This is a genomic window from Candidatus Polarisedimenticolaceae bacterium (assembly GCA_036275915.1).
Lineage (GTDB): Bacteria > Acidobacteriota > Polarisedimenticolia > Polarisedimenticolales > DASRJG01 > DASRJG01.
In genome coordinates this window covers 114,488-155,000 of record DASUCV010000017.1, presented here as the reverse complement: position 1 = coordinate 155,000, position 40,513 = coordinate 114,488, and the positions used below count along the sequence as shown (strand labels likewise).

Below are 40,513 nucleotides of genomic sequence, written 5' to 3'. Positions count from 1 at the left end.
CGGCGATCTCGGCCAGCCGAACAGCGTGTCATGGATGTTCGAAAAGAAGGGACAGTTCGCCATCGCGACGGGGCAAGCCACCGAGGAGCGCCTGATGGAGATCGTCCTCGATGCCGGTGCCGACGACATGCAATCCGGCTCCGATGGCTTCGAGGTGACCTGCGGCCCGTCCGCGTTCTCGGCCGTGCAGGAAGCGCTCGAGAAGGCCGGTATCCCCACCACCGAAGCCAAGCTCGCCATGGTGCCGACCACCTCGGTCGATCTCGACGCGAAGAAGGCGGGGCAATGTCTCCGCCTGCTCGAGGTGCTCGAAGAGCACGACGACGTGCAGAACGTTTACGCGAATCTTTCGTTCGACGACGCCGCCATCGCCGAGGAGGCTTCCTGACGTCGTCCGCCGGTATGCGCGTCCTCGGCGTCGACCCGGGCTCGCGACGCGCGGGCTGGGCGGTCCTGAGCGGCACGGCCTACCACCCCGAGCTCACCGCTTGCGGTGCGATCGTTCTCCCCGAAAGGCTCGCCTTCGAGCAACGGCTCGCGAAGCTCCATGACGAGATGGACGCGATCGTGGCCGCCTACCGGCCGACGTTCGCCGCCGTCGAGGCTCCGTTCCACGGAGTCAGCGCACGCTCGGCGCTCCAGCTTGCCCACGCGCGCGGCGTGATTCTCGCCTCGCTCGGGCGTGCGGCGGTACCGGTCCAGGAGTACGCGCCCGCGACGATCAAGAAGGCGGTCACCGGCACCGGCAGCGCCGAGAAGATCCAAGTCCAGGCGATGGTGGCCCGCCTGCTCGCGGTCGACCACGCGTTCGAAGGACCGGATGTCGCCGACGCGGCGGCGGCGGCCCTCTGTCATCTGTTCGGCTGCGGGGCGTCGGCGGTGTGGTCGCGCGCTGGCCGTCGCGCGCGTTGAAGGCGACAATACCGGAACATCGTCGAAGGAGGGACCGGGATGAATCGTAAGCGCAGAGTGATCGCGGTGGCGCTTCCCGCCGTCGCGCTCATGTTCGCGGCCGCCAATGCCGCTGACGTCGTACAGAGCGGCCCTCCGAGCTCGACCAACTATTTGTTCTGCACTGCGTCTTCGACTCCGTCCCCCAATGATCCTGCCAAGCGCTCGGTGACGTATTTCAGCGCGGCCTTTGCCGCGGAGGCCCAGAGCTTGGGCCCTGTGAGCGAAGCGTTTCTGAAGTATCTCGAATCGAAGTACGCGTTCAAGCCGCAACCCGACAACCCGCAGCCGGTCGCCTGTACGAGCCTGCACAGCTTTGAGGAAGCGCAGAACCTCGAGAAGGCGCGTCAGCGAAAGGCGGGGCTCGCCGGCCAGATCGTCGAGACCGGCTGGACGTACACCCCGGCCGCTCCAGCGCGCTGAGACGCGGCGTGGCCGGCTGACCGGCATGGTACGATCCGGTTCTTCGTAATCGGATTGGCCGGCGGCGCCCCACGATGATCGCTCACATCTCCGGAAAGATCCTCTCGCTACGCCCGGATGAGGTCGTGGTCGACGTGCACGGCGTCGGATATCGGCTCCAGATCCCGCTCAGCACCTTCTACCGCATCGGCCCTCCGAACGGCTCGGCAGACTTCTTCGTCCACACCCACGTTCGCGAGGACGCGATCCAGCTTTTCGGGTTCTCGAGCGATGACGAGCGCCAGGCGTTCGAGAGGCTGATCTCGATCTCCGGGGTGGGACCGAAGATCGCGCTCGCGGTGCTCTCCGGCATCGGCGTGTCGGATCTCGCCCGCGCCGTCGAAGATGCCGACCGGACGGTGCTCGAACGGATCCCCGGCATCGGCCGCAAGACCGCGGAGCGCGTTCTCCTCGAGCTCAAGGATCGGCCCCCTGCGCGCGGGCGCAAGGCAGGCCTCGCCGCACCCTCGGGGCAGGCCCGCCCTGCGAGCGGCATCGAGGCCGACGCGGCCTCGGCACTCGCTCATCTCGGATACTCCGATGATGCGTCCGAGCGAGCGGTCGCCGCCGGCCGGCGCGAGGTCGGCCCCGAAGCCCCGCTCGAAGAGGTCCTCCGTGCTGCGCTGCGCTCGCTCGTTCGCGGGAGCGGCCGATGAACGACGACGCCCGGATCCTGAGCGGCGCCCCCCAGGTCGAGGACGACCAGCTCGACGCCAGCCTGCGTCCCAAGCGCCTCCGCGACTACATCGGGCAGACGCGCGTGAAGGAGAACCTCGCCGTCTTCCTGGCGGCTGCGCGGAAGCGCCAGGAGCCGCTCGACCACGTCCTCCTCTACGGCCCGCCGGGCCTCGGGAAGACGACGCTCGCCCACATCATCGCGCATGAGATGGGAGGGGAGATCCGCGTCACCAGCGGTCCTTCGATCGAGCGCGCCGGCGACCTGGCCGCGATCGTCACCAACCTCCAGGCCGGCGATGTCCTCTTCATCGACGAGATCCACCGCCTGGGCCGCGCGCTCGAAGAGATCCTCTATCCCGCGATGGAGGACTTTGCCCTCGACCTCGTCGTCGGAAGCGGCCCCGGTGCCCGAACCGTGCGTCTCGAGCTGCCGCGCTTCACCCTGGTGGGTGCGACGACCCGCGTGGGACTGCTATCGGGGCCGCTTCGCGATCGCTTCGGCATCGTCCATCATCTCGATTACTACGAGCGCGACGATCTCGCGACGATCGCCTCACGCTCCTCCGAGATCATGTCGGTGGGCCTCGTCGCCGAGGCCGCGGCCGAGATCGCGAAGCGCTCCCGAGGGACACCACGGATCGTCAACCGGCTCCTTCGCAGGGTCCGCGACTTCGCCGACGTCGCAGGCGAGCCGCACATCACGGAGCAGCTCGCGTCGTCGGCCCTCGAACGCCTCGAAGTCGACCGCTACGGCTTGGACGAGGTCGACCGGCGCATCCTCCTCGCGATCCTGGAGAAGTTCCAAGGCGGTCCCGTCGGACTCTCCACCCTCGCCGCTGCGGTCGGAGAGGATGCGGAGACCCTCGAGGAGATCTACGAGCCGTATCTCATCCAGATCGGCTTCCTCGAGCGCACGCCGCGCGGCCGAAGGACGACGAGCACCGCCGCCGCGCACCTCGGCCGGTCGTCGCGCGGCCGGCTGCTCTAAGGCCCGCTCCATAGCTACTCCCAAGCGGTCGCAGCATGGATCCCTTAATCGACGCCTGCACCGGCCGCCCAAGCTGAGAAGACCCAATAAAGCGCCCATCTGAAATGATACGAGGTGAGTTCTGCGGGGCCACTTTCCCGCAGGGACGCCCAGGCCAATTTGGTATGCGACGCGCTTGAGTGTGATGATCGGCACGTGGCGTCCGAACCGCAGTGGTTGGTTTCAATCCGCGTCTCAGTCGGAGAGCCAACCCCATTGACAGAAAAGTGTCGGCCCTCCGGTTAGCGGTCTCCATCAGTAGAAACCGACCTTCTAGAAGATCTTCGAAGACGCCAACATCAAGATTGCCAGTGTCCTGTCGAATGCCTCGATCGCAGCGGTCGGGCCATGCTTGCCGCTACGGTGAATGGCGAAGACGATCCGGCCGCGTGGTCCGCGAGGAACCTGCGCGTCCAATTCCTATCAAATCCCGATCCTGAGCCGCTCGCACGCGGCAAGGGATTCGTCGTCCGAAGTCTCTGGGGTCACGTGCTCGTTTGATCGCGGCTAGCACACGGGGCAGGGGATTCGCGCTAGCGCGGCCGTTCGCTAGCGGCCCGCGCGCAAAAAAAAGGGGAGGGGCCGAAGCCCCTCCCCAGGGAAGTACTCTGCGTCAGCCCGTTACGGGCAGACGTTCGCGGCACCTGTGAGGTCCGCATCGCGGTCCCCACCGGCACCCGGCAGCTCGGAAGGAACTCCTTCCCTCCAGCTGAGGGCGACCTGGTTGCAGTACGTCGCAACCGACGGCCGCACGAGGTAGTAGAACGCGGCCGCTACGCCCGGATTCGTTGCGTCAGCGATCGAGCTCACGTTGACGTCGTTGCCGATGCAGGCGAGCACGGTCGTGTTGAAGTTACCGCCGTTGGCCCGGAGAGCGATGAGGTCGCCCCGGATCGCATCGGCGGGGGTCGTGGTCGCCCAGCTGACGGCAGTCTTGCTCACGCCGATGCTCTGCGTGAACTTGGCCTTGGCCGTGCCGCTCGACGGGCAAGGCACCGTCACGAGGGCTACCTTGGCCGCCGACCCGTCTGCCTGGTCGCAGTTGACGTTGGTCGAGCAGCGCACCTTCACGCCGTACTGAGTGTTGACCTGCGGCGCATCCGCGAAGGTTGAGCTGTCGGTCCAGTCGCGGAGGAGCGTGTCGCCAGCGTCCCCGACGATCGAGTTGTTGTTGGTGTCCTGCCAGAACTGATACTGCGTGACGCCGTTCAGGCAGACGTCGATCGTGGAGGTCTTGGCTTCTAGGGAGGTGGGCTGACCCGGTCCTGCGGTCGTGGCCGGCGTCGCGACGAGAGCGGCGGTGATCGAGGAGCAGGTGCCGCAGGTCGCGAGAGGCGTGATCACCTTGGTGTCTTGCGTGATCGTAAACGGCGTTCCGCCGAGGGCACCCACGATGTGGACGTCGTCGATGTACCAGCCGTCGTCCTGCACCTGGTCGTCACGTCCGAAGAACGCATCCCAGGTCTGGCTGCTGCCCAACTCGATCGAGGTGCCGAGGAACCGCAGTCGGATGCGGCGCGCGGCGTACGGCAGCAGCGAGAACCGCGGCCGGACCCACGTGCCGACGTTGATGGAGCCCTTCAAGCCGGCGTTCGCATCGGCGAGGCCGACATGGGTCGGGTCCCACGTGTTGCGGTAGTCGGTGTCGCCCGAGCGCGAGAACACGAACTCGGGGAAACAGGTCGACGACGGTCCGAGCCGGCGCGCCGGATCGGTCGGGTTGAAGAACGATTCTTCGTTGTTACCGTCGTCGGTCGGATCGAACTCGCAGTTGGTGAAGTCGTCGGTGCCTTGCTGTTCGTACACGTTCTCGTACGGGAAGATCTTCACCCACGTCGTGGGCGCGCCCGCCGAGTTCAGGACGTTGACCTGGACGACTGCACGATCGGCGCACTCGCCGTTCGTGATGTTGCCGATGCCGCGGTTGTCGACGAGCGAAACCTGGTGAGCGAAGTTCAACTCGGGGTTCGAGCTCGCCAATCCGAGGGCGACGGCGTTGATCGTCTGGATCGCGTCCAACTGCTTGAAGCGTCCGGTATCGCGCTTCGGCGTGGTGCCGAGGTGGACGCCCCAGTGGACGGAGAAGTTGCCCGTGTACGCACGGCCCAGGCCGCCATTGGCTGCCGAGCTGTCGTGCACGTGCCAGTCGTTGACGCCGGCGGCGGGATCGCCGGTGAAGCCGAGGAAGCAGTCCTTGTCGCCCGCGCTGTTCGTGTTCAGCCCGTCCGGGTCGTTGTACTGGCAGCGCATCCCGAACGAGTTCGAGAGGCTGTTCTTTCCGGCGTCGAGTGTCGAGATCGTGAACTTGCCCATGTTCGCCGTCGAGGTGAAGTCTTCGACGAACTCGAGCGGACCCGACCCGCCACTCGTGCTCAGATCGAGATCGATCGTGAGGGTCATCGACCGCGTGATGGCGTCGAACTGCCGCGAGTGGAGCGTGAGGTTGAAGGTGGCCTTGAGGTTCTGGTCCACCGAGGTGCGGTTGACGTTGGCGACCTTGAAGCGGAACGGAGCCGAGACCACGGTGGCGTTGTTCGCCACCGTGCCGGGAACGGCCGGGACCGTGACGACCGGCTTGCTGATGCACTCGATGTTCGGATCACTCGTGCCCAGCGTTGCGGTGAGGTCGTCCAGGGCGAGACCGCTCTTGTTCACGAACGTGACCGGCATGTCGATCGTCTCGTTCGTGTCCGCGAACCCGTCGTTGTCGCCGTTCGTCGGAACGGTTCCGACGAGCAGGATCTGGTACGTCTTGAGGTCGATGCGGCCGGACGTCACGTTGACCGTCGTGTTGGCGGTCAGGAAGCCCTGCTGCGTGGGATCGAGCGAGCTCTTGCAGCGGGAACCCGTGCCGTCGTCACGGTCTTCGTAACGAGCAGTGATGACCGGAGCCGCCGTGCCCGAGACCGCCACATAGAGCGTTCCCGGCGAGTTGTACACGACGGAGTAGGGGAAGCGGGTCTTGTAGACGTTGGGCGAGACCTGGTCGAGGACGGCCAGCTCGCCGTTGACCTCCGCGTCGGAAGTGAGGACCACTGTGACGTCGGGGATGCCGTTGTCGTTGCAGTCCGTATCGTCCGCGCCGACACAGTGCTGGCCGGCGGAACAACCGGCGTCGTTCGAGCAGACGGGGCCGGTTCCGTTGCACAGCCCCGTATCGGTGAAGGTGCCGTTGCGGTTGCAGTCGTTCACCGGGTGGACGGGGTCGTAAGGCGACTTGTCCGTGACGGTGACTTCCACGAGGTTGTTCGCATCGTAGGACAGCGTGGACTTGACCTCGATGTCGGCGCACTCACCGCTGCCCGCGCAGGTGTGGGTGTCCTCGTCGAGACGCGTTTCCTTCCACGAGATGACCATGTCGTCGACCGCCACGCCGTAGCTGTTGGGCGCGACGGGCGAGCTGGCGGTCGCCTCGAAGTTGCGGAAGCCGAACGCGGCCTGGAAGCGTTTCCCGGTCTGCCCGTAGAAATCTTCCAGGGTGGTGAACCGCATGTCGGGACCGTTCGGCACCTTGACGCCGTAGTTGCGGCCCGGACCGTTCTTCTGCACGAACTGGTCGATCGTCGCGGTCGGGGCCGCGCACGTCGTGTACGGCGCAGCCGCCGCCTTGCAGCGCGCATCCGGCAACGCCGCGTTCGGGTTGCAGGTCACGCTCTTGTCGATGCCGTCGAGCGAGTCACTACGATGGCACCAGCTGTTCTGCTGGTCGTCGTCGTCCGGCGTCGGCAGACCGTACGGCAAGAGCGCCTTGTCCTTGTCCGGCGTGATCTTGCCTTCGAAGTAGCAGTTGTTGAGGGCTTCGCGGTTGTTGCCGGCGGTGCCGTTCCGCGAGAGGCCGGTGCACGGCGTGTCGTTCTGAGCCGCCTGGCACGATGTCCCGGTCACGGTGCCGCAGTGATCGAGGTAGTTCGTGCAGGTCTGGCCAGCCGGGCAGTCGCTGTCGATAGCGCAGAGGGTCGACGTCGTGACGCTGCACGTCCCGACGCCGTCGGTGTCGATGCACTTCGAGATCGGCGCGAAGATGTTGAAGCCGCCGGTGATCGGAGCGTTGCCGTCCGAGATCGCACCCTGGTTGCCGAAGATGCGGATGTTGGTGAGCGTCAGGTCGTTGTAGAACTCAGCGCCCTGCAGCTTGTCGATGTCGGTGTCGAACTCGGCGGTGATCGCCGTGTCCTGGTCCGCTAGGTCGATCGCCATGTTCCAGGCCCAATCGGTGATCGCGACCTGGTAGACGGGGTCGTTCGGTGCGTCGGCGGTGAGACAGTTGGTGCCGTTCGCCGTCGGGCACTGATTGACCTTGTTGACGACCGGGGTGAGGAGGAGCTCCCACCAGGTGCTCGCCGTTGCCGGCGAGGCCAGCGGGAACCGCTCGTAAGCCTGGCAGCGCGAGCTCGAGACGCCGGCGCCGATGCAGGCGAGACCCGCGTTCGGATCGCCGCTGCCGATCGTGCCGGTGTGCCAAACGCCGCCGGACGGATATCCGAGCGGGTCGCCGGGCACCTTGGTCTGCCATCCGCAGCCGCCCGCCGTGTTCCAGCCTTCGTCGAGGACGCCGTTCGCTTCGTCGCGGTCCTCGTCGAGGGTGAAGTCGCAGGTGCCCTTCGAATCGCAGGTGGTCACACCAACGCAGTCCGCCGTCGTGAAGCAGGGACGGTTCGGGTCGTTGGCACAGCGGAAGCAGCCTTCGGAGATCCCGTTGTCGTCCGTGCAGGCACGACGCGGGTCGCCGTTACAGAGTCCGTCGAGGCGTCCGTTGAAGTTCTTGTCTTCGCCCCAGAAGGCGATCGTGATGCCTTGACCGTTGAAGCTGCGGCTGTTGATGCCGCTCCGGAAGCCGCCGTCGTTCGTGTCGAAGTTCCACGGCGCCTTCAAGGTCGCGACGGTGTTGAAGCCGCCGACGGTGGAGTCGGAGTAGCTCCTCGTCTCGAAGATGTAGTCGAGGAGGAAGTTGTTGACCGAGTTCGTAACCGGCTCGAGGACCTCGTTGTTGTTGATGTCGTAGCCGCCGACGGTCTCGGAGCCGCCGGTCGGGAAGTCGGTCGAGTAGTAGAACGAGACCTCGTCGGCGTTCAGCGTCTCGCGCTGAACGGCGACGCTCTCCACGGCGCGGCCGGCCGACTTCGCCGAGACGCCGAGGATCATGTCCGCCTTCTGGACGCCCGAGATCACGTTCGCGACCTGGATCTGGAAGGTCGGGGTGATCGTCGCTCCAGGAGGCAGCGTGCCGAGCACCTTCGGCGAATCCAGGATCGTGAGGTACGGGCTCACCGGGTTGTTGGAGCGCGTCGGATCGGCGCACGCCTGGGTCCCGCTCGATCTCGGCTTGCAGTCAGCGGGGCTGTCGGCGTCGATCGAGACGGCCTTGAGGCTCACCGTGACGTTGGTGAGCGTCGCGGTCGTTTCGGCCGACTGGAACGCGATCGAGTAGCCGACGAGCTCGCCGGCGTCCATGTAGCGGTCGGGGAACCCGAACGTGAAGTAGCCGCGAGCATCCTTCTCGCAGCCACCGCTGACCAGGGTGAACGCGTCCTGGCCGAACTGCGCGAACACGATACCGCCCGCGTTGATCGCCGGCCGGCAATCGACCGCCGCCTGCGCGACGCGCCTCAGGTTCGGCTGGTTCGTTCCGTCCGGCTCCTGATCCTGGTAGACGGCCTGGATCACCTGGCCGGAACGGACGTCGAGGACGCCGTTGCCGGGGTCGGGCGCGGTGCCGTCAGTGATGAGGAGCTTCGCCGAGTCGAAGCGGAGGCCGACGCCGGCGCCGTCGGCGTCGGTGAAGGCGATGTTGCTCTCGGTGTCGGTGACGACGTCGTCGGCCGTGCCGACCGTCCCGTCGGGACCCGGATCGACGACCTGGAACTTGAAGCGGCTGCTGATCTTGGCCGTGGTGAGACCAACGGCAGGATCGCCCGCCGTCGCGAACTCGCTGACCTCGGCCTGGGCGCTGTCGTTACAGGCGAACGTGCCGCCCGTCTGGGTCTGGCTGTTCGCCACCGCCTTCTCGAGGCGGACCGACGAGCCCTGGCAGACGCCGCCCGACATCGCGATGGCGTAGTTCACGGGACCCGCGTTCGTGCCCGGAGCGAAGACCTGAACGCTCCAGGTACCGAGCTGGATCTGGTTGTCCGCCGATTCGTCGATCCCGGTGTTCGGATCGTCGACGATGCCGTTGAGCTTCGTGTCGGGAGACAGGAAGACGGCCTCGATGGGGTTCGCGTGGTCGACGTGTTGCGTCGGATCGGTGCAGGAGTTGACCGGAAGGCTCCAGGGACCGACGTCGACGACGCCGGCGACTGAATCGGGCGGGAAGGCCTCACCGGTGTAGACGCAGTCTTCCGTGCCGTCGATCACGCCGTTGCCGTTCGCGTCGTCGGTGAAGAAGTTGCCGTAGTACTGCTTGCCGTTCGGCGCGGTCACGACGAGGTTGAGGTCGCGCGAGAGGGAGTCCGAAGCGTTGCTCGGGTCCATCCACGCGATCGAGATCGTCAGCGGCTGCGTGTTGTCGCAAACGTTCAGGCTGTAAACGCCGCTGTCCGACCCGGGGGAGATGTTCATGTTGAGGTTCGTGCTGTGGATCAGGCCGCCGGCCGGAACCATGCCGCCGTCGTCGACGATCAGGCCCGAGACGGCGCCCGAGTACGACTGGAGCGGAAGGGCACGGGACAGGTTGATGCGGCCGTAGCCCTGCTCACGGTTGAAGCGCGCCTTCTGCGTCAACCCGGTGAGGATCTGCGAGCCCACGTCGAGCTGGCCCTGAGCGTTCAAGGTGCCGGTGCTCATGAACTGGGCGGAGTTGACGAGGATCGCCTTGACGAGGTCGCCCGAAATGTTCGCGACCTTGTCGGCAGCGTTGCCCGGGTTGGACGCGGTGCCGTCCGGATAGAAGCCCTGGGCGAAGTAGTCGCGGACGAGGAGGGCCGCGCCGGAGGCCGCCGCGGTCGACCAGCTGGTCGATGCGCCGGGGTTCTCCTTGATGTCGCACTCGACCGGGTTGTTCTGGTCGTTGTCGTTCGAGCGGCAGACGAACTCGGAGACGAAGCCCATCCCGCCGACCGCGTCGGTGCCGGGGGCCATGAGGAGGGGCTGGATGCGGCCGCTCGTGACGGTTGCCGGGCCGACGCCCGAGACGTTCGTCCGGATGTTCGGCTGGTTGATGTTGAACTGATCGTTCGCGTTTGCACAGGCACCGACTGCGATGCCGTTCTTGAACGTGGCCGGAGTGGCGAGCGTCCCGGCGTCAGGAATCTGGTCGACGGGGCTCGCATCCTTGCCGTAGTTGCCGGCCGCAACGAACACCAGCGCGTCGCCCTTCTCGGCGAGGAACTGGTCGATCGCCTGCGGCATGCCGGTGTAAGTGTTCGCGGACGAGGTCGCGAACGAGAAGTTCACGATCTTCGCGCCCTTGGAATAACCGTCACCCAGCACGCCACCGGCCGGCGAGATGTAGATCGTGCCACCGGGATCGAGGCTGCCGAGGTTCGGATCGATGCAATTACCGGACGCGGGGGTCACGCCGGCGTCATAGGCGATCAGCCGCGCCTTGGGGGCGATGCCGTCGAGGTCCCAGGGGTTCCCCTGGGTGTCGAGCGCCTGCCAGCCCTGGCCGTAGGAGGCGGGAACGCGCGTGGCGTTGCCGAGCGCGATCGCAGCGACCATGTGGCCGTGGGTGAAACCCGAGGTCGAGGTGTTGTCGCAGCCGAGCAGGTCGCCATCGCCGCCGAACTGGTTCGTCGAGGCGTAGTACTGGACCTTACGGTGCGTGCTGCCGACCGGGGTTGTCGAGGCGCCGTCGGTGCGGGTGTTCGAGAGATCGCCCGCGTCGAGCTGGATGCCGTCGTCGAGAACCAGGAGGAGCTGGTCGTCGGCGAAGCTCGCCTTGTCGGAGCCACCGCCGTCGACGCCTGCATCGGTGTACGGCGTGGCGCCGTTGTTCCACCGGCCGGTCTGGATCGTCGTCGTGGTCTCTTCCGACTGAACCAAGAGCGGGAGGTTTTCCCAGATGTTCTGCACCGCGTCGATGCCGGCGAGGGCGGCCAGCTTCGAGCGATCGGCGTCGACGTAGAGGGTGACTTCGTCGAACTTCTTGACGGTCAGCCCCATCGCTTGAATCGTCGCCGCGACGGCCTGCGTGCTCTCACCCGGGAAAACGCGCATCGCGAGGGAGTACGTGCTCGACACCGCCTTGATCGGATCCAGGAGAGGATTCCGGCCGATGTCGGGAGAGAGCTTGAACGCCGCATGATACGGCTCGAGGATGATGACCGAGCCGAATCCGCGAACCGCGTCGTACGCGGCCGGCGTCATGCGCACGATGAACGCCCCGACCGGCATTTCGCCCACGATCGCGCCGCCCTGGGCGGAGATCGCAGCCTTCATCTGGTCGAAGACGCCGTTCGTGAACACCTCCGGCTGAACCTGGAGGAGGAAGTACTGCTTGCCCAGCTCGGTCAAACGGTTCGGCGTGACGAGCTGAGAGGGGAAACGCGGCATGCCCGCCGTCAGGTCGAACGACCCGATGATCGAGTGGAGCACGCCGGCACTCCGCCAACGCGAGGCAGCGACGTCCCCGTAAACCGGTCCCGAGGCGAACGGCCAGACGTAGTTCGAGCGCGCGAAGTACACGCCCTTCGAATTCGTCGCCGGTAAGCCGTCAGGCGTCGCGGACGTGCCCGCGTGTCCTGCGTCGGCTTTGGGTTTGGCATTGGCGTCGTTCGCCTTCATGCCGGACGCCGCAAAGGCCGATGGCGCCACTAATGCCGCGATGGCTGCGGCCATGATTAGGCTCTTGCAGCCTGCGAGGATGCGACTCTGCATACCCTCCTCCTGCGTGGAAAAAGATGAAGCGGAAGATGTAAAGCCCCGAGACCGATACACACACGCCCCCAGTTGGGTTTGAGTGATGTACGGTGAGGTGTCGGCTTTGTCAACCGCGTTCGCCCCATGGGGTGCGGTCCGAGGAACCGCAAAACGACGGCGTTTTCGGCGTGCTACGATCCCTGGCATGGGCCGCGCCGTGCCGGACCTCGACCCCGTTCTCGAAAGCAAGAAGAAGGAAGCCGCCGAGGTCCTCAGGGATGCCGGCCGGGTCGTCATCGCGCTCTCCGGCGGGGTGGACAGCGCCGTCCTCCTCGCCGTCGCCTGCGAGGCACTCGGCGCCGCGAACGTCCTCGCCGTGACCGGACGGTCTCCCGCCGTGACTGGCGGCGAGGTCGCCGACGCGTGCGACGTCGCCCGGGTGCTCGGCGTCCCCCACGAAACGCTCGAGACCCATGAGCTCGAGCGAGAGGGCTACCGCGCCAACGCCGGCGACCGGTGCTTCCACTGCAGGACGGAGCTGTTCGAGGGCCTCGCGAGCCTCGCCTCGGCGCGTGGCTTCGAAGCGATCGCCTACGGCGCCATCGTCGACGACCTCGGCGATCATCGCCCCGGCATGGAGGCGGCCCGGGCGCTGGGCGTCCTGGCTCCGCTCCTGGAGGCGAACATAGGCAAAAGTGACGTTAGAAGATTGGCGATTCACTATGGGTTACCTATAAGCGCCAAGCCCGCGAGCGCGTGCCTCGCGTCGCGCGTGCCGGTCGGGACGCCCGTCTCGGAACCCGTCCTTCGCCGGATCGCCGCGGCGGAAGCGGTGCTCACCGCCCTCGGCTTCGGACGGGTCCGCGTTCGCGACCATGGCGAGACGGCGCGCATCGAGGTCGATCTGCCGGACGTGCCGCGCTTCCGCGAGCCGGGCACCCGGGACTCCGTCGTCGCCGGCTTGAGATCCGCCGGCTTCCGCTCCGTGGTCGTCGATCTCGACGGGTACCGGCAGGGAGGCGCCGGCAACGAGACTCCCCGCCTCTACTCGATCGAGCCCCAGGCAGACGGCGGCCAGTAGCGCCAGACGACCCGCCCCTCGATGCGATGCCGGGGGACAGGTCCAAAGGTACGGCTGTCGCTCGAGGCGGCGGCGTTGTCGCCGAGGACGACATAGCTCGACTCTAGCGGCGAGTCCGGCGCGATCCATGCGGGAGGGTAGGTCACCCCTCCGGGATAGGGGTCGCGCGCGACGCGCTTGACGATCTCCTCATCACCCGGGCCACGGAGCACCACAACCTCGCGAGGACGGGGAGGTCGGCGGCCCAGGGACCACAAGTCGACGAGCACACGGTCGCCGTCGTGCAGCGCCGGCTCCATCGACGAGCCCTCGACCCGCCACGGCGTGACGACCCAACGGGTGACCGCGAAAACGCCCGCCGCCGCGACCAGCAGCACGACCGCCAGCTCGCGAGCGAGCCGCGCGAGCGTCAGACGAGGCGGGACTGCGGGTCCATCCAATCGCGGATCCCCTCGGCCAGCCGGTTGCAGCCGAGCACCAAGGTGAAAAGAGACAGCCCGGGGAAGAGGGCGAGCCACCACGCGCGCCCGACGTGGTGCTGCGCCTGGAAGAGCATCTCGCCCCAGCTCGCCGTGGGCGGGGCGATCCCGACCCCTAAGAACGACAGGGTCGCCTCGGCGAGCGACGACGCTCCGACCGCGAACGACAGCGTGACGAGCACCGGGGCCAAGCTTCGCGGGAGGAGGTGGACAAGGACGATGCGGAGCTCGCCCGCTCCGGCGGCGCGGGCCGCGAGCACGGCGTCGCCGCCCCGGAGCCTCTGAAACTCCGCGCGAAGATAGCGGGCGGCGGGCGTCCATCCGACGACGGCCAGCGCGATCGCGATCTTCAGCGTTTCCGGGAGCGCCCGAAGCCAGGCTGGATCCGTGCTCAAGAGCGCGACGGTGACGACGATCGCGGGAAAGCACATCGCCGTTTCGATCACGCGGCCGACGACGGCGTCGGGCAGGCCCCCGCGCCATCCGGCCGCGGCTCCGGCCGGCAGCCCGACGAGAAGCGAGAGCGCGGCCGCGGTGAAGCCGACGGTGAGCGAGACCCGCGCGCCGTGAAGCAGCCTCGAGAAGACGTCGCGCCCGTTGCCGTCCGTTCCCATCCAGTGAACCGAGGACGGCGCCTCGAGGACGGCACCGAGATCGCCGCGGTCGGGGTGCGGCGCGACCCACGGCGCGACGAGCGCGCCCGCGACGATGAGCCCGACGAGCGCCACACCGACGAACGCCGCGCGCTTACGCCGCACGCCTGAGCCTCGGATCGAGCTTGGCCGCGAGCAGATCGGCGAGGGTGACCCCGCCGAGGGTCGCGACGCCGGAGACGAGCGTGAGCGCGAGCACGACGGCGAGGTCCCGCGCGAGGATCGCGTTCCAGAGAAGCTGGCCGAGCCCGGGAATTCCGAACACCTGCTCGACGAGGATCGACCCTCCGACCAGGCGCGGGATCAGGAAGCCGAGGAGGGTCAGGAGCGGCACGCTCGCCTGGGCGAGGCCGTGCGTCCCCACGTAGCGCAGTGCCGAGACCCCACGCGCGCGCGCGCCGCGGCCGGCCGTCTCGCCGGTGTTCTCGACGAGCGTCACGCGGGTGAAACGCGAGACGTACGCGATCCCGCCGTACGAGAGGCAGGCGACCGGGAGGATCCCATGGCGAATCGCGTCCGCAAGCCGGCCGAACGCCGATCCCGCGGCGTCGCTCGACGTTCCGAAGAGCGGCAGCCATCCGAGGCGAACCGAGAAGATCCACTGGAGGACGAGCGCCATCCAGAAGACCGGCACCGCGTAGAGCGCCGTCGTCGCGGTGGCACCGAACCGGTCCCATCTTCCCCCGGGCCGCCATGCGCCGAGGATCCCGAGCGGTACCGCGAGCGCGAACGTCACCGCGAGCGCGGCGGCGTTGAGCGCGACCGAGACGGGGAGCCGCTCCGCCAGGATCGTCGCGACGGGTCGCTGCTCGATCTCCGAGAAGCCGAACCGGCCCCGCGCCACGTCGGCGAGCCAGCGGCCGTATCGGACGGGCCACGGATCGTCGAGATGAAACTGCGCGCGCAGCGCGGCGATGTACGCGGGAGGAAGAGCGTGCTCGCCTTCGACGGAGAGCGGATCGCCGGGGAGTGCGCATAGAAGTCCGAACACCGCGAACGTGACGAGGAAAAGGGTGAGCGCCGCGACCGCGAGCCGCGGCGCGAGCCTCGAACGCATCCCTCAGGGCCTCGCGGCCGCGTCGCTCCAATGCCACGCGCGGAGGCCCGGCACGAACGCATAGAGGCCGACCGGGGAATGCTCGATGCCGAGGAGATTCGCATCGTGGAGCACCGGCTGCGCGAACTGGAAGAGATACGAGATCGGCTGCAGCTCGAGGAGCCGTCGCTGGAGCTGCTCGTAGAGGGCGCGGCGCGCGCCTGGATCGAGCGTCGTGCGGCCTTCGCTCACGAGCCGGTCGACCTCCGGATCCGAGAAGCTGCCGTAGTTCATGCCGCCGTTGTTCTCGGACGAGTGGTAGAGCTCGAACTGATCGGCGATCGGATCGAACTGGTTCGAGGCCATCGCGGCTTCGAACTTGTGCGCCTTGCGGCGCTCGATGAGTCCGCGTCCATCGATTTTCTCGATGGACATCGCGACGCCGACGCCGGCGAGCGACTCCTGTGTCCAGGCTGCGATCCGGTCGAGAAGCTCGACGCCCGATCCCGTCAGCACCTTGAACGCGAACGGGCGGCCGTCCTTCTCGCGCACCGTCTTGCCTGGGGCGAGCTTCCACCCCGCTTCGTCCAGGAGGCGCGCCGCCTCTCGAGGATCGTAAGGGAGCGGCGAGAGCTGGCGATCGAACCATGGCGATTCGGGCTGATAGCTCGATACGGCCGGGCGCGCTAGTCCTCCGGCAATCGTATCGGCGAATCGCTTGCGGTCGAGCGCGAGCACGAGCGCCCGGCGAACCCTTGGATCGGTGAAGAACGGGTTGCTCCCGTCCATGTTCCAGTCGATCTTCCAGCCGTTCAATCGAAAATAGACGAACCGCGCGAGCGGCGCCCCCCGCGCCGACGTCAACGACTCGTGCCAGAGATCCGACGGCACGCCGAGCACGTCGAGGTCGCCGTGGAGGAGCGCCTCGTACGCGGTCCGGTCGTTCGCGAGGACGCGGAAGGTCACACGATCGAGCCGCGGCTTCCCGCCCCAGTAACGATCGAACGCCTCGAGCACGATGCTCTGCCCGGGGTCGCGCCGCGCGAAGCGAAACGGTCCGCAACCGACCGGGGCCTGGGCGAATGCACCCTTCAGGAAATCCTGGTCCTTGCTCGCCACGTGCTCGGGGACCAGGGGGACACGCCAGGCGTCGAGCGCATCCGCGTAGGGATGGCCGTATCGAGCGACGGCCGTTTCGGGGTCGGGCGTGTCGACGGCGACGACGTCGGCGAACTGCGCGGCCCAGCTCCGCGACTGCGTCGCCGGGTCACGGACCTTCTTGAACGTGTACGCGACGTCCGAAGAGGTCACCGGCTCGCCGTCGTGCCAGACGACCCCGGGGCGGAGGTGGAAGGTGATGCTGAGACCGTCGGGAGCGATCTCCCACGAGCGGGCGACGAGCGGAACGTACTCGCCGTGCGCGTCGTAGCCGATGAGCCCGTCGGAGATCAACGATGCGAGCTGCGTCGAGTTCAAATCGGCGTTGCCGATGAGCGACAGCGACGTCGGGTCCGAGTAGAACGCGAGGTTGACCTCGTTTCCGTGACGCGCGCGCGGCGCGGCGCAGGCACACGCGAGGGCGGCGACGAGGATCGCTGCAAGGCGTCGGCTGAAGGATTTCATTTCGACGGCACCTCGATCTCGGCGGCGTTCCCGGCGGCGTCCGTGGCGCGCAGCGATTCCGCGGATCCGAGCTCGCTCGCCGCGATGTGAAAGACCTCGCGCGGTCCGTCACAGACCCCGTCCTTCGGGCGCGGCGCGAAGAGAGTACGCCCGTTGTCGACGACTTCGAGCTTGGCGACCGTCGACACCGCGTCGGTCACGGTCACCTCGAGCCCCGAGCCGTCGCGGTGCGCCTCGATCGTGGGCGGCGTGCGGTCGACCCGGACGACGGTCCCGAGGTCGGCGGTGGCCGCCAAGCCGTCTCCGGGAGGATTCGCCGGCTGATCGGATGCGGTGGCGCGGACGTCATAACTTCCCTCGTCCCACGACGAGACATCCCACGTCGCCTTGCCGTCCTTGGACGACGCGTCGTTGCCGAGGGTCGGATCCGAGGACTTGCCGGGCGTCGGGTCGCTGCGTGCGGCGAGCTTCCACTCCTTCGATCCGGAAGCGCGCGCCATGATCTCGACCGAGACGGCGTCTCCGTCCGGGTCCGACGCCGACCACCGGAACGTCGCCTTCGAGGAGACGGCCCCGCTTGCCGGATCGACGCGGAGGTCCTTGATCGTGGGCGCCCGGTTGCGCGTCGCGTAGCTCGCGGTGACGCCGGCGATGGCCGGCTCGCCGCCCGAGCCCTCCGACAATCGCACCCGCCATTGGAGGAATCGGCCGTCCGGGCTTCCGAGGACGCTTCCCCGCGGATCGGTGAGCGCGGCGCTCCATGCCGACCACGTGCCGTCCGGGTCTTCGCTGTTGCCCGTGCGCGTGAACAGCTCGACCCGCCCCGAGGACGACTCCGCATGCCAGGACAATCGTCCCCAGCGGGCGGTGCCCCCGGCGTCGGCAGGAGGCGCGACGTACGTTCCGGCACCCACCGGATCGCGGTCGATGCGGTAGAGCCCGCCGGGGTTGCTTGTCCCTGCGAGGACCGCTTTGCCGGCGGGGAGCAGCATCGAGGCCTGCGCCTCGGGCAACGTGGCGAGGAGCGCGATCTCCGAGCCGCTCTCGACGCGGTACACGCGCGCCGGCTCTCCGGTGGCGAAGATCGCCCGCCCCGCGTCGTCGATCGCGAGCGCGAAGGGGGCCTCGTCGTTCGAACGCCAAACCTCGGCGGCCGTGCCGTCCGGCGCGATCCGAACGACCTTGCCGCGGAGCCGCACGCCCTCGTCGTCCGGGGAGACGGGCAGACCTTCGATGATTCCCTGGAGCGCGGGCGCCGGGCGTGTCGTCTCGAGGTCGTCCATCCCGCTCCCGGACGATGCCGTCGTCCCGTCGGCCATGCGGATCCGCACTGCGGGCGGGCGCCTCTCGCTCGCGGGTGGCGCATCGAACACGGCCACGAGCCCTCCGGCGCCGTCGGCGGCGATCGCCTTGGCCTCGGGAAGATCGTCGTCGTAAACGACCGCGCCGTGACCGGCCGCGTCAACCCGGTAGACGAGCCCCCGCCCCGAGCCGCCGATCCAGAACGCGCCGTCTTTCGCCGGTGCCAAGCTCACGAGGTGCGATTCGTGGCTGTCGAAGAGGATCGAGGATTTTCCGCCTTTGTCGATCGCGAGCAGCCGGCCGCGGTCGCCCGTGGCGGCGAGGACGCTTCCGTCGTCGCGGACGGCGAGAGCCCAGACGTAGCGCTCGCCGGTGTCGCACCAGACGCTTCCTTTTCCTCCCGCGCCGACGCGGTAGATCTTTCCCCCGGGTGCGGTCGCGGCCAGGAGATCGCCTCCGGGGAGCGCGAGCACGGCGGTGACGAGCGGTTCCTCCGCGTGGAAGAAGACCGCCGACTGACCCGAGCCGGCGACGCGCATCACGTTACCGTCGGGGCCCGTGGCGAGGAAGACATCTCCCGCGGCATCCCGCGTCCCGCCGAAGATCTGCGCCGCGAGCGGCCCGTCCTTCGCCTTGTCGAACGGCGTGATCGCGGGCGCCGGGAAGAGGCGGCCCAGGCTGGTGACGGCGACGCCGTCGGCGTCGCCGAGGCGGAGCAGCAGGGGTGGTGTGGCCGCGAGACGTGTCTGCTCGGCGCGGACGGCCGGCGCCAGTACGACGAGCACGGTCGCGAGAACCGCCCGCTTCACGGCGCCTCGACCTCGAGCGTGACGCGCGCGAACCCTTCGAGCGCGGCATCCGCCGGAATCTCGTCCTCGAGGACGCCGCGTTGCGGCATCGACGCGTAGTTGCCCCAGCTTCGAGGGCGGGTGAGGAGCGTCGTCACCGAAGGCGGGAGGTTCGGCAGGCGTGCACCGCCGAGGAGCGCGCCCACGTCGCCGCGCGAGGCGAGAAGGTAGACGCGGTCGTTGCGGCGCAGACGGTTGATCAGGACGATGAGCTGGTCGAGGTCGCGCGGCGAGACCGGGCCGTCGACGTCGTCCGCGCGGTTCATCGACGCGGCGCTGCCGACCTGAAGCGTCAACGGCCCGGGGGGCGTCTCGGGCGGGATCTCGATCTGGCGCGTGAGCGTCTGATCGGGGCCGCGGTAGGGCGAGACGAGCACGCGCGCCGTGACCGAGCCGCCGGCCTTGACCCGGTAACGATCGAGGGTGATCCGCCGGAGCGTCGCCGTGCGCGGCTCACGGTCGTAGTCGAGGAGGAGGTTCACACCCTTCACGCGTGGCGTGGACCAATCGTTGTTCATGACGAGGTAGAGCAGGAACGCGGAGAGACCGCTCGCGTCCGTTGCCGCCGTGTCGCCGGAGAAGAAGTTGTCGAGGCGTACGTCGTCGGTACCATCGAGCTTGATCACCGAGCCCTGCCGTAGCCGGACCGCGGCGTTCCCGAAGGTGCGCTCGAACGTCGCCATGACGCCGTTGAGCGCGCTGTAGAGGAGGATCGGCGTCACGAGAGGGTCGTCGACGATGTCGAAGGCCAGGTCGCGCCGGCCGCCGCCCCCGTCGGTGAGCGTCAGCCGGATCGGGATCATCGCCGGCGTCGCACCGAGACGTCCGAAGATCGCCGTCGCGCGGTCCTGGCGAAACGCGCCCATCTCGCGCAGGGGGATCGCGAGCTTCGCCGACGATTCGAAGCTCGGCAGGATCGCCTCGACGCGCGCCGCGGTGAGCGGCAAGTCGACGTCGCCCAACCCGTAGAGCGGGTGGCCGAAGGCGTAGACGGCATCGCCGTCGACCCACGTCACGGTGCCGGTGGCGGTCATCTCGACGTCGCCTCGCGTGAGCTGGACCCCGATCGCCGATCCGGGCTGGAGCGGCGCCGCCGGTCCCGCCCGCGTTTGGCCCGCGGCGACCGATTGAAGCGGCAGCAGGCCGGTGCTGCGCAGCTCCGGCGTCATCCTTGCGATCCCCAGAGGGCCGATGCCGCCGATCGCGAGCGGAAGGGACGCGCTGCTGCCGGCGGGTGTCGCGGTGAGACCGGCGAAACGCGAGACGAGGAACGCCCCGAGCCCGGAGGGAGATTGCATCGTCCGGAGGGCGTCCATCCAGGAGAGGCGGCTCGCCGGCCTCGCCTTGGCTCGTCCGGCGTCTCTCGCGCCGACCTTCAGCATCTCCTCGATCGGCGTGATGCCGGCGAGCGGCTCCTTGGCGAATCCCCAGCTATAGGCGACCGCGCCGATCAGCTTGCCGTCGATGTAGACCGGAGAGCCGCTCATGCCGGCGAGGATTCCCGACTCCTGGAGCGGGCCGCCGGAGCAACGCGCCAGGATGAGGTCCTGGTCGGGACCGATGTTCGGCAGGAGGCCGACGATCTCGACGTCGAAGCTCTCGATCGTCTCGCCATGGAAGACCGTCTTGCCCGTCCCTTTCATCCCGGTCTTGAGATCGCGGAACGGGAGCACCTGCGGCTCGGCCCGGGCCGGCAGCGCCGCCGACGCCAGAGCCGCCACGAGGATCGTGGGAAGGAGGGCGAGGGGGGGTCTCATCCGCATCCGAAAAGCCACGCGCTTCGGAGAATAGCATGCGGGAACGGGGGTTCCTTCGCGGACCCCGGCGGCTGCTGCGCGGCGTCCGCGGGCTCAGCCCGTGACGACCTCGGTGCGGTCCCCGCCCGCGTCTTCGCCGAGACGTCGCGCCGCGCGCGCCGTCTCCAAAAAGGCTTCCGGCGTCGTCACTCCGTCCCGTGGAGCGTCGCAGACGCCGACCGTCACCGACGCCTTGACGGGAAGCGACGGACGGCCGCCGCCGGGCGCGCTCTTGACGATGACACGTGCGGCCAGGGCGCGGATCCGCTCGGCGACGCTCCGCGCGCCCGAGGCCGCGGTCTCGGGGAGGAGGACCGCCAGCTCCGCGGAGCCGAGGGGCGCCAGGAGATCGATCTGACGGAGCGACCTCCGGAGCATCGCGCTCAGAGACTCGCGCAGCCGATGGACGCTCCCCTCTCCGTGCGAGGAGACGATCCCGGTCTCGCGGTCGATCCCGACGACGAGCAGCGAGAGCGGGTGGCGGTAACGCATCGCGCGGGCGAACTCGATCGCGAGCGCGCCCTTGAACGCGGATGCCGAAAGCGCGGCACCCAGTGCGTGCTCCCCTTCGACGAGGAGGTCCGGCGGTGCCGCGGCGAGCACCGCGAGCGCGGCATGCGCGTCCGGCGTCGCGACGATCTCCGCGCCGCCGGGGAGCGCAGCGAGCGCCGCGCGGACGTCGTCGGAAACCGGACCCAGCACGAGAACGCGCACGCTCATCTACATCCTCTCGGGGACCTCGATGCCCATGAGCAAGAGCAGCTCGGTCATCCCGTCGTGGTACAGCCTCGTCACTCCGGCCCGAACCCGCCGGAGCGACGGGTTCTCCTCCTGCGCCACCGGAGACCGGTGGTAAAAGGAGTTGAAGGCCTGGGCCAGAATGTAGGCGTGCTTGGCCACTCCGGCCAGTTCGAGCGTCGCGACCGCGTGGCGCAGCACGGAATCGACTCGGGCCAGGAGCATCGGGATCTCCCAGTGCTCGGCGATCGTCTCCTGGGAGAGGTCCTGCATCGTGGCGTGCTCCGCGAGCCACGCGGCCTCCGCCTCCTCCCGGCCGCGTCTCTCCGCGAGCTTCGCGAGGATGTTCCGCGCCCGTACGACGGAGTACTGGAGGTACGGGCCCGTCTCGCCTTCGAAGGCCAGCGCGTCGTCGAAGTCGAACGCGACGACGCGGTTCCGTCCGAAGCGCAGCATGTAGTAGCGAAGCGCCCCGACGGCGATCTTGCGCGCGGTTTCGGCCACGCGTCCGTCGTCGCTCTCGGGATTGCGCCGGCGCACTTCCGACCCGGCGCGCTCGATCAGCGAGTCGACGAGATCGTCGGCGCGCACACCCAGGCCGCGCCGGCCGCTCATCTCGAGATAGGGCTTCGCGCGCTCCTCGTCGCTCAACGGGTGATCCGGGAAGAGCGCGCCGACCGCCGCCGGCGTGAGCGCGACCATCTCGTACGCGAAGTGGATCGAGCGCTCCGCTTCGGACCCGTGACCCAGACTCTTGAGGCCGAGCGCGACGACGCGCTGGAGATAGGACTGGCGGGTGTCGATGACGTTGTAGACCGTCGTCGCGTGCCCGAACGGCGGCGCCCCGCCATCGTCCGCGGCGGGCGTCGTCTCCCACACCGGGTAGAGCGCGGGGCGGGCGCCCCAGTCGAACCGCCGGTACGCGAAGTCGCGACCGAGGAGACCGAACTTCCACATCTGGTACGCGATGTCCTTGCCGACGTACGTCACGGTCCCGTTCGAGCGCACGATGACCTTCTGATCCTCACCCGCGCCCTCTTCGATCCCCGGAAGGTCCATCACCCAGCAGCCCGCGTTCTTCCCCTCGCCCTGGCGCCGGATCGCGCCGTGCTCCTTGAGCCGTGTGAACGCGTCCTCCCAGAAGCGATGAGCGAGGATGTCGCTCTCCTTCGGCAAGAGGTCGTAACGGACCCCGATGCGCTCCATCGTCCCGAGATGGTGCGCGACCATCCGGTGCGCGACGTAGGCGGCCAGCGCCGCGACGTCGTTCCCGCCGGCTTCCATGTCGTGAAGAGTCGCCTCGCGTCGCGCGAGCCGTTCGCGATCGGCGTCGTACCAGCGCGTGACCTCCGCGTACAGGTCCCAGGCGGCATAGTCGAAACGCTGGCTACCCTCGGGATAGCGCGACCGGACCGCCGGCAAGTCCTCGTCCCGGAGCGCCAGGAATCCTACGACGAGATCGGCGACCTGGACGCCGGTGTCGTCGATGTAGTTCTGGACCTCGACCCGGTGGCCGAGGTGCCGCAGGGCCCGGACGAGCGTGTCTCCCAGGACCGCGTTCCTGAGATGGCCGATGTGGGCCGCCTTGTTCGGGTTGATGTTCGTGTGCTCGACGATGATCTTGTCGCTCGAAGGTGCCCGCCGGCGCTCGCCTCCTCGGAGCCACGCGCGGAACGTCGCCGGCCGGTCGAGGAAGGCGTTGATGTAGCCGTTCCCCGCAGCCTCGATGCGCGCGATGCCGGACGTTTCCGGGAACGCGGCCACGAGGCTTTCCGCCAGGAGGCGAGGCGCCTTGCGTGCCGTCCTCGCGAGGTCGAACGAGATCGCGCTCGCGAGATCGCCCTGAACGGGCGTCGGCGGATAGGAGACCGGGACGTCGTTCACGGCGAGGCCGCAAGCGGCGGCCGCCGCACGCAAACCCTCGCGAAACGCGAGCTCGGGATCGAGAGAACTCAACGCAGCGATCCTCCGGGAGGTCGCGAACTATAACAGCGGGCTTTGGGGGGTTACGGAGCGGGGGAGAGGGCGACGGCGTCCGAGCGGCTCGTCAGTCCTTCCGGGGTCACCGCTTCGATCCGGTACCGGTAGCTGACGCCGGGCGTCGCGCCGGGATCGAGGAACGAGTAGGCGGCGGGCGCACCCTCGCGACCGACCGCGGGGATCCAGACGGGATTGACGCGGACGGAGCTGCCGTCGTCATCGAGCGACCGAAAGACGTTGAACCCGAGGAGTCCGCTCTCGGAGTCGGTCTGCCAGGAGACGCGAGCGCCGGAGGAGCCCGCCGCCTCGACGTGCAGATCCGCGATCTCGACCGGATAGCGTGACTCGACGTGCGCGCCCCACGTGTAGCGGTGCGCAGGCTTGCCTTCGCCGTCGAGGTTCCGCACGAGGAGCAGCGTCTCGAGGACGCCCTGCAGCGGGACCGTGATCTCCGCCGATTGGTCGGCGTCGACCGGGAGGGGCACACGATGCATCGTTCCGTCGTTGCGCACGAGGAGGAGATCGGCGCCCCAGCGCCCCGTCACGTCTCCCTCGAAGCGCACGTCGAGACCGCCGGACCGGTCGGCGGAGTGGATGAGGATCGCCGCGGAGCCGAGCGGCGCGACCTCGGGATCGGCCTGGACGGAGAGCGCGGGGAGATCGTCGGCCGTTGCTGCGAACGCCGGGCCTTGGAGACGGGACGCGAACGAGAAGTGCCGGTGGTCGTCGCGGACCCCGGTCAGGAGCGACCAGAGCTGGAAGTCACGGAGCGCTTCGTCGAGGGATTGCCCGGCGACACGGCGGACGGCGCGATCGAGCGCGCCCGACGCGGAACCGCCCTTGCCCATCTCGTCGACGGCGACCTTGACCGCCGAAGCGCCGTCGGCCTGTTCGAGATACGCGAGGAACGCGGCGTTCCCCGTCGCGAGCTCGAGATCGTCGACGATGAGTCCGGCGCCGGATGCCGCGAGACGCCGGTTGATCGCGGCGAGCGTCGTGCCGTCGGGTGCGCCCTCGAGGCTGAGGGTGGTCCAGGCCGCGAGGCTCTCGCCCCATGCCGGGTCGAGCCCTGCGAGCGAGGCGACGAGGTGCGCGTATTGATGCTCCGCCGCGCGGCGCATGCCGGCGAGCCCGCCGTGCGCTGCGGGATCGAGCCAGAGACGGTTGCCGCTCGTGCGTGCCGACGCGACACCCGAGAAACCCTCGACACCGGAGCCGAGGCGCGCGAGCACGATCTCGATCGGTCCCGGGTTCGGCAGTTCGAGCTGGCCCACGAGCCAGCGTTGGGCGCGAGCGATCCCTTGCGCCGCGGCGTCGACCACGTCGGGACGGCCGTTGCCGTCGTCGTCGGTCGGCTCGACGCGATCGAGCGACGAACGGTCGACGGTGAACCGAACCGTCGTCCCGTCGGCCTCGGTCATCCGTTTCTCGCCCACGAGGCTCGGTTCGGTCGCGAGCCAGTTGATCGAGCGGCGCGCCGCCGCCGTGGCGTGCTGCGGATCGCTACGGACCGACTGGATGCTCGGAGTGATGCACGTGGCGGCGAGGCTTCCACCCGTAAGGGTCGTGACGGCCAGCAGGCGGGTGCCCGGCTTGGGCGGCGAGAGGTCCGCGACCGGGGCGGCCAAGGCGGAGGCGGCGATGGCAAAGCCCGCGACAGGGACCGCCCATCGACCTCGACTTTGGGCCTTCGACACCATCAGCGACACTCCACCCTAGGCCTCGACCGAAGAAATATAGTGGAGGGGCACGTCCTCGTCAACGACAAAGTGCTGAATCGCCGGGGTTTATCGCCAGTCGGGCTCTTCTTCAGGCGAACCGCACCACGACGACCGTCACGTTGTCCTCCCCACCGCTGACGTTGGCGGCATGGACGAGGGCGCGGCAGGCCGATTCCGGCTCTTCCCGGTTGCGGGCGACGAGTCCTTTGATCTCGTCGTCCGTCAGCATCGTGTTCAGGCCGTCCGAACAGAGCAGAAAAACGTCCCCCGGCTCGAGCCGGGTCGCCGCCGTGTCGACCAAGACGTCCTCCCGGCTTCCCAGGGCGCGAGTGACGATGTTCCGCATCGGATGGCGCTGGGCGGCGTCGTCGGTCATCAGGCCCAGCTTGACCTGCTCGTTGACCCACGAGTGATCGCTCGTCATCCGGATCAGGTCGCCGCCGCGGAGGAGATAGACACGGCTGTCCCCGACATGGCCGACGACCGCTCCCTCGCCGTCGTGCACGAGGGCCGCGACCGTCGTCCCCATGCCGCGACGCTCCTCGTGGAGGAGGATCGAATCGCAGATTCGCCGGTTGGCCTCGGCGAACGCATCGCGGATCCACGTCGCCGCGTCGTCGGCGTCCTCGCGCTGCCGGGCTTGGAGCAGCGTCTCGATCGCGAGGTGGGACGCGATCTCGCCGGCGGCGTGGCCCCCCATGCCGTCGGCGACCGCGTAGAGGCCGAGATCCGGCTCGAGGAGCAGGTCGTCCTCGTTCGATTCCCGCCGCCGGCCGACATCGGTGAGCCCGAAGGAGCGAGGCTTCATCGCGCCGTCCCGCGGGTTCCCGCGCGTCGGGTATCGACGACCTTGCCGGTCCTGAGCTCTTCGAGCTTGGCCGACGCCACGCTCTGCGTCGGGTCCTGGAGCAGCACGCTTTCGAGCACGTTCTCCGCATCCTTGAACTGACCCGCCCGAAGGTGGGCGAAGGCGAGGTTCAGCTTCGCGAAGACGAAGTCCGGGTTGAGCGCGATCGCGCGGCGGAACGCGGCGATCGCCTCGTCCACCCGTCCCAGCTCGGCGAGCGCGACCCCTCGGAAATTGTGGAGGTCCCCGTACTTCGGTCCGAGCGCGATCGCTTCGTCGAGATCTTCGAGCGCCTTCTCGAAGCTCTCGGCCTTGAGCGCCTTGAGCGCGGCGCGATAGTGCCCTTCGAACTTGTTCGGGGCGGAGAGGAATGCCTCGCGGAAGAACTCCTCGGCCTCGGTGGACATGCCCTCGCGCAGGCGCTGCAGGCCCTTCTCGTACGGGTCGTTCAAGCGGCGCAGCCGGAGGGACAGCACCTCCGCGAACGCGTCGGCCGCCTGTTCGTCCCGGCCGGCTCGGAGCAGGCAGAAGGCGAGAGCGGTGCGCGCATGGTCGTAGTTGCCGTTGCTCGCGATCGCGCGGCGGTACTCGTCGATGGCGTCGTCCGTCCGTCCGAGCGCCTCGTACGTGCGGCCGAGGCTGTAGCGGATGTCCGGGAACTCGGGGCTGACCTCGGTGGCGCGGACGTAGTCGCGCGCGGCACCCTCGAGATCACCGCCCTGCGCGAGCTTCTCCGCGGACTGGATGAACGTCTGGGTGAGGTAATACCGGGCGGCGCGCCGATCGCTCTCGCCGAGCGTCGGCTCGTCCTTGAGCGCCTTCGTGAAGAAGTCGACGGCCTGCTTGAACTCGTTCCGGTAGTAATGATAGATGCCGGACTTGACGTGATAGCTCCCCATCAAGTTCCGGACTTCTCGAAGAAGCCGCATCGTCGATCCCCATTCTATTTCTTTCGAAACGAAGCGGCGGACTTCTGCGTCCGCAGCTCGAGGGTCCGCTTCGTCATCTTCCGGATGATCTCGGGGACGTTGCGGTCGCCGGAGATCATCTTGAGGTCCTTGTTGTTGAGACGCGACACGAAGTTCGTCGAGATCGACGGCGGCGTGCGCGGGTTCCTGACGAGATTCACGGCGACGACGTAGTTCGCCGCCCATTCGCGGTTGATACCCACGTTTCTGAGGACTTCGTCCGAGACGTTGCGCATCCCCGCGATCGCCTCGACTTCGCCCTCCGAGATCCGGGGGTTCTTGAGCACCGAGAGCGAGACCATCTTGTTCGAGTCGCGAACGAGGATCAAGCGCTCCTCGCGGCCGCCCTTCATCGCGAGGATCGCCTTCCGCGCGACGTTCAGGGTGAGGATGCGCTTGTACGCGCTCCGCACGACGAGATCCTCCGACTGCGCGAACTCCTCGCCGTCCATGATCTCGCTCGCCGCGAAGAGCTCGCCGACGTCGAGCTCGAGCATCTTCGCGACCTGGGCCGCTTCGGCTTCCTCGGAGGTGGCATCGATCTCGTCGCCCGCAGGCGCCGCCGCCTCCAGCTTCTTCTGGAAGAACCGGTCGATGAGGTCGAGGAGCTTGCCTCGCTGGTCGTTCCGGAGCGCGGGGTTCACGGAGAGCCGGTCGACGAGACCGGGGATCGTGAGGAGCCGCTCCTGATTCGTGAGGACGAGGTCGATCACCGCCGCGCTTCCCTCGGACGCCAAGGTCGTGAGCGCGGCGGCGCTCGCGTTCGGGTGGAACGCGATGCGCTCGGCGATCGCCTCGTCGCGAGCGCCGCCCGGGGCGAAGTGCTCCAGCACGACCGCGTCGCAGCCTGGGTCGTTGAGGATCTCGACGATCTGAGGCGCCGTGAGCTGCGAGAGGCTCGTCTCCGCATCGTTGCGCACCGCCTCGTCCCCGTCGGACCGCAGGTGGAGGTACAGCCGCGTGAGGACCGCCCGCGGCAGCGGCAAGGCGCCGCGAGCCGCCGCAGACCGGACGGGGAGCGGCGCCGAGCCGGACAGGATCCTGTCGAGGATCGCGATGTGTCCCGGGGCCTGGCTCACGAGCGTGCGCCATCGGCGTCTTCGACGAGGATCGCCGAGCGGATCGCCTTGAACTTGGAGGCCAACGGGCCGTAGCCGAGCGCGGTGAGGCCGGCCCCCATGAGGAGGAGGACGAGGAGGACGATGACGACGACGAGCCACAGGCGCGACGGCACCGGGCCCGTCGCCTCGAGGCGGTCGGACTGCGCCTCGGCCGGCGCGGTCTTTCCCGCGTCCGCGAGCTGCCGCTGCTCCTCGGCGAGGTACGCCGTCGTCATCGCGTCCGGGTCCACGCCGATGAACTGCGCGTAAGCCTTCACGAAACCCTTGTTGAAGACGCCGCCTGGCAGATGACGGAAGTCGTTCCGTTCCAACGCCTCGAGGTAGCGGAGATTGATCTTGGTCGCCTCGGCGATCTCCCGGAGGGAAATCTGGCGCAGTTCCCGCTCGCGTCTGAGGCTTTCACCGAAGGAAGACATGGCCATTCCACGGGGCGAAGGCGCACGGCCCCCGAGCGTCGGATCTACGGCGGTCCGGGCGCGATTGTAGGAAGCCGCTCGAACCGGTGTCAACCGAGCGCCTCATGCGCGTGACCGCCGCTCGCACGCGGTGCGCACGAGGCGCGGCACCCCGGGATCGTGCGCCAGAGCGCTGACCTCCTCGAGGGTCATCCCGCGCAGGAGCCCGAGCGCGACGGCGCGGGGGGTTTGTGCGTGGCGGACGATCGACGTCAGCAGGTCACGGCGCTCGCGCCATGGCGACGCCGCGAGGTGAGCCAGGAACTCGGGCGGAGCGTCGTTCCGCGCGACGATCTTCGAAAGGTCGGCCGCGGTGGCCCGGGGGTTGCCGGCCAGAGCCGAAAGAACCGCGGGATCGGGATCGTCTCGAAGGATCGCGACGATCGCCGTGCTCGGGCGGCGGGCCAGCGTGACGCGTGCACCGAGGGCGAGTCCGGCGCATCGCTGGCGCAGCAGACGCTCCGCCTCGACGCGGACGGGCGCGCTCCTCCGGGCGTCGCAGATCACGTCCGCCAGGTCCCCCCAACGCATCTCCGAGAGCTTTCGCGGCACCGCCCGCATGGGGCCAATATAGGCTCCCGGGGGGCGGCGGCCCTTCCCGTCCGTGGTAGGTTTTTCGTCCGTGGACGCGTCCGCCCTCGCCCTTCTGCCCGTCTGGTACGCGGCTTTTCTACTCTCATTGACCTGTCATGAGGCGGCGCACGCCTGGGCCGCGCACCGAGGCGGGGACGACACCGCCTACCACTCGGGCCAGGTCTCGCTCAGCCCGTGGCCGCACATCCGCCGCGAGCCGATCGGGACGATCCTCGTTCCGCTCCTCACGTACTGGCAGGCGCACTGGATGATGGGGTGGGCGAGCGCTCCGTACGACCGCCATTGGGAAGAGCGCCACCCTCACCGGGCCGCGCTCATGTCGGCGGCGGGGCCGGCGGCCAACCTCCTCCTTTTCGCGGCGGCCTTCGTCGCGCTCCGCGCCGGCCTCGCCCGCGGCGCCTTCCAGGTGCCGGAGACGTTGACGATCGACCGTCTCGTGACGGCGTCGCCCGGGATGCCCGCGTTCCTGGATGGCGTCGGCCGCTTCCTCTCGATCGTCCTCGGGCTCAATCTGATCCTCGCGGTGTTCAACCTGCTTCCGGTGCCTCCGCTCGACGGGATCTCGGTGCTCGCCGGACTGGTGGCGCCGGTCCGCGCCGCGTACGTCAAGATCAGTGAGATCCCCGGCATCAGCATCGTGGGTCTCATCATCGCGTGGCGCGTCTCGCCGTACGTCGTCCAGCCCTTGCTGCGCGCGGCGGTCATGGCCCTCATTCCGGGCTGAGCGCGTCGTCGAGCCGGCGCTCCATGGCGCCGAGCGCCGCGAGCACGCGCTCGCTCTCCGCGGCCGCCGTGGCCGCGGACCAGGCGAGCCGCTCGCTCAAAGTCGCCACGATGCCGGGGAGGAGGCGGCGCACCTCGTGCGGGTCGTGCCCGGCGCCGATGCGCCGGAACACGACGTCCTCGGCGTGGCGCACGAAGGCGAGCGACGTGTCGTCGCCGGCGGGCAACGGTGTCGTCAGAAGCTCCTGCGGTGACCGCGTGCGGAGACCCAGCCGGCGGACGACGGCATCGATCGCGTCGATCGCCATCACGCGCCACGTCGTCAGCTTCCCTCCCACGATCGTGACGAGCCCGTCCTCGTCGTGGATCTCGTGCTCCCGGCTCGCGCGCAGCGTCTCCCCACCGCCGCGTACGAGCGGCCTCACGCCGGTGAACGCGGAGAGGACGTGTGCGCGCGTCAAACCGGCGGAAGGGAAATGGCGGCGCGCCTCCCGGAAGAGCAGACGCAGGTCGTCGGCGACCGGCAGCTCGCGTTCCGGAACACCGTCGTCCTCGATGTCGGTCGTACCGAAGAGGGTCGCGCCGCGCCACGGGATCGCGAAGAGGCGGTGCCCCGGCCGCTCGCCCGCGAGGAGCACGGCGGCGCTCAGGCTCACCCCGCGCAGCACGAGGTGCGCTCCGCGGCTCGTCCGGAGCAGGGGAGCCGTCCGGCCGGCGAGCGACCGGATCTCGTCGGCCCACGCCCCGGAAGCGTTGAGCACCGACCGCGCCCGGAGCGGAAAGACGGTGCCGCCCTCGTCGCGGCAAGCGAGCTCGTGTGCGTCGCCCTCTCGCGAGAGGCCGGTGAGAGCGACACGGGTCCGGATCGTGGCGCCGCGGCGCCGCGCGTCCTCGGCGATGGCCAGGGTGAGCCGCGCGTCGTCGGTCTGCCGGTCGAAGAAGGCGACGCCGCCGCGCGGACCCGGAGCGAGCTGGGGTGCGACCCTCGCGATCTCCGCGGCCGAGACGGCGCCCCCGCGCGGCAGCGACGAGCGGCGCGCGAGCAGCTCGTAGAGCGCGACGCCGAGGCGCACCTTCGTCAACGAAGGCGGCCGCCCCGGCCACACCGGCACGACGAACCTGAGGGGCGTCGCGAGCGACGGGGCCAAGCGCGCGGTCACCTCGCGCTCGCGGAGCGCCTGGCGCACGAGGCGGAGGTCGCCGTGCTCGAGGTAGCGCAGGCCGCCGTGGAGAAGCTTCGTGGAGCGGCTGCTCGTTCCTTGAGCGAGATCGTGCTGCTCGAGGAGCACCGTCGTCAGGCCGCGCGCCGCGGCATCGCGGGCTGCGGCACAACCGGTGATGCCGCCGCCGACGACGGCGAGATCGAACGTCGCCACGTCGCCGATGCTCTCACGGATTGCGCCGCCGCCATCTCGACGGCCGCATCCGAAGATGCCATCCTTCACGGCCGTGAGCCGCACCCACGCGATGGTCCATCTCTCCGAGGTGCTCGGCATCCCCGTGCACGACGCCGAGGGCGTGCGTCTCGGCAAGCTGGACGATCTGCGTGTCGACTCGCAGCGCGGGATCGTCGATCGCATCGTGATCCGCGGAGGCGGGGCGGTGCGCACCGCGGCGTGGAGCGCGGTCGAGACGTTCTCTCCGGAGCACCGCCGCGTCGCGCTCGTCGAGACTGCGGCGGCCCAGTCGTGGCCCGGGCCGGAGGCCGACACGCTCTGCTTGAAGCGCGACGTGCTCGACCGGCAGATCATCGACACGCAAGGTCGGAAGGTCGTCAAGGTCAACGACATCGAGCTCGAGCCCTCGGGCCAGTCGCTCGTCCTCCGGCGCGTCGAGGTTGGCCTCGCGGGTCTCGTGAGGCGCCTGCTCTCCGGCCTCGTCTCGCCGCGCCTACTGAGAAGGCTCGCGGACGGCCTGTCGCAGCAGGGGATTCCCTGGGACTACGTCGCGATGGTCGAGCCGGGCACGTCGCGCATCCGGCTCAAGGTCCACCAACAGATCGCCACGATGCATCCCGCGGACCTGGCGGACATCCTGGAAGACCTGAACCGCGTCGAGCGGAAGCGGGTCATGGCGGCGCTCGATCCGGAGACCGCGGCGCAGGCGCTCTCGGAGGCGGAACCGTCGGTGCAGGCTGCGGTCGTCGAGGCGATGCACGTCGAGCAGGCCGCCGACGTGCTCGAGGAGATGGCCCCCGACGAGGCGGCGGACATCCTGGGAGACCTGCCCGAGGAGCGCCTCCAGGCCGTCCTCGACGCGATGGAGGAAGAGGAGGCGGACGAGGTGCGAGGCCTCCTCGTCTTCAAGGAAGACTCCGCGGGAGGCCTGATGACCTCGGACTTCTTCCAGGCGAAGGCCGGGTGGACGGTCGGCGAGACCCTCGCGATGCTGCAGAAGGTCGACGACGACATCATCCCCGAGATGGACGAGATCCCGCTCTCGGACGACGCGGGAAAGCTCGTCGGCATCGTCCCCTTGGTCCGCCTCGTCCGCGCCCCGGGCGGCCGGCCGGTGACCGAGTTCATGCGCCGAGAGACGCGCGCGGTCACGACGGCGGCGCCGTTCAAGGACGTCGTCGAGCGCTTCGAGAAGTACCACCTGCGCGCGCTCGCGGTCGTCGACGAGTTCAATGACCTCAAGGGCATCATCAACATCGAAGACGTCCTCTCCCGGCTCGTGAAGGGCGACTGAGGGTGCTCCGGAGGGCGTTGACGGGCGCGGGCGCGCGCCTGGCCGCAATCATCGCCGTGTTCGGGCCCGGGATGATCACGTCGAATGTCGACAACGACGCGGGCGGCATCTACACGTACTCGCTCTGCGGCGCCCGCTACGGTTACCGGCTCCTCTGGATCCTCCTGCCGGTGACGCTCGCGCTCATCGTCGTGCAGGAGATGTGCGCGCGCATGGGCACCGTCACCGGGAAAGGCCTCGCCGACCTCATCCGCGAGGAGTTCGGTCTCCGCATCACGTTCTTGCTCATGATGGCGGTCCTCTTCACGAACCTCGGGAATGCCGCCGCCGACTTCGCGGGTCTGGCCTCCGCGCTCGAGGTCGTCGGCGTCAGCCGCTACGTCGCCGTTCCGCTCGGGGCGTTCTTCATCTGGTACCTCATCGTGTTCGGCACGTACAAGACCGCCGAGAAGGTCTTCCTCGTCGCTTGTCTCGTCTACTTCGCCTACCCGATCTCCGCGGTGCTCGCCAAGCCCGACTGGTCGGAGGCGATCCGCGGGACGATCACGCCTTCGATCCCGTGGGACCTGGGCGGCGTCTCGATGGTCGTCGGCATCATCGGGACCACGATCGCGCCGTGGATGCAGTTCTATCTGCAGTCGTCGATCGTCGAGAAGGAGTCGAGGATCTCCGACTACAAGGGCGTCCGGCTCGACGTCGTCCTGGGATCGATCGTCGCGGTCGTCGTCGCCTTCTTCATCGTGGTCGCGTGCGCGGCGACTCTTCATCGGGCCGGGATCTTCCAGATCGCATCCGGAGCCGAGGCGGCGGAGGCCTTGGCCCCGCTCGCGGGCGCCGCGGCGAAGCTCCTCTTCGCCTTCGGCCTCGCGGTCGCGTCGCTGTTCGCCGCGTGCATCCTGCCGCTGTCGACGGCGTACTCGGTCTGCGAAGGGCTGGGGCTCGAAGCCGGTGTCAACCGGCGCTTCAAGGAAGCCCCCGAGTTCTACTGGCTCTACACGGGGATCATCGCCGCCTCCGCGGGGATGATCCTGATCCCGCGCGTGCCGCTCCTCCCGATCATCCTGATCTCGCAGATCCTGAACGGCCTCCTGCTGCCGGTCGTCCTCGTCTTCATGGCGCTCCTCATCCGCCGGAGGAGCCTCATGGGCGAGTTCGTGAACGGCCCGGTGCAGGACGTCGTGACCTGGACGACGACCGCGGCGCTCGTCGCGCTCGCGATCGCCATGGCGGTCACGAGCGCGCTGCCGGGCGCGGCGCCCGGTTACTAGGAAGCTGTCCCCTCTTTTTTCAGCGGCGGAACATCCAGATCGCGAGCCCGACCAGAATCAGAGCGAAGATCTTCTGAAAGGTCGCCTGCGGAACGTGCTGGAGGAGTCGCGGGCCGATCTGCGCGCCGGCGATCCCGCCGAGTCCGATGAGTGCCCCTGCGCGCCAGTCGACGTCGCCCAGACGAGCGTGGCCGAAGAGCGACGCGACGCTGATGAGCACGATCGCCGCGAACGACGTTCCGACGGCGCGCTGCGGCGTGAACCCGAGGAGGACGAGCATCGGCACGACGAGGAAGCCGCCGCCGAGGCCAGTGAAGCTGGCGGCGAGCCCGATGACGACGCCGAGGAGGGGAAACCACCACGAGCTCATGGGTCACCTCATGCGGACTTGGGCCACGGGAGCACGAGGACACGGGAGGCGGCCCGGAACCCGAGGCGTACCGAGCGGCCGCCTTCGGTCCAGACCTCGACGGTATCCATGAGCGGGTCCCTCGCCTTCACGGAGACGCGGCGTCCCGGCATGAGCCCCTCGGCCTCGACGAGACGCAGGAAGTCGGTCCGCTGGTCGGTCACGCGCGCGACCACGCGGTCGGCGTCGATCGGGCAGGCGATCAAGCTCTCGTGCGCGCCGGGCGGCGCGAGCTCACCTCCCGCGGTCGGGATCGGGTCGCCGTGGGGGTCGAACGCGGGTCGGCCGAGCATCTCGTCGATGCGATCGATGAGGCGGTCGGAGACGGCATGCTCGAGGATCTCGGCCTCGGCGTGGACTTCGCTCCAGTTCATGCCCATGACCTCGACGAGGAACGCTTCGACGAGGCGGTGCCGTCTCACGACATGCGCCGCCAGGTGCCGCCCCGCCTCCATGAGCCGGACCCCCGAGTAGGCCTCGTAATCCACGAGCCCGGACTCGGCGAGGGTTTTGATCATGGCGGTGGCGGTCCCCGGGGTCACGCCGAGGGCTTGCGCGATCTGCCCCGTGGGGATTCGGGCGGCCGGAGCCGCCTGCTCCTCGAGGTAGATCCTCTTGAGGTAATCCTCGACGGTACTGGTCGGCATCGGGCGAAGCATAGTTCAGCCTTGATTTTTCGGTCCATCACGATCATATTTTTGATTACTCAAAAATGGACTCTCAACCGGCCGGCTCCCTTCCCGAGGTCCACCGCTCCGTGGCGATCCCGGGCGCCCCGTCGTTCTGGCGCCGCCTGTTCGCCTTCGCCGGTCCCGCCTACATGATCAGCGTCGGCTACATGGACCCGGGGAACTGGGCGACCGACATCGAGGGCGGCTCCCGCTTCGGCTACCGGCTGCTGTGGGTCCTCCTCATGTCGAACCTGATGGCGGTGCTGCTTCAGACCCTTTCGGCTCGGCTCGGGATCGTGACCGGACGCGACCTGGCCCAGGCGTGCCGCGACGCGTACCCCCGGCCGGTCTCGCTCGCTCTGTGGATCCTCTGCGAGGTCGCGATCGCCGCGTGCGATCTCGCGGAGGTGCTCGGCACGGCGATCGGACTCAATCTTCTTTTCGGTGTCTCGCTGACCACCGGCGTCATCGTGACCGCGCTCGACGTGTTCATCCTCCTCGCCGTCCAGCGTGCGGGGATCCGGAAGATGGAAGGGCTCATCTTCACGTTGATCCTCACGATCGGCGCCTGCTACGTGCTCGAGGTCGTCCTCGCGAAGCCCGAGTGGACGCCGCTCGTCCACGGTTTCCTCCCGAGCCTCGGCTCGAAGGAAGCGCTCTACGTGGCGATCGGAATCCTCGGCGCGACCGTCATGCCGCACAACCTCTACCTCCACTCGGCGCTCGTTCAGACGCGAGAGGTACCGCGGACGCCGAGCGGGGCGCGCCTCGCGACGCGCTTCAATCTCATCGACTCGGCGGTCGCGCTCAACGGGGCGTTCTTCGTCAACGCAGCGATCCTCGTCCTCTCGGCGGCGACCTTCCACCGGAACGGGATCGTGGTGACCGAGATCCAGCAGGCGCATGGCCTTCTGGCACCGCTCCTCGGAACGAGCCTCGCGAGCGTCGCGTTCGCGATCGCGCTCCTGTGCGCGGGACAGAGCTCCACGATCACGGGGACGCTCGCGGGCCAGGTCGTCATGGAGGGGTTCCTCCAGTTCCGCATGCGTCCGTGGCTCCGGCGCCTCGTCACGCGCGCGGTCGCCATCGTCCCCGCCGTCGTCGTCGTCGCGGTATACGGCGACCAGGGCACCTACAGGCTCCTGATCCTCTCGCAGGTCATCCTGTCCCTGCAGCTCCCGTTCGCCGTCGTCCCGCTCGTGCAGTTCACCGGCGATCGGGCGTGGATGGGCTCGTTCGCCTCGGGCCGCACGGTGAAGGCGCTCGCGTGGCTGTCCGCCGCCGTCATCGTCGGTCTCAACGGGTGGCTCGTCGCGGGAGAGCTCGGGGTCACGCTGACCGGCGCCACGCCGTGGATCGTGAAGGCCCTTCTCGTCGCGTCCGTCTTGGGGATCGTCGGGCTCCTCGCCTACGTCCTCGTCGCCCCGCGCGCCCGGCCGCGAGCGACGCTCGAGGAGGCCGTTCCCTGGACGTCGCCCGTGCCGGACGACCACGGCTACCGGCGGATCGCGATCGCGCTCGCCGCCGACGCGGGCGATCCGGCGGTGCTGACGCACGGCATCTCGCTCGCGCGCTCGTACGGGGCGCAGGCGCTCATCGTCCACGTCGCCGAAGGGTTCGGCGCCCGGTACTTCGGAGGCGCCGCGGACAACCTCGAGACCCGCGACGATCGCGCCTACTTGAACCGCCTGAGGGACGACGCCGCGAAGGCGGGTGTCCGGGCCGAGGCGGTCCTGCTCTACGGCTCGCCGGTGGAAGAGCTCGTCGCCCTCGTCGAGCGGGAGAAGATCGATCTCCTCGTGATGGGGGCGCACGGGCACGGCCCGCTCGGCGACATCCTCTTCGGCTCGACGGTGACGCCCGTCCGGCACCGCGTGAGCATCCCCGTGCTCGTCGTCCGCGCGGACAAGGTCTAAAGCGGCGACTCTAGCGGCGTTTCCTTCGGCCGGATGGTCGATCGTCCCTTCAGAGCGTATCCTTCGCCTCGCGAGGTGGGAATGGAGCTCGGTCGGATCAGGTCAATGGCATGGGTGTGCGGAATCGTTCTGGCGGGCGCCGCCTTGGCGGCAGCGCCGGCACCGGAGGCGCCGAAGCCGGCGGAGGGCCCGAACCCTTCGACGACCACGGGCCCGCAGCCGAAGATCGCCTTCGACAAGACCGAGCTCGACCTCGGCGACGTCGTGCGGGGCGACGACGCGGTCGCGACGTTCACCTATCACAACGCGGGAACGGCACCGCTCCACATCCTGTCGGCAAAACCTGGCTGAGGCTGCACCGTGGCCTCGTTCGACGAGGTCGTCCTGCCCGGGCAGGCAGGAACCATCAAGGCCAGCATTCATACGACGAGCTATCACGGCGCGATCCAGAAGGGGATCACCGTCAACCATGACGACGGCACGCAAGGCTCGATCATGCTGTCGGTGAAGGCGAACATCGTCGGCAGCGTGACCGTCTTCCCGTATCCGAGCCTGACGATCGCGCCGCGCATGAAGGGAATGAAGACCCCCGCGTTTCTCCTCATCCGCAAGGACGATTCGGAGAAGGGCGATCTGGTGCTCGACGACCTCAAGGCCAGTGTGCCCTGGATCAACGTGTCGGCGCGGAAGGTGACGAGCCCCGAGCCGGCGATCGAGGGGCTCCCGGCGACCGCGGCGGGCGATTACGTCCTCTCGGTCCAGGCCGAGCATCCTCCCGTCGGCGGGTCGTCTCAGACGATCTCGTTCAAGACGGGGCTCGCGCGCGAGGCGACCTTCTCGATCCCCGTCGTCGTCAGCGTGCGCGCGCCGATCGTCGTCCAGCCGGCGGAGCTCGTGCTTCAGCCGAAGGCCGAGAGCCCGGACAGCGCGACGGGGCAGGTCCTCGCCTCGATCCGTGACGACCTCGACACGAAGAAGGTCGCCGTGACCTCCGACGACAAGGCGTTCGTGGCGCGTATCGAGAACCCCGGAGAGCGCGCCTTCCGCGTCGTCGTCGACTGGACGAAGCACGGGAAGAAGCCGGCGCTCGAGACGAAGCTCCACATCAACGCAGAGGGGGAAACCACGGAGGTCCCGGTCCGGGTCGCCACGCCCGTCGCCGGGCTTCCGTCGCCGGCGGCTCCCTGAGCCTCGGGATGCGGGCCGCGCTCGCGGTAGCAGCCATCGTTCTCCTCGCGGGAGCACCGCGGGCGGACGACGTCGCGCCTCACATCGCGTTCGACGTCACGGACGTCAACGCCGGCGACGTGATCCGCGGAACCGACGCCGTCGCCGTCTTCACGTATCGCAACACGGGCACCGCCCCGCTCCACATCACCGCGGCGAAGCCGGCCTGCGGGTGCACCGTCGCCACCTTCGATGCCGAAGTCGCCCCCGGCGCGACCGGGAAGCTGAAGGCCGAGGTGCACACCGTCGACTACAAGGGGCCGATCGGGAAGGAGATCACCGTCCATCACGACGACGCCGCGCAGGGCCCGATCATGCTCACGGTGCGGGCGAACGTCGTCGGCAGCCTGGAGATCTACCCGACGCCGTCCCTCACGATCGGCCCGCGGATGAACGGATACGGGAAGCCCGCGTACGTCCTGCTCCGCAAGGACGATACCGAGTCCGGCGTCTTCGCGCTCACGGCGCTTTCCGCGAGCGTCCCGTGGCTCGCCGTCTCGGCGAGGAAGGTCACGCAGGCGGAGCCGCCCGCCGATTGGCTCCCGGCGGCGCACCCCGGCGACTACATCGTGTCGATCCAGACGAAGAAGCCTCCGCTCGGCTTTTCCCAGCAGAAGGTCACGTTCAAGACCGGCCTCGCGCGCGAGCCGGTCTACACGATTCCGATCACCGTCCACGTTCGTGCGCCGGCCGATCTGAACCCCGAGTCGCTCGTGCTCCAACCGGTGCCGGACGCTCCTGGGACCGCCACCGGTGCGATCGTAGGGTCCGTCCGCGACGATCTCGACCCGGCGGCGGTGCGCGTCCGCTCGGACGACCCGGCGTTCGTCCCTAAGATCGAGCACCCGGGCGAGCGCGCCTTCCGGCTTCTCGTCGACTGGAAGGCTTCGGGGCACGCCGGTCCCGCGAAGACGACGGTGCACATCGACGTCGGGGACGAGACCGTCGACGTGCCCGTCAGCGTTCGCTAGGCGGCGGTTCCTCCGCGCGGAGAGCGGGACTCCAGCCGGCTGACGATCCGGCGGAGCGACTCGACCGGCAGCGCGACCTCGAACCGTCCGTCGCGTGAGTGGACCGAGATGACGAGCTCGCGGCCCGACTTCGCGATCCGCACGTGCTCCGCGTCGTCCTGCACGTCGACGAGGACGGCGTCGGGGAGATCGGCGAGACGATCCACGGTCGCGTGGAGCGCCGGGAGGAGCCCGGCGAGCTGGGGATCGAGCTCGAAATCGTGGGGGAGGGGACACAGCTCGATCGCCGTGTTGACGAGGATGCCGGGCAGGGTGAAAGCGAGATCGGTCCCGTCGTCTTCCGTCTCGTGGACCGCGACGCGCACGCTGCCCGAGCGGTGCCACGCGTAGGCGGTCGCCCCGGCGGTGCCGGTGAGGAGCACGCCGAGCGCAAGCACGATCGCAAAGGCGAGGCGCTCTCCCCGGCTCATCGCGCGTCTCCGGAGGGCGCCGACGGCGCGTCGTCGATCCAGATGCGGACGTGGCTGTCCTCGTCCTCGACCGTGACCAGGTCGCCCGCCGGCGCGCTCGCGAGCGCCCGGACGAGCGCATCAACGTCGACGTCGTCCCGTCCGCCGCCGAGAGCGGCGTCGACGATCGCGACCGGAACCTTCATCCGGACGTGACCGCCGTCGTGCTCGTCGACGTTGACGAGGAGGAGCCCGCCGTTCTTCGCGACCCGGACGTTCGCGTCGTCGTCGTGGACGGTGACGTACTCGCCGTCCTTCGCCGCGCGCACAGCGGCCCAGTAGCCGCGCATCTCCTGAAGGTCGGTCCCGTGACCGTCGAGGCGGATGTGTCCGGAGCCGTGCCGGTTCTTGATCAGGGGCATGAGCCCGGAGACCATCTCGATCGGCACCTGCACGTCGACGTGGGCGTGACCTTCGTCCCGCTCGTCGACCCGCACGTGGATCCAGCGGTCCGCGGCCCTCACCTGCGCCCCCCACGCGACCGCCCCCGCGATCGCCACGATGGCCGAGATCTTGTTCATGGCGTCCCTCCTCGCACTGAGAAACGTGGGAAGGGGCGAAACGTTGCGCCCGGGCCGACGGACGGCCGCCTCTTCCGGGTGAGCGGTACCGCCCGGAGGGTGAGCGGCGTCAGCGCACGCTGCAGCCGCCGCCGCAGGCCGGGTGCTTCTGGGCGAACTCGTCCTCCGCGATGGGGACCTCGACGATCGTCCGGTTCACCGCGGCGTCGCAGCCCGCCGTCTCGCATTCGTAGGTATAGGCGTTCCAGCCGTCCCGCGGTGCATAGGAGGCCAGGGTCATGTAGTTGAGGCACCGCCCGCAACGGACCGAAAGATCCCGGATGTTGATCATGCGGTTAGGGTAGCAAGGAACCCTTGACCTCCGGGCGGCCGCGGGCGCACCCTCGGAACAGCGCCGGCAGAAAGGAGGCCGAGATGGCCGAAACTCCTCTGGGGTCGCACGAGACCC

General features: G+C 68.8%; 35 protein-coding genes (2 of these 35 cut by a window edge). 14 read left to right on the top strand and 21 right to left on the bottom strand.

The genetic code is table 11. The features are described from left to right. From VFV19_13495 to ruvB, 5 genes are all read left to right on the top strand, one after another. On the top strand, window positions 1-388 hold the 3' portion of the coding sequence (locus VFV19_13495; protein HEX4825315.1) for a YebC/PmpR family DNA-binding transcriptional regulator. Its footprint begins 362 nt before the window's first position; 388 of the gene's 750 nt are visible here — the last part of the coding sequence; its start codon lies beyond the left edge, outside the window; its stop codon occupies window positions 386-388. Between the two features lie 14 nt (window positions 389-402). Next, window positions 403-912 (top strand): crossover junction endodeoxyribonuclease RuvC, encoded by a 510-nt coding sequence (gene ruvC / locus VFV19_13490; GenBank protein HEX4825314.1) that lies wholly within the window; start codon window positions 403-405, stop codon window positions 910-912. Between the two features lie 39 nt (window positions 913-951). Next, window positions 952-1,374, top strand: coding sequence for a hypothetical protein (locus VFV19_13485; protein HEX4825313.1), 423 nt, complete (start codon window positions 952-954; stop codon window positions 1,372-1,374). 74 nt (window positions 1,375-1,448) lie between these two features. Next, the gene (ruvA, locus tag VFV19_13480; protein HEX4825312.1) at window positions 1,449-2,069 is read left to right on the top strand and encodes a Holliday junction branch migration protein RuvA; all 621 of its coding nucleotides are present in this window, start codon (window positions 1,449-1,451) and stop codon (window positions 2,067-2,069) included. Next, entirely contained in the window at window positions 2,066-3,079 is a 1,014-nt protein-coding gene (gene ruvB, locus VFV19_13475; GenBank protein ID HEX4825311.1) for a Holliday junction branch migration DNA helicase RuvB, read from the top strand. Before ruvA ends, ruvB begins: the two co-directional genes overlap by 4 nt. 660 nt (window positions 3,080-3,739) lie before the next feature. On the opposite strand, the gene VFV19_13470 is transcribed toward ruvB, so the two are convergent. Then, window positions 3,740-11,935, bottom strand: a complete 8,196-nt coding sequence (locus VFV19_13470; GenBank protein ID HEX4825310.1) for a hypothetical protein — start codon at window positions 11,933-11,935, stop codon at window positions 3,740-3,742. A gap of 187 nt (window positions 11,936-12,122) precedes the next feature. Between VFV19_13470 and larE the strand changes: the two genes are divergently transcribed. Continuing rightward, the gene (gene larE / locus VFV19_13465) at window positions 12,123-12,998 is read left to right on the top strand and encodes an ATP-dependent sacrificial sulfur transferase LarE (protein ID HEX4825309.1); all 876 of its coding nucleotides are present in this window, start codon (window positions 12,123-12,125) and stop codon (window positions 12,996-12,998) included. Here the strand turns inward: larE and VFV19_13460 are convergent. The 14 genes from VFV19_13460 to VFV19_13395 all read right to left on the bottom strand — a co-directional run bounded on the left by VFV19_13460 (window position 12,962) and on the right by VFV19_13395 (window position 29,126). Next, on the bottom strand, window positions 12,962-13,438 hold the full coding sequence (locus tag VFV19_13460) for a S26 family signal peptidase (GenBank protein ID HEX4825308.1): 477 nt from the start codon (window positions 13,436-13,438) through the stop codon (window positions 12,962-12,964). The two genes, larE and VFV19_13460, sit on opposite strands and share 37 nt — an antisense overlap. Beyond that, complete coding sequence (locus tag VFV19_13455; protein ID HEX4825307.1) at window positions 13,408-14,235, bottom strand: ABC transporter permease; 828 nt, start codon at window positions 14,233-14,235, stop codon at window positions 13,408-13,410. Before VFV19_13455 ends, VFV19_13460 begins: the two co-directional genes overlap by 31 nt. Next, a complete protein-coding gene (locus tag VFV19_13450; GenBank protein HEX4825306.1) occupies window positions 14,225-15,187 on the bottom strand; it encodes an ABC transporter permease in 963 nt (320 codons plus the stop codon). Before VFV19_13450 ends, VFV19_13455 begins: the two co-directional genes overlap by 11 nt. A gap of 3 nt (window positions 15,188-15,190) precedes the next feature. Then, window positions 15,191-16,789, bottom strand: coding sequence for an ABC transporter substrate-binding protein (locus VFV19_13445; protein ID HEX4825305.1), 1,599 nt, complete (start codon window positions 16,787-16,789; stop codon window positions 15,191-15,193). Further along, window positions 16,786-18,900, bottom strand: coding sequence for a hypothetical protein (locus VFV19_13440; protein ID HEX4825304.1), 2,115 nt, complete (start codon window positions 18,898-18,900; stop codon window positions 16,786-16,788). Before VFV19_13440 ends, VFV19_13445 begins: the two co-directional genes overlap by 4 nt. Beyond that, on the bottom strand, window positions 18,897-20,696 hold the full coding sequence (locus VFV19_13435) for a SpoIVB peptidase S55 domain-containing protein (protein ID HEX4825303.1): 1,800 nt from the start codon (window positions 20,694-20,696) through the stop codon (window positions 18,897-18,899). Before VFV19_13435 ends, VFV19_13440 begins: the two co-directional genes overlap by 4 nt. Before the next feature lie 93 nt (window positions 20,697-20,789). Further along, window positions 20,790-21,455: a diguanylate cyclase gene (locus VFV19_13430; GenBank protein HEX4825302.1), complete on the bottom strand. Its 666-nt coding sequence runs from the start codon at window positions 21,453-21,455 to the stop codon at window positions 20,790-20,792. Further along, window positions 21,456-23,429, bottom strand: a complete 1,974-nt coding sequence (gene argS, locus VFV19_13425; GenBank protein HEX4825301.1) for an arginine--tRNA ligase — start codon at window positions 23,427-23,429, stop codon at window positions 21,456-21,458. It lies immediately after the preceding gene. A gap of 50 nt (window positions 23,430-23,479) precedes the next feature. Next, the gene (locus VFV19_13420; GenBank protein HEX4825300.1) at window positions 23,480-25,081 is read right to left on the bottom strand and encodes a fibronectin type III domain-containing protein; all 1,602 of its coding nucleotides are present in this window, start codon (window positions 25,079-25,081) and stop codon (window positions 23,480-23,482) included. A gap of 181 nt (window positions 25,082-25,262) precedes the next feature. Then, window positions 25,263-25,982: a Stp1/IreP family PP2C-type Ser/Thr phosphatase gene (locus VFV19_13415; GenBank protein HEX4825299.1), complete on the bottom strand. Its 720-nt coding sequence runs from the start codon at window positions 25,980-25,982 to the stop codon at window positions 25,263-25,265. Next, window positions 25,979-26,950: a tetratricopeptide repeat protein gene (locus VFV19_13410; protein ID HEX4825298.1), complete on the bottom strand. Its 972-nt coding sequence runs from the start codon at window positions 26,948-26,950 to the stop codon at window positions 25,979-25,981. The genes VFV19_13415 and VFV19_13410 overlap by 4 nt, the downstream gene beginning before the upstream one ends. Before the next feature lie 14 nt (window positions 26,951-26,964). After that, a complete protein-coding gene (locus tag VFV19_13405; GenBank protein HEX4825297.1) occupies window positions 26,965-28,068 on the bottom strand; it encodes a hypothetical protein in 1,104 nt (367 codons plus the stop codon). Further along, the gene (locus tag VFV19_13400; protein HEX4825296.1) at window positions 28,065-28,526 is read right to left on the bottom strand and encodes a helix-turn-helix transcriptional regulator; all 462 of its coding nucleotides are present in this window, start codon (window positions 28,524-28,526) and stop codon (window positions 28,065-28,067) included. Before VFV19_13400 ends, VFV19_13405 begins: the two co-directional genes overlap by 4 nt. A gap of 102 nt (window positions 28,527-28,628) precedes the next feature. Then, window positions 28,629-29,126: a hypothetical protein gene (locus tag VFV19_13395; protein HEX4825295.1), complete on the bottom strand. Its 498-nt coding sequence runs from the start codon at window positions 29,124-29,126 to the stop codon at window positions 28,629-28,631. Between the two features lie 61 nt (window positions 29,127-29,187). On the opposite strand from VFV19_13395, the gene VFV19_13390 reads away from it, so the two are divergent. Next, window positions 29,188-29,883 (top strand): site-2 protease family protein, encoded by a 696-nt coding sequence (locus VFV19_13390; protein HEX4825294.1) that lies wholly within the window; start codon window positions 29,188-29,190, stop codon window positions 29,881-29,883. On the opposite strand, the gene VFV19_13385 is transcribed toward VFV19_13390, so the two are convergent. Continuing rightward, complete coding sequence (locus tag VFV19_13385; protein ID HEX4825293.1) at window positions 29,870-31,342, bottom strand: glycerol-3-phosphate dehydrogenase/oxidase; 1,473 nt, start codon at window positions 31,340-31,342, stop codon at window positions 29,870-29,872. The genes VFV19_13390 and VFV19_13385 overlap by 14 nt on opposite strands. Between VFV19_13385 and VFV19_13380 the strand changes: the two genes are divergently transcribed. After that, window positions 31,332-32,573, top strand: a complete 1,242-nt coding sequence (locus VFV19_13380) for a CBS domain-containing protein (protein ID HEX4825292.1) — start codon at window positions 31,332-31,334, stop codon at window positions 32,571-32,573. The genes VFV19_13385 and VFV19_13380 overlap by 11 nt on opposite strands. Before the next feature lie 2 nt (window positions 32,574-32,575). After that, the gene (locus tag VFV19_13375; protein HEX4825291.1) at window positions 32,576-33,841 is read left to right on the top strand and encodes an Nramp family divalent metal transporter; all 1,266 of its coding nucleotides are present in this window, start codon (window positions 32,576-32,578) and stop codon (window positions 33,839-33,841) included. Window positions 33,842-33,860: 19 nt separating this feature from the next. On the opposite strand, the gene VFV19_13370 is transcribed toward VFV19_13375, so the two are convergent. Together VFV19_13370 and VFV19_13365 are read right to left on the bottom strand one after the other, a co-directional pair. Then, window positions 33,861-34,211 (bottom strand): sulfite exporter TauE/SafE family protein, encoded by a 351-nt coding sequence (locus VFV19_13370; GenBank protein HEX4825290.1) that lies wholly within the window; start codon window positions 34,209-34,211, stop codon window positions 33,861-33,863. Between the two features lie 8 nt (window positions 34,212-34,219). Continuing rightward, a complete protein-coding gene (locus VFV19_13365; protein HEX4825289.1) occupies window positions 34,220-34,897 on the bottom strand; it encodes a metal-dependent transcriptional regulator in 678 nt (225 codons plus the stop codon). A gap of 65 nt (window positions 34,898-34,962) precedes the next feature. Between VFV19_13365 and VFV19_13360 the strand changes: the two genes are divergently transcribed. The 4 genes from VFV19_13360 to VFV19_13345 all read left to right on the top strand — a co-directional run bounded on the left by VFV19_13360 (window position 34,963) and on the right by VFV19_13345 (window position 39,035). Beyond that, window positions 34,963-36,837: an Nramp family divalent metal transporter gene (locus VFV19_13360; GenBank protein HEX4825288.1), complete on the top strand. Its 1,875-nt coding sequence runs from the start codon at window positions 34,963-34,965 to the stop codon at window positions 36,835-36,837. A gap of 105 nt (window positions 36,838-36,942) precedes the next feature. Beyond that, window positions 36,943-37,188: a hypothetical protein gene (locus VFV19_13355; protein ID HEX4825287.1), complete on the top strand. Its 246-nt coding sequence runs from the start codon at window positions 36,943-36,945 to the stop codon at window positions 37,186-37,188. A gap of 9 nt (window positions 37,189-37,197) precedes the next feature. Beyond that, window positions 37,198-38,025: a hypothetical protein gene (locus VFV19_13350; GenBank protein HEX4825286.1), complete on the top strand. Its 828-nt coding sequence runs from the start codon at window positions 37,198-37,200 to the stop codon at window positions 38,023-38,025. Window positions 38,026-38,033: 8 nt separating this feature from the next. Next, on the top strand, window positions 38,034-39,035 hold the full coding sequence (locus VFV19_13345; GenBank protein ID HEX4825285.1) for a DUF1573 domain-containing protein: 1,002 nt from the start codon (window positions 38,034-38,036) through the stop codon (window positions 39,033-39,035). On the opposite strand, the gene VFV19_13340 is transcribed toward VFV19_13345, so the two are convergent. The 3 genes from VFV19_13340 to VFV19_13330 all read right to left on the bottom strand — a co-directional run bounded on the left by VFV19_13340 (window position 39,032) and on the right by VFV19_13330 (window position 40,396). Continuing rightward, complete coding sequence (locus VFV19_13340) at window positions 39,032-39,505, bottom strand: hypothetical protein (protein ID HEX4825284.1); 474 nt, start codon at window positions 39,503-39,505, stop codon at window positions 39,032-39,034. The genes VFV19_13345 and VFV19_13340 overlap by 4 nt on opposite strands. Then, window positions 39,502-40,065: a hypothetical protein gene (locus VFV19_13335; GenBank protein HEX4825283.1), complete on the bottom strand. Its 564-nt coding sequence runs from the start codon at window positions 40,063-40,065 to the stop codon at window positions 39,502-39,504. The genes VFV19_13340 and VFV19_13335 overlap by 4 nt, the downstream gene beginning before the upstream one ends. A gap of 109 nt (window positions 40,066-40,174) precedes the next feature. Then, entirely contained in the window at window positions 40,175-40,396 is a 222-nt protein-coding gene (locus tag VFV19_13330) for a hypothetical protein (GenBank protein HEX4825282.1), read from the bottom strand. A gap of 83 nt (window positions 40,397-40,479) precedes the next feature. Here VFV19_13330 and VFV19_13325 point away from each other — a divergent pair, with 83 nt between their 5' ends. After that, window positions 40,480-40,513, top strand: the start of a protein-coding gene (locus VFV19_13325; GenBank protein ID HEX4825281.1) for a hypothetical protein. It continues 452 nt past the right edge of the window; the window shows 34 of its 486 coding nt (coding positions 1-34); it begins with the start codon at window positions 40,480-40,482; the stop codon falls past the right edge of the window.

Excerpts from the sequence above, each read along its gene's own strand:
- VFV19_13410 (HEX4825298.1), bottom strand. The coding sequence starts at position 26,950 with ATGCGGCTTCTTCGAGAAGTCCGGAACTTGATGGGGAGCTATCACGTC.
- VFV19_13345 (HEX4825285.1), top strand. The coding sequence starts at position 38,034 with ATGCGGGCCGCGCTCGCGGTAGCAGCCATCGTTCTCCTCGCGGGAGCA.
- VFV19_13330 (HEX4825282.1), bottom strand. The coding sequence starts at position 40,396 with ATGATCAACATCCGGGATCTTTCGGTCCGTTGCGGGCGGTGCCTCAAC.
- VFV19_13485 (HEX4825313.1), top strand. The coding sequence starts at position 952 with ATGAATCGTAAGCGCAGAGTGATCGCGGTGGCGCTTCCCGCCGTCGCG.
- VFV19_13400 (HEX4825296.1), bottom strand. The coding sequence starts at position 28,526 with ATGTCTTCCTTCGGTGAAAGCCTCAGACGCGAGCGGGAACTGCGCCAG.
- ruvA (HEX4825312.1), top strand. The coding sequence starts at position 1,449 with ATGATCGCTCACATCTCCGGAAAGATCCTCTCGCTACGCCCGGATGAG.
- VFV19_13395 (HEX4825295.1), bottom strand. The coding sequence starts at position 29,126 with ATGCGGGCGGTGCCGCGAAAGCTCTCGGAGATGCGTTGGGGGGACCTG.
- VFV19_13415 (HEX4825299.1), bottom strand. The coding sequence starts at position 25,982 with ATGAAGCCTCGCTCCTTCGGGCTCACCGATGTCGGCCGGCGGCGGGAA.
- VFV19_13365 (HEX4825289.1), bottom strand. The coding sequence starts at position 34,897 with ATGCCGACCAGTACCGTCGAGGATTACCTCAAGAGGATCTACCTCGAG.
- VFV19_13340 (HEX4825284.1), bottom strand. The coding sequence starts at position 39,505 with ATGAGCCGGGGAGAGCGCCTCGCCTTTGCGATCGTGCTTGCGCTCGGC.
- VFV19_13450 (HEX4825306.1), bottom strand. The coding sequence starts at position 15,187 with ATGCGTTCGAGGCTCGCGCCGCGGCTCGCGGTCGCGGCGCTCACCCTT.
- VFV19_13335 (HEX4825283.1), bottom strand. The coding sequence starts at position 40,065 with ATGAACAAGATCTCGGCCATCGTGGCGATCGCGGGGGCGGTCGCGTGG.
- VFV19_13355 (HEX4825287.1), top strand. The coding sequence starts at position 36,943 with ATGGCATGGGTGTGCGGAATCGTTCTGGCGGGCGCCGCCTTGGCGGCA.
- ruvB (HEX4825311.1), top strand. The coding sequence starts at position 2,066 with ATGAACGACGACGCCCGGATCCTGAGCGGCGCCCCCCAGGTCGAGGAC.
- VFV19_13470 (HEX4825310.1), bottom strand. The coding sequence starts at position 11,935 with ATGCAGAGTCGCATCCTCGCAGGCTGCAAGAGCCTAATCATGGCCGCA.
- larE (HEX4825309.1), top strand. The coding sequence starts at position 12,123 with ATGGGCCGCGCCGTGCCGGACCTCGACCCCGTTCTCGAAAGCAAGAAG.
- VFV19_13430 (HEX4825302.1), bottom strand. The coding sequence starts at position 21,455 with ATGAGCGTGCGCGTTCTCGTGCTGGGTCCGGTTTCCGACGACGTCCGC.
- VFV19_13445 (HEX4825305.1), bottom strand. The coding sequence starts at position 16,789 with ATGAAATCCTTCAGCCGACGCCTTGCAGCGATCCTCGTCGCCGCCCTC.
- VFV19_13370 (HEX4825290.1), bottom strand. The coding sequence starts at position 34,211 with ATGAGCTCGTGGTGGTTTCCCCTCCTCGGCGTCGTCATCGGGCTCGCC.
- VFV19_13435 (HEX4825303.1), bottom strand. The coding sequence starts at position 20,696 with ATGAGACCCCCCCTCGCCCTCCTTCCCACGATCCTCGTGGCGGCTCTG.
- ruvC (HEX4825314.1), top strand. The coding sequence starts at position 403 with ATGCGCGTCCTCGGCGTCGACCCGGGCTCGCGACGCGCGGGCTGGGCG.
- VFV19_13360 (HEX4825288.1), top strand. The coding sequence starts at position 34,963 with ATGGACTCTCAACCGGCCGGCTCCCTTCCCGAGGTCCACCGCTCCGTG.